This is a genomic window from Pseudoalteromonas sp. T1lg88, from assembly GCF_002964765.1.
Taxonomy (GTDB): Bacteria; Pseudomonadota; Gammaproteobacteria; order Enterobacterales; family Alteromonadaceae; genus Pseudoalteromonas.
The window spans coordinates 171,224-228,894 of record NZ_PQCF01000007.1 but is presented as its reverse complement, the minus strand read 5'-3'; the positions used below and the strand labels follow the sequence as shown (position 1 = coordinate 228,894).

At 50.3% G+C, this 57,671-nt stretch carries 51 protein-coding genes and 1 pseudogene (2 of these 52 running past the window's edge); 15 read left to right on the top strand and 37 right to left on the bottom strand.

Annotated features, from left to right (window positions below):
* On the bottom strand, positions 1-3,761 hold the 5' portion of the coding sequence (locus tag C2M34_RS05030; RefSeq protein WP_105258217.1) for a S8 family serine peptidase. It extends 424 nt beyond the left edge of the window; only the first 3,761 of its 4,185 coding nucleotides appear in the window; it begins with the start codon at positions 3,759-3,761; its stop codon lies beyond the left edge, outside the window.
* Positions 3,762-4,139: 378 nt separating this feature from the next.
* Here C2M34_RS05030 and pdsR point away from each other — a divergent pair, with 378 nt between their 5' ends.
* The 3 genes from pdsR to C2M34_RS05015 all read left to right on the top strand — a co-directional run bounded on the left by pdsR (position 4,140) and on the right by C2M34_RS05015 (position 7,393).
* Positions 4,140-4,829: a proteobacterial dedicated sortase system response regulator gene (gene pdsR / locus C2M34_RS05025; RefSeq protein WP_105200249.1), complete on the top strand. Its 690-nt coding sequence runs from the start codon at positions 4,140-4,142 to the stop codon at positions 4,827-4,829.
* Positions 4,830-6,962, top strand: a complete 2,133-nt coding sequence (gene pdsS, locus C2M34_RS05020; RefSeq protein ID WP_105258216.1) for a proteobacterial dedicated sortase system histidine kinase — start codon at positions 4,830-4,832, stop codon at positions 6,960-6,962. It begins immediately after the preceding gene.
* Positions 6,963-7,180: 218 nt separating this feature from the next.
* Positions 7,181-7,393, top strand: a complete 213-nt coding sequence (locus tag C2M34_RS05015; RefSeq protein WP_105200311.1) for a hypothetical protein — start codon at positions 7,181-7,183, stop codon at positions 7,391-7,393.
* Between the two features lie 16 nt (positions 7,394-7,409).
* On the opposite strand, the gene C2M34_RS05010 is transcribed toward C2M34_RS05015, so the two are convergent.
* Genes C2M34_RS05010 through C2M34_RS04995 form a run of 4 tightly spaced genes read right to left on the bottom strand, consistent with a single transcriptional unit; the run spans position 7,410 to position 11,273 of the window.
* Positions 7,410-7,910 carry a DUF1543 domain-containing protein gene (locus C2M34_RS05010; protein WP_105214636.1) on the bottom strand — a complete coding sequence of 167 codons (501 nt, stop codon included), beginning with the start codon at positions 7,908-7,910 and terminating at the stop codon, positions 7,410-7,412.
* A gap of 43 nt (positions 7,911-7,953) precedes the next feature.
* On the bottom strand, positions 7,954-9,303 hold the full coding sequence (locus C2M34_RS05005) for a sigma 54-interacting transcriptional regulator (protein ID WP_105258215.1): 1,350 nt from the start codon (positions 9,301-9,303) through the stop codon (positions 7,954-7,956).
* The gene (locus C2M34_RS05000; protein WP_105258214.1) at positions 9,293-9,844 is read right to left on the bottom strand and encodes a hypothetical protein; all 552 of its coding nucleotides are present in this window, start codon (positions 9,842-9,844) and stop codon (positions 9,293-9,295) included. The genes C2M34_RS05005 and C2M34_RS05000 overlap by 11 nt, the downstream gene beginning before the upstream one ends.
* Before the next feature lie 10 nt (positions 9,845-9,854).
* Positions 9,855-11,273 carry a sensor histidine kinase gene (locus C2M34_RS04995; protein ID WP_105258213.1) on the bottom strand — a complete coding sequence of 473 codons (1,419 nt, stop codon included), beginning with the start codon at positions 11,271-11,273 and terminating at the stop codon, positions 9,855-9,857.
* A 253-nt stretch (positions 11,274-11,526) separates the two neighbouring features.
* On the opposite strand from C2M34_RS04995, the gene C2M34_RS15690 reads away from it, so the two are divergent.
* Both C2M34_RS15690 and C2M34_RS04990 read left to right on the top strand, forming a co-directional pair.
* Complete coding sequence (locus C2M34_RS15690; protein WP_158681390.1) at positions 11,527-11,778, top strand: hypothetical protein; 252 nt, start codon at positions 11,527-11,529, stop codon at positions 11,776-11,778.
* An 88-nt stretch (positions 11,779-11,866) separates the two neighbouring features.
* Complete coding sequence (locus tag C2M34_RS04990) at positions 11,867-12,103, top strand: EF-hand domain-containing protein (RefSeq protein ID WP_105200242.1); 237 nt, start codon at positions 11,867-11,869, stop codon at positions 12,101-12,103.
* An 81-nt stretch (positions 12,104-12,184) separates the two neighbouring features.
* On the opposite strand, the gene yaaA is transcribed toward C2M34_RS04990, so the two are convergent.
* Positions 12,185-12,964 carry a peroxide stress protein YaaA gene (yaaA, locus tag C2M34_RS04985; protein WP_105258212.1) on the bottom strand — a complete coding sequence of 260 codons (780 nt, stop codon included), beginning with the start codon at positions 12,962-12,964 and terminating at the stop codon, positions 12,185-12,187.
* 306 nt (positions 12,965-13,270) lie between these two features.
* Between yaaA and tal the strand changes: the two genes are divergently transcribed.
* Together tal and C2M34_RS04975 are read left to right on the top strand one after the other, a co-directional pair.
* The gene (gene tal, locus C2M34_RS04980; RefSeq protein WP_105258211.1) at positions 13,271-14,221 is read left to right on the top strand and encodes a transaldolase; all 951 of its coding nucleotides are present in this window, start codon (positions 13,271-13,273) and stop codon (positions 14,219-14,221) included.
* A gap of 159 nt (positions 14,222-14,380) precedes the next feature.
* Entirely contained in the window at positions 14,381-14,566 is a 186-nt protein-coding gene (locus C2M34_RS04975) for a DUF3545 family protein (protein ID WP_105200239.1), read from the top strand.
* A gap of 52 nt (positions 14,567-14,618) precedes the next feature.
* On the opposite strand, the gene ung is transcribed toward C2M34_RS04975, so the two are convergent.
* The 4 genes from ung to thrA form a co-directional block, all read right to left on the bottom strand.
* On the bottom strand, positions 14,619-15,284 hold the full coding sequence (gene ung / locus C2M34_RS04970; protein WP_105200238.1) for a uracil-DNA glycosylase: 666 nt from the start codon (positions 15,282-15,284) through the stop codon (positions 14,619-14,621).
* A gap of 96 nt (positions 15,285-15,380) precedes the next feature.
* Positions 15,381-16,664 (bottom strand): threonine synthase, encoded by a 1,284-nt coding sequence (gene thrC / locus C2M34_RS04965; protein WP_105258210.1) that lies wholly within the window; start codon positions 16,662-16,664, stop codon positions 15,381-15,383.
* Complete coding sequence (thrB, locus tag C2M34_RS04960) at positions 16,664-17,605, bottom strand: homoserine kinase (protein ID WP_105258209.1); 942 nt, start codon at positions 17,603-17,605, stop codon at positions 16,664-16,666. The genes thrC and thrB overlap by 1 nt, the downstream gene beginning before the upstream one ends.
* A 9-nt stretch (positions 17,606-17,614) precedes the next feature.
* A complete protein-coding gene (gene thrA, locus C2M34_RS04955) occupies positions 17,615-20,032 on the bottom strand; it encodes a bifunctional aspartate kinase/homoserine dehydrogenase I (protein ID WP_105258208.1) in 2,418 nt (805 codons plus the stop codon).
* A 573-nt stretch (positions 20,033-20,605) separates the two neighbouring features.
* On the opposite strand from thrA, the gene C2M34_RS04950 reads away from it, so the two are divergent.
* Both C2M34_RS04950 and rdgC read left to right on the top strand, forming a co-directional pair.
* Positions 20,606-22,366 (top strand): sensor histidine kinase, encoded by a 1,761-nt coding sequence (locus C2M34_RS04950; RefSeq protein WP_105258207.1) that lies wholly within the window; start codon positions 20,606-20,608, stop codon positions 22,364-22,366.
* Between the two features lie 67 nt (positions 22,367-22,433).
* Positions 22,434-23,342 carry a recombination-associated protein RdgC gene (gene rdgC / locus C2M34_RS04945; RefSeq protein WP_105214653.1) on the top strand — a complete coding sequence of 303 codons (909 nt, stop codon included), beginning with the start codon at positions 22,434-22,436 and terminating at the stop codon, positions 23,340-23,342.
* A gap of 120 nt (positions 23,343-23,462) precedes the next feature.
* On the opposite strand, the gene C2M34_RS04940 is transcribed toward rdgC, so the two are convergent.
* Positions 23,463-24,302 (bottom strand): HDOD domain-containing protein, encoded by an 840-nt coding sequence (locus C2M34_RS04940; RefSeq protein ID WP_105258206.1) that lies wholly within the window; start codon positions 24,300-24,302, stop codon positions 23,463-23,465.
* A 327-nt stretch (positions 24,303-24,629) separates the two neighbouring features.
* Here C2M34_RS04940 and C2M34_RS04935 point away from each other — a divergent pair, with 327 nt between their 5' ends.
* Positions 24,630-26,321 carry a dipeptidyl-peptidase 3 family protein gene (locus tag C2M34_RS04935; RefSeq protein ID WP_105258205.1) on the top strand — a complete coding sequence of 564 codons (1,692 nt, stop codon included), beginning with the start codon at positions 24,630-24,632 and terminating at the stop codon, positions 26,319-26,321.
* 130 nt (positions 26,322-26,451) lie between these two features.
* Here C2M34_RS04935 and der read toward each other — a convergent pair whose 3' ends face one another.
* From der to ndk, 9 genes and pseudogenes are all read right to left on the bottom strand, one after another.
* Positions 26,452-27,927 (bottom strand): ribosome biogenesis GTPase Der, encoded by a 1,476-nt coding sequence (gene der / locus C2M34_RS04930; protein WP_105200227.1) that lies wholly within the window; start codon positions 27,925-27,927, stop codon positions 26,452-26,454.
* 89 nt (positions 27,928-28,016) lie between these two features.
* Positions 28,017-29,189: an outer membrane protein assembly factor BamB gene (bamB, locus tag C2M34_RS04925; protein WP_105200226.1), complete on the bottom strand. Its 1,173-nt coding sequence runs from the start codon at positions 29,187-29,189 to the stop codon at positions 28,017-28,019.
* 11 nt (positions 29,190-29,200) lie between these two features.
* Positions 29,201-29,836 carry a YfgM family protein gene (locus tag C2M34_RS04920; RefSeq protein ID WP_105200225.1) on the bottom strand — a complete coding sequence of 212 codons (636 nt, stop codon included), beginning with the start codon at positions 29,834-29,836 and terminating at the stop codon, positions 29,201-29,203.
* 21 nt (positions 29,837-29,857) lie between these two features.
* Positions 29,858-31,132: a histidine--tRNA ligase gene (gene hisS, locus C2M34_RS04915; protein ID WP_105200224.1), complete on the bottom strand. Its 1,275-nt coding sequence runs from the start codon at positions 31,130-31,132 to the stop codon at positions 29,858-29,860.
* A 110-nt stretch (positions 31,133-31,242) separates the two neighbouring features.
* Positions 31,243-32,360, bottom strand: a pseudogene (gene ispG, locus C2M34_RS04910) (flavodoxin-dependent (E)-4-hydroxy-3-methylbut-2-enyl-diphosphate synthase).
* A gap of 5 nt (positions 32,361-32,365) precedes the next feature.
* Positions 32,366-33,307 carry a RodZ domain-containing protein gene (locus C2M34_RS04905; RefSeq protein WP_105258203.1) on the bottom strand — a complete coding sequence of 314 codons (942 nt, stop codon included), beginning with the start codon at positions 33,305-33,307 and terminating at the stop codon, positions 32,366-32,368.
* Entirely contained in the window at positions 33,304-35,397 is a 2,094-nt protein-coding gene (pilW, locus tag C2M34_RS04900) for a type IV pilus biogenesis/stability protein PilW (protein ID WP_105258202.1), read from the bottom strand. The genes C2M34_RS04905 and pilW overlap by 4 nt, the downstream gene beginning before the upstream one ends.
* Before the next feature lie 92 nt (positions 35,398-35,489).
* Positions 35,490-36,620, bottom strand: a complete 1,131-nt coding sequence (locus C2M34_RS04895; RefSeq protein WP_105200220.1) for a bifunctional tRNA (adenosine(37)-C2)-methyltransferase TrmG/ribosomal RNA large subunit methyltransferase RlmN — start codon at positions 36,618-36,620, stop codon at positions 35,490-35,492.
* 168 nt (positions 36,621-36,788) lie between these two features.
* Positions 36,789-37,220: a nucleoside-diphosphate kinase gene (ndk, locus tag C2M34_RS04890; protein WP_105200219.1), complete on the bottom strand. Its 432-nt coding sequence runs from the start codon at positions 37,218-37,220 to the stop codon at positions 36,789-36,791.
* A 282-nt stretch (positions 37,221-37,502) separates the two neighbouring features.
* Between ndk and trhP the strand changes: the two genes are divergently transcribed.
* Positions 37,503-38,873: a prephenate-dependent tRNA uridine(34) hydroxylase TrhP gene (trhP, locus tag C2M34_RS04885; RefSeq protein WP_199878773.1), complete on the top strand. Its 1,371-nt coding sequence runs from the start codon at positions 37,503-37,505 to the stop codon at positions 38,871-38,873.
* Here trhP and C2M34_RS04880 read toward each other — a convergent pair.
* Positions 38,858-39,727 (bottom strand): kinase, encoded by an 870-nt coding sequence (locus C2M34_RS04880; protein WP_105258201.1) that lies wholly within the window; start codon positions 39,725-39,727, stop codon positions 38,858-38,860. The genes trhP and C2M34_RS04880 overlap by 16 nt on opposite strands.
* Positions 39,728-39,992: 265 nt before the next feature.
* Between C2M34_RS04880 and C2M34_RS04875 the strand changes: the two genes are divergently transcribed.
* Positions 39,993-40,253 carry a YfhL family 4Fe-4S dicluster ferredoxin gene (locus C2M34_RS04875; RefSeq protein WP_105200309.1) on the top strand — a complete coding sequence of 87 codons (261 nt, stop codon included), beginning with the start codon at positions 39,993-39,995 and terminating at the stop codon, positions 40,251-40,253.
* Positions 40,254-40,266: 13 nt separating this feature from the next.
* On the opposite strand, the gene C2M34_RS04870 is transcribed toward C2M34_RS04875, so the two are convergent.
* The 13 genes from C2M34_RS04870 to trmJ all read right to left on the bottom strand — a co-directional run bounded on the left by C2M34_RS04870 (position 40,267) and on the right by trmJ (position 52,174).
* The gene (locus C2M34_RS04870; RefSeq protein ID WP_105258200.1) at positions 40,267-40,506 is read right to left on the bottom strand and encodes a hypothetical protein; all 240 of its coding nucleotides are present in this window, start codon (positions 40,504-40,506) and stop codon (positions 40,267-40,269) included.
* A gap of 289 nt (positions 40,507-40,795) precedes the next feature.
* Complete coding sequence (locus tag C2M34_RS04865; protein ID WP_105200216.1) at positions 40,796-42,178, bottom strand: Gfo/Idh/MocA family protein; 1,383 nt, start codon at positions 42,176-42,178, stop codon at positions 40,796-40,798.
* Positions 42,179-42,308: 130 nt separating this feature from the next.
* The gene (locus C2M34_RS04860; protein WP_105258199.1) at positions 42,309-43,415 is read right to left on the bottom strand and encodes a phosphotransferase enzyme family protein; all 1,107 of its coding nucleotides are present in this window, start codon (positions 43,413-43,415) and stop codon (positions 42,309-42,311) included.
* Between the two features lie 22 nt (positions 43,416-43,437).
* The gene (locus C2M34_RS04855; RefSeq protein ID WP_234398767.1) at positions 43,438-44,325 is read right to left on the bottom strand and encodes an NTP transferase domain-containing protein; all 888 of its coding nucleotides are present in this window, start codon (positions 44,323-44,325) and stop codon (positions 43,438-43,440) included.
* Positions 44,326-44,417: 92 nt separating this feature from the next.
* On the bottom strand, positions 44,418-45,851 hold the full coding sequence (locus tag C2M34_RS04850; protein WP_105258198.1) for an NAD-dependent succinate-semialdehyde dehydrogenase: 1,434 nt from the start codon (positions 45,849-45,851) through the stop codon (positions 44,418-44,420).
* A gap of 71 nt (positions 45,852-45,922) precedes the next feature.
* Positions 45,923-46,261, bottom strand: a complete 339-nt coding sequence (gene fdx / locus C2M34_RS04845; protein ID WP_105200213.1) for an ISC system 2Fe-2S type ferredoxin — start codon at positions 46,259-46,261, stop codon at positions 45,923-45,925.
* Between the two features lie 3 nt (positions 46,262-46,264).
* Positions 46,265-48,127: a Fe-S protein assembly chaperone HscA gene (gene hscA / locus C2M34_RS04840; RefSeq protein ID WP_105258197.1), complete on the bottom strand. Its 1,863-nt coding sequence runs from the start codon at positions 48,125-48,127 to the stop codon at positions 46,265-46,267.
* A gap of 39 nt (positions 48,128-48,166) precedes the next feature.
* Positions 48,167-48,694 carry a co-chaperone HscB gene (gene hscB / locus C2M34_RS04835; RefSeq protein WP_105200211.1) on the bottom strand — a complete coding sequence of 176 codons (528 nt, stop codon included), beginning with the start codon at positions 48,692-48,694 and terminating at the stop codon, positions 48,167-48,169.
* Positions 48,695-48,786: 92 nt separating this feature from the next.
* Positions 48,787-49,110, bottom strand: coding sequence for an iron-sulfur cluster assembly protein IscA (iscA, locus tag C2M34_RS04830; protein ID WP_105200210.1), 324 nt, complete (start codon positions 49,108-49,110; stop codon positions 48,787-48,789).
* Positions 49,111-49,119: 9 nt separating this feature from the next.
* The gene (iscU, locus tag C2M34_RS04825; protein WP_105200209.1) at positions 49,120-49,503 is read right to left on the bottom strand and encodes a Fe-S cluster assembly scaffold IscU; all 384 of its coding nucleotides are present in this window, start codon (positions 49,501-49,503) and stop codon (positions 49,120-49,122) included.
* A gap of 34 nt (positions 49,504-49,537) precedes the next feature.
* On the bottom strand, positions 49,538-50,755 hold the full coding sequence (locus C2M34_RS04820; protein ID WP_105200208.1) for an IscS subfamily cysteine desulfurase: 1,218 nt from the start codon (positions 50,753-50,755) through the stop codon (positions 49,538-49,540).
* Positions 50,756-50,787: 32 nt separating this feature from the next.
* Entirely contained in the window at positions 50,788-51,279 is a 492-nt protein-coding gene (iscR, locus tag C2M34_RS04815) for a Fe-S cluster assembly transcriptional regulator IscR (protein ID WP_105200207.1), read from the bottom strand.
* 163 nt (positions 51,280-51,442) lie between these two features.
* Entirely contained in the window at positions 51,443-52,174 is a 732-nt protein-coding gene (gene trmJ / locus C2M34_RS04810) for a tRNA (cytosine(32)/uridine(32)-2'-O)-methyltransferase TrmJ (RefSeq protein ID WP_105200206.1), read from the bottom strand.
* A gap of 214 nt (positions 52,175-52,388) precedes the next feature.
* Here trmJ and suhB point away from each other — a divergent pair, with 214 nt between their 5' ends.
* Positions 52,389-53,192, top strand: coding sequence for an inositol-1-monophosphatase (suhB, locus tag C2M34_RS04805; RefSeq protein ID WP_105214686.1), 804 nt, complete (start codon positions 52,389-52,391; stop codon positions 53,190-53,192).
* 66 nt (positions 53,193-53,258) lie between these two features.
* Here the strand turns inward: suhB and C2M34_RS04800 are convergent, their stop codons facing one another.
* Both C2M34_RS04800 and C2M34_RS04795 read right to left on the bottom strand, forming a co-directional pair.
* A complete protein-coding gene (locus C2M34_RS04800) occupies positions 53,259-55,355 on the bottom strand; it encodes a TonB-dependent receptor (protein WP_105258196.1) in 2,097 nt (698 codons plus the stop codon).
* Between the two features lie 134 nt (positions 55,356-55,489).
* Complete coding sequence (locus C2M34_RS04795; RefSeq protein ID WP_105200197.1) at positions 55,490-56,161, bottom strand: tRNA-uridine aminocarboxypropyltransferase; 672 nt, start codon at positions 56,159-56,161, stop codon at positions 55,490-55,492.
* A gap of 70 nt (positions 56,162-56,231) precedes the next feature.
* Here C2M34_RS04795 and C2M34_RS04790 point away from each other — a divergent pair, with 70 nt between their 5' ends.
* Positions 56,232-56,774, top strand: a complete 543-nt coding sequence (locus C2M34_RS04790) for a GNAT family N-acetyltransferase (protein WP_325042611.1) — start codon at positions 56,232-56,234, stop codon at positions 56,772-56,774.
* 412 nt (positions 56,775-57,186) lie between these two features.
* A complete protein-coding gene (locus tag C2M34_RS04785; RefSeq protein WP_158677911.1) occupies positions 57,187-57,510 on the top strand; it encodes a hypothetical protein in 324 nt (107 codons plus the stop codon).
* Positions 57,511-57,596: 86 nt separating this feature from the next.
* Here the strand turns inward: C2M34_RS04785 and lpdA are convergent, their stop codons facing one another.
* Positions 57,597-57,671: the end of a dihydrolipoyl dehydrogenase gene (gene lpdA / locus C2M34_RS04780; RefSeq protein ID WP_105200195.1), read on the bottom strand. It continues 1,338 nt past the right edge of the window; 75 of the gene's 1,413 nt are visible here — the last part of the coding sequence; its start codon lies beyond the right edge, outside the window — the gene reads right to left on this strand; the stop codon is at positions 57,597-57,599.

The following is a 57,671-nucleotide window of genomic DNA, read 5'->3' as shown; positions in this document are numbered from 1 at the left end:
CCGGTAGAGAATTCGTCGATCATCGGCGTTTTACAGCTGGCATCGGTAATGTTGTTGGTCACTATGTAGTCACGCTTAACATTGCGGGTTGCCTGCTGTGTGCCTGCGATGGTCAGCTTGTTGCCTTCAACCTTGATCATCTCGGCAACTTGCTCGTTGTTCGAGGTCATTGTTTCAGACCAAAGCTGCATACCCTCAGGAAGAGTCAACTCAAAGTTGTAGTCACGCTCTTGAGACTCGTAGTTCGCCTTCAGTTTCACGTTCACATCAAGCACATCCATAGCGCGAGCGGCATCTTGGCTCACATTTAGGGTCAGTGCTTCACTGTCGTGGTTAAAGTTCAAAGAGGTAAAGCCAAGCGTGCCTTCGGCACCCGGCGCGTTGCCCAGGGCAAAACCACCGTAGTAAACATCACCCATTTGTGACTCAGGCAGATCCCAGTTAATGGCGATTTCATAGTTGCCATTGCCTGTGTGCTGCTCTGGCGCAGACACATCAAAGCCACCATTGTATTCATTGCCGATTACCGCATAGTGCGTTTTGGTGCGATATTCATAATCACGCGGCGCAGCTAAAGCAGCAGTAGCAAACCAGTACTGACCTGGCTCAGGGTCAATAATGTTACAGTAGTTGTCTTCAACACTGCTTGATGAGTAACAGATCATTTCCGCATTAAGTGCCTTGATCAGTGCTTGCGGATCATCTGCAATCTCTTCATCGCTGACCATGAAAGAACCACTGTTGTTGGCATCGAAACCAAGGATCAGGTGCGCTTTCTTAGTCTGCCAGCGTGGCTCAGCAACATCAGCTAAGTTAGAAGTTTGCTCCGTAGAGGCAACCTTCACCATTAGACGCTTAGTACCTTCAGGAACGGTAATAGACTGGATGTCCCAACCACGTTCAACGCGATCCTTAGTCACATAAGGACCTACACCTATTACGTCCGCCTCTATCGTGGTTGGCTTCACCAAGCCATAATAGGTTGGCGTCAGCTGGCTGTAGCTGTCGGTGTTAACAACAATAGACTCAGAAGCCTTATTGCGGGCCATATCGATATCCACGGCCAGCGGTAACTCATCCAGGGTATTTTTCGCTACCAGGGTGAAGTGTGCATCCGGCGACTGGCCATCCACATTGTTAAACACTACCTTGCCGTTAAACCAGATGTCTTTATTTAGGACATTTTCCCATGGCGCATCCGGCTCATCTGGCTCTACCTTGTGCTCAATGATGTTTGGCAACTTCATGGTTACCATGACATCTTGAGTTTCACCGGCTTTCAATGTGAAGCTGCTTGGTGATACTTCCACTTCAACGCCTGCGCTTTGGTCTTCACCTTGCACGCCCCAGCCAAAGCCGCTGGCCTGCCATGAGCCATCTTTGGTGGCTTTAACGGTACGCATCCATGAACATTCAAGTTCACAGTCTTGATTAACCAAAGAAGGCAGGTTTAACCATTCAACCAAACCGCCATTGCGCGGGTTCGCATCTTGGTAGTTTTCAATGGTCTCATCCATCACCAGACCGGCATTGGCTGCCTGCGCTACATCAATCGCGCCGCCACCGGCCATAAAGTTGTAGTAAGGGTCGATAATTGCGTAACCATTAAAGATTTTCACCTTATTGGCCGTCATCATCAAGGCCGACTGGATCTCTGCCGGTGTCCATGTTGGGTGCATCTGCATCAACAAGGTCATGGCGCCGGTTACATGCGGAGTCGCCATTGATGTACCGCTCATAAAGGTCCAATCCGAGGCCGTCGGGTTGGCGGTAAATGGCTGGTCATCGGCATTGGCCGCATAAATATCAACGCCCGGTGCGGTTACATCTGGTACCAGGTTATTGATATAACGACTTGGACCCATTGAGCTGAAGATAGCCAGTTCATTGCCCTTTTCTGGGTCAAACTCGTAGGTATTCACCGGCTCACCTATGGTGGCGATCGCTTCACCAACCGGGTTGGCATTAACCCAGTTTCGGATTGTATAGCGGGCTTGAGAAGACAGGTGAATACCCGGAATTACATAATTATCGGCAACAAGATTTTCATTTGAGCTGGTATTTTGCAGGATAAAACCACCGGCACCACCGGCCGCCACGTTTTCGGCCTTTGCCACACGGGCGATATCACCGCGCTCACAAACAACGATTTGATCTGAGGTAAAGGTACCCGCAGGGAAAGGTACATTACAGCTGGCCGCTGTATAGGCATCGTCCGGGTTTGGATCTGCAAAGTTTTCCGCTAATACTACAGGACCTGTGATACTGCCCGAGTAGCTCTTACCCGCATACTCGCCGCTAAAAGGAGCGCGAACCCCCTGAAAGTTGTTGATAACCTTGTCACCCAATGACATAACACGGTCATGAGTTGAGGCTCCTACTGTGGTTACCCAAGGAGAGGTATGATCCGCAGACATGTAATAAGGGCCCGAGTTACCTGCAGCTGCGGCAACCGAGATACCCGCCTTACGCGCGCTTAAGAAGGCCAATTCCATGGGATCTTCCCAAGGGAAGGACTCACCGCCACCGATTGAGAAGTTAATGGTGTCTACACCATCGGCAATGGCATCTTCAAAGGCAGATAGAATCGCGGATTCTGGACAGCCGGCATAGGGGTCACCAGAACCACCCGGCCAACATACCTGATAAGAGATGATATGGGCACGAGGTGCAACACCGCTGGTCTTTTCAAACGTAAAAGGCAGGTCGATACCATCGCTGGTCACTGAACCGTCTACGGTTTGCAATGGCGTATCCACTAGCTCATTACCCGCAGTGGTGCTGGCGGTGTGAGAGCCGTGGCCATTGTAGTCTTCGCCGTTTTCTGGACGACGATTTTTAGAACCAAAAATATAATCGCTGTTGGCTACTGTGACCTCAGGGTAAGAGCGCACACCGATCAGCTTATCGTTACACAATTCCGGTGATTCAACACAGTCACCGATGAAGTTACCGGCACCAAATGGGTTGGTCTTAGCATATTCTTCGTCACTAGCGAAGGCGATGTGGTCGGTATTGATGCCGGTATCAATAATACCTACAACCATGCCTTCACCCTTAACGCTGAGTGATGAGGCCGGAACCTGTCCCTGCCAGAGTTTATCGGCACCGATAAATTCTGGGCCACGATCGGTACGCAGCTCGAAAATACGGTTTTCGGTAATACGCTTAACGCCGCTTTGCTTGGCCAGGACCATGGCATCTTCTTGCGTCATATTGACTATCATGGCGTTGTTAGCCAGCGTCAATTGCTGCTTCATTTCGATATTGGCGCCATGCGCTTGGGCGCGGCTAAGCACCTTGTTTTGCTGGTCTTGCAAATAACGACGGTAGCTTTTCACCTCAGGTGAACGCACGTTCAAGGTTGAGCGACCCACCATGGTACGAGTGGTTGTCAGGGCCGTGGCCTCAAGACCTTGTATATCGCCTTGGTAGTTAACCACGGCATCGTTTTGGAGCTGTACTATGTAGGTACGCTTGCCGGTCACCCCTTCTTTAGGTGTGAAGACATTCTTAGGTGAATTATCCTGATAATGTCTATTAAGCTGACCCACAGAACCAAATAGGGTTTGCGCTTCTTTCGATTCTTTGTAATTTGCTAGGTCTTCAGCTGTGAATACCGGGGTGTAAAAAGAGCCCGCAGGCGCTTTTTCAAAGCCCGGCTGTGCGGACGCGGCTCCCCCGGCCACGTACATAGCGGTTAGCATCGCAATGGTACTTTTGCGCCCCAACCCCTTTATATTTCTATTCTTGTTGGACATGTTGTATTCCTTGATGAAAATTTTTCGCGCATATTGCGCTAGCGCAGTAGGGTACGTTGCGCCGAACAAAGAAAACAATATGTAAACAGGGTGCTAAAAGCGCTAAGAGTAAGTTACACCCAAACCGCTACTCTACATGCCTTACCATATAAGGCCTTAGAGCAAATGTACCAAAGTGTGCAATAAGGTAGCATTTTGTACTCATGCAGTTTATCGCAACAATAAATCAACTTTTGTAAGTATCAAGCTCACATTCTTAGGCGCAACTTTGGGGAATTATGATCAATTATGGCAATTGCTGCTTCGTTCATCCCAAGGCTAGCAAATCAGGGTATAGTGTTAACAAAATCACCTTGTTAGCCGTAAGTTAGCCCTAAGATGAAACGAATAGCCATTATTGAAGACGAAGCCGCGATCCGCGATAACTATGTAGAAATGCTGCAAGGGCAAGGCTATGAAGTGCAAGGTTTCGCCGACAGGCCCAGCGCCGAGCTAGCACTGAGCGAGCGTTTGCCGGATCTGGCCATAGTTGATATCGGCTTGGGCAACGAAATCGATGGCGGCTTTATGCTGTGCCAAAGCTTACGGGCCCGCTCACAAACCCTGCCAATTATTTTTCTGACCGCTCGCGACAGTGAAATAGATACAGTATGTGGGCTGCGTATGGGTGCCGATGATTATCTTACCAAGGACATCAGCATGGCCCATCTGGCTGCGCGTATCGCTGCGCTGTTTCGCCGCGTTGAAGCGCAAGGCTTACCAAGTGAACAAGAGGACACCCTGGTACAAGACAAGCTGGAGCTGAACCTAAAACGTTTGCGCGCCAACTGGCTGGGTGAGGCGGTGGATTTGACCGTGACCGAGTTTTGGATGGTGCATTCACTGGCTAAGCGTCCGGGGCATGTAAAAAGCCGGGATGAACTGATGAGCGATGCCAAAATTTACGTTGACGACAGTACAATCACCTCCCATGTAAAACGCATTCGTCGCAAGTTCCAGGCGCTCGATGCCCAGTTCGATTGCATCGACACCGTATATGGCATGGGTTATCGCTGGGAAAGCAAATAGATGGCGCGCTTTGGGCTTGGGCTGCGCAGCAAGGTGGTCTTGCTGTCCTGCTTTTTACTGGTGCTGCCCTGGCTTGGCTACGAATATGTGTGGGAAATGGAAAAGTATCTGCGTCAGGGTCAAGAAAAAACCCTGGTCGGTACCACAAGAGCGCTGGCCACAGCCCTGCATGAACGCCCCGCTTTATTTGAAAATGCCAGTGAATTTACCGCCAAGGTAGAAAAGGGTCGCGACCTTTACGCCTACCAGATCAACAATGCCATCCGCCTCGATGGCGAACTTGGTGACTGGGCTCCCTATCAAAGCCTGATGTGGCAATACCAGGGTAACTACCTGCAAACTCCAAACCCGGATCATGATGACGCCGACCTGTCATTCGCACACATGGTCGGCAAATACGGCCAGCACCTGTATGCGGTGTTCGCGGTACAGGATAACCAGGTTCGTCTGCGCCCAAAAAATGCCCTTAGTCTGGAGCGCAACGATCATTTAAAAATCGCCATTAAGTCTCCCAATGGCGAGCTAAAAAACTACATAATTGCCACCCGCGAAGACGGCTGGGTAAATGCCTTTAGCCTTCCCGAATTGACTCCCTATAAGGATATTCAGGGCTATTTCCGCCAGACCGAGCAAGGCTATAACATAGAACTGCGTATGCCCCTGTCCATGCTTGGCAACAAGCTCGGCTTTGCCATCAGCGATTGGGACACGGGCGAGCAAGAGCGTCATTTAATGGCCACCTCTAATATTACCGATGCCAATACACTTGGCACTGTGCTGCTGCCCTCACCGGAGATTAAACGCATTATCAAGGGCATGGGCCACAGCGGCAGCCGTATCTGGGTGGTGGATAAACATCACAGGGTACTGGCGCAATCAGGCACCATTCAACATGCTGACGGAGTCTGGGCCAGCTCCTTACAGGAGCAGGATAAGGAAGGCATGTGGCGGCGTTTCGAGCAGCGTTTTTTGCACCCGCTCTATTACCAAATTCTGACCAAGCCACCCAGTGACTTTCTCGATATTTTGCATGATGTGGCGGCGCTGCAAGGCAGTCATATTGCCAGTGCCTTACGCGGTGAGCCGGCCTCGAACTGGCGCCTGACGCCAGACAGCAAAGCGGTGATCCTCTCCGCCGCCTACCCCATTTGGAGTAATGAGCAGGTGCTGGGCGCTGTTATCGCCGAAGAAACCACCAATGGCGTGCGCACTCTGCGCAACAAGGCGCTGGAAAAGCTCTTTAATGTGATTATTGCGGTGATGCTGGTGGGCACCATCTCATTGTTTTTCTTTGCCTCGCGCATTTCCTCACGTATTCGCCGCTTACGCGACAGTGCCGAGCAGGCCATTGATGAACAGGGCCGAGTACGGGCGCAACTGAGCGTGAGTAACGACAGTGACGAAATAGGCGACCTCTCGCGCAGCTTCGCTAATATAGTTAATCGCCTTGGCGGCTATACCCATTATCTGGAAAATATGTCGTCGCGCCTTTCTCACGAATTGCGAACGCCGGTGGCCGTGGTACGCAGCTCGCTGGAAAATCTGCAATTGATCGCCCACGAACCGCAGCAACAAAAATACCTGACCCGGGCTCAAGAAGGGGTCGCCCGCTTGAATAAGCTTATCACCACCATGAGCGAGGCGACTCGGTTGGAACAGAGCATTAATACCTCGGCGCGGGAGCATTATGATCTCACCCAGGTGCTGCAAGGCTGTATGCAGGGCTATCAGTTGGCTTATCCACAGGCACGCTTTGCCCTGGATATCACCCAAGAGGCGCTTCCTGTGCAAGGGGCCGCCGACTTTTTCGCGCAGTTGCTTGATAAGCTGATCAACAACGCCCTGGAATTTGCTGAGCCTGAGAGTGAAATATTGGTCACCTTGGCACGAGAAAACAACCAAGCTCAACTCAGCATTAGCAATCTAGGGCCATCGCTGCCCAAGGACATAGGTAAACATATTTTCGACTCCATGGTGTCGGTGCGCGCTCAGGATAAGCAGCAACAGCCGCATCTGGGTTTGGGCCTGTATATCGCTCGTCTGATTGTTGATTTTCATCACGGCCAGATACGCGCCAGCAACCGCGAAGATGGTCGCGGTGTGACCATCCTTGTTGATATACCCTTGTCCTGATTCAAAATCGATTAATTAAAGAGCATCTAGCCCGCGTAATAAGTTGGTAATTACTTACACAGCTAGAGGTTCAAGGCTAGATACTATGACCGCAAAAACTGGATATAGTAGGGCGCTGTTTCGCGAGCAAGATGACAGCAGCGCAACAAGGATAAAGCTTGAATCACTGGGCCAGGCTTAATTACAATAGCTGCCTTTATCCTCACGTGAAATCACTTGTGAAAAAACATCAGGCAAAAAAAGAGCTCGCCCTGCTACCCATTTTATTTATCGCCATCGCCTTGTGTGTCGGCGGGCATTTCGTTTTACAACCTAACTATCAAGATAGCAATTTGGTGGAATATTCCTTGGCGGCCCTGCCATTTGCCTTATTCGCCTTGGTGATCCTCGCCATCCGCATCGCAATCAAGCAAGAAGAAAACGACGACTAAGCTTCAAAGCCACGCCCTAAAGCACATGGTAGCCAAACCAGTCCGGATGCATGGCTTGCGCCTGGTTGCTGGGAGTAAGATGGATATGATACTGGGCATCGATCAGATCCAGGGCAAAGCAGTCATCCACCTCATGTAAATCGTCTTTATGCTGATGACTCATGCCGGTGAGTAAACCCTGCTTCACCCGTTGTTTGGCCTGCTCGGCGCTGGTCGCCACGGTCAAAGTAAAAGCATGTTGTTCGGCAAGTTGATCGGCACGATAGGCGCCTAAATTAACGAAATAGAGGCGTTCACTGCGCTGTTGCGGCGCATCACCCAGGCTCACCGCATAGCCGTCGATATGGTGCACCGCCATATAACTGTCCATATGCACGCTGTTTTTATTGCCCACCCATTGGGCTTTGAGCTTACCGTAACAATCTTCAATACGCTCACCAACGACAAAGCGCACATCGTGCATTTCAATATGACAGCCTTCAATGCGACCGCCCAGGTAAACCATAAATAATTGCATCACTCACTCCTTTGGCCTTGTGTGGCGGCATTATAACGGTTAATCAGTCGCGGCTGAATTGCTCCACATCGATCTCATGCTTCTTAATCAGTTTATAGAAGTCGCTGCGGTTACGCTTGGCCAATTTGGCTGCCTGAGCGACATTGCCATCCACCATTTTCAATACATTAATCAAATACTGGCGCTCAAACTGGCGCTTAGCCTCGTTTAAGGCAATGGGCGAGCTGGCTTCGAGCTCACACTGCAAGGCCATGGCCACCTGCTGGGCACTGATCAGCACCCCAGGGCTCAATGCCACCACCTGCTCCACTACGTTTTGCAGCTGGCGAATATTACCGGGCCAGTCGTGGCGCAAAAGCAAGTCCATGGCATCATCGCTGAAACGTTTCACCTCTTGCTGCTGACGAGCGGCAATTTGCTCACAAAAGTGATGCGCCAACAGGGAGATATCCTCTCGACGTTCGCTCAAGGCTGGCAAACGCAGGTTCACCACATTTAAGCGATAGTAGAGATCCTCGCGGAAACTGTTATCACGGATTGCCGCAGGCAAATCCTTGTGGGTGGCCGACACCACTCTGACATTAACCGGAATTTCCTCGCTATGACCAACCGGGCGAATTTTTTTCTCTTGCAGAACGCGCAGCAGCTTAACCTGTAAATTCAACGGCATATCCCCTATTTCATCAAGAAACAAGGTGCCATTTTGGGCTTCGGAAAAGAGCCCCACATGGTCGGCGGTCGCACCGGTAAAGGAACCCTTTTTATGGCCGAACAGCTGGGACTCCAAGAGCTCGGCGGGCACAGCGCCGCAGTTAATGGCAACAAAAGGGCCGGTGCTAACCGCACTGCTCTCATGCACGGCTCTGGCCAGCAGCTCTTTACCCGTACCGCTGGCGCCGGAAATCAATACATTCACATCCGTGGCACCCACCATACGCACTTGCTCTAACAGGTGATACATGGTGGCACTGCGAGTCACTATATAGGGGTGACTTACTTGCTGAGCGTGCCCCTGCCCTTGACCATGCAGACGCACGGCTTTAGCCAGGGTGTCGATCAACTCATCCTTATCTATGGGTTTGGTCAAAAACGCAAAAATACCCTGCTTGGTGGCACGTACCGCATCGGGAATAGAGCCGTGCGCCGTCATCATTACCACGGGTAAGCTAGGATAAAGCTGCTGAATTTGTTCGGCCAGTTGCAAACCGTCGATATCGTCCATGCGCAAATCGGTCAGCACCACGTCAAAGGTTTGCTGCTGCAACTCACTCAAGGCTTGAGGGGCGCTGTTGGCCGTGGTCACTTCGTAGTTATTGGCCATCAGCCTTATGGTCAGTAGTTTTAATAAACTGACATCATCATCAACAAGTAAAACCCGTGCTTTAGAACTCATTATTATCCTCCTGCTGGGACGCACGTTGCAGCAATTGCTGCTCTATGGCCGCCAGCGACGACAAGGTCTTTTCCATTTTTTCCTGCATTTGCTGCTGCTCTTGGCGCAGCTTAGCAAGTTGCTGTTGTTGTTGGGCATTGGCCTGAAGCTGCTGCTTAAGCAACCAGAAATAACGGGCGCTGGACTCGGGCCAGTAATATTGACCGCTGATCACCTCAAGGTCGCTTAGTAGCTCGTCCGGGTTTGATTGGCCCCGTAAGCAGAGGCGGGCAAAAAATTGCTTCAGTCTCGGCGCCGCCACATATTCCTGTAACTCGGTGGCCGAGGTAAAACCGCCGCATTGCTGTGCATGCCATTGCACCAACTGCTCGGCACTAGGGTAGATGGGTTGTTGCTTAGGCCTAGGTTTAGGGTTGGGAGCCTGCTTTTCAAGCTCACCTAAGTGACCAGTCTCTCCCGCCGTTCTTGGGCCCGGCAACTGACAGCCCGCACTCAAGATGGGCACCAGTAACACGGCAACACACTTGGCAAATTTCAACATCTTGACTCCATTAGCAACTAAATTTAAGCCTAAAACAACTGCCCTGAGGTGAGCCTGAATGGATCTGCACCTCGCCATTGAGTTGGTTAACACATTCCTTGACTATGGATAACCCCAAACCACTGCCGGCCACGGCGTTGCGCTTGGCAGCCTGTCCCTGATAGAAGGCATCGAATAAACGCTCGCGCTCAGACTCCTTTATACCCGGTCCCTGATCGACTACGGCTATCTCCAGCTCTTGCTTATAACGCTCGATTTGTATCTCTATTTGCGCCCCATTGGGTGAAAACTTAATGGCATTGGAAACCAGTTGCACCAAGATCATTTGTAACAATTCACCATCAAGGGGCAACTCTTTAAGCTCCGCCGGGCAGCGCCACACCAAGGTTTGCTGACCCAACCGCAGGCGCTCGGCAAAGTGCTCCTGTACCTGAGCCTTTAATGTATCGAGTTGGCAGCCTTTATTACTCAGGGTCCGTGCCTTGATGGCGTTATAATTTAGCAGGTTTGTGATCATGCCATGAAGACGCTCTGTGCTTTGGCTGATCAATTGCAGTACATCTTGCTGCTGCTCATTGATGGGGCCCACCAGCTGCTCCTGCAATAAATCACAGCCTTCCACCATGGAAGCCAAGGGCGTTTTTAACTCATGGGTCACATGGCGTAAAAAGGTATCTTTTTGCTGCTCCAGGCTTTGTAATTGCTGCTGCATCCAGTTAAGTTTTTGCCCCAGATCTCGCAGCTCTTTGGCACCGGTCAGTTGAATATCCACATCCCAATCGCCCTTACCTAGCTGACTTATCACTCGAGATAAATACCCGAGATTGCTGCTTAGGCGCCATAAATAACCACCACCGAGCAGCAACACTATGGGCACCAGGGCCACCAGCCAGTTAATAAAGCTCTGTTGTAGATCCGTAAGCGCCTGTTGCGCCAGGTCTATCTGTTCCTTGGTATGAGTGTGCAACCAATTACCATGGCTGTTGATTTGTTGGCGCAGCGGTGAAAACAACTCGGCATTGGCCTGCTCCTGCTGCTCTATATTTTCTCGGCTGGCGACAAAATCCGCCTGCAATTGCTGCCAACGAACCAGCTCACCAGCCGAGGTGGCCGCCTTGGCCTGCTGCGTCAAAAGCGCATCGGCCTTATGCCATTGCTCATTCACCGCCTTACTAAGTTGCTCGCTTTTTAATACCCAATTTTGTAGCGTTGCCCGCTCCAGGGATTGAAACAGCTGCTTAAACTCATTGAATTGTTCATTCTTCTGGTAACTGCTCAATACCATCTGCTGGGTATTGACCATATGCTGGTCCAGGGCCTGTAAAAATACCACCACAACTAAGGCCAAAGGCACTAGCAGTATGGCCACGCCGATAAAGAACTGGGCGAACAGGCTGGGGCGCCAGTGCAGCATGCGAAAAATCACCATGACTCCTTGTTGCCAAAAAGAGAAAAACTAACTATTTGAAATTTAGTAGAAAAATTTAAAGAAACCATAAGCTGTTGCAAAATAGCTACAAACTATTCAGCTCAACCCTCACCTTAAAAATATAACCAACTGAAAAATATGAATTTTAAAAAACTGGCATTGAATTTGTTAGGAGAGCCACCCTGCGGTCTAAAGACCTTCACTTACATTTATAAATGAGTTTCAATTAAGCCACTATGAATTGGAGAATACCGTGCGACGTGTAGTATTGGTCGTAGCCTTAATTTTATGTGTTACCCTAGTAAGCGCTAAACAACCTTCGGAGTCTCACTCCGCGACGAATCAGCCAGCAGCAGTGCAGTCAGCGAGCCCATCGTTTAACCAGTTGGCAAGTCCGCAACAAACAATGCCGCATAATTTGCAGCTGGACCCCAAGCAAATCGGTGGGCATGTCTTTGAATTGGCAGACGACGGCCTAAGTGGCCAACTTAATCTCAGCAATTAGGCGATTAATCTTATTCCATTTGGCCAGGTTCACAAATTTGGTTAGGCTAACAGCATAATATGCGTAACCTGTACGCTAGGATTTTTACATGAATAAAATTGCAGCATTAGTTTTAAGCACCTTGATGCTTGCCTTTGTCACCACTTCGGTGCAGGCCAGCAGTATCGAGTCGCGCTTTAAAGAATTAGACCGAAACCGTGACGGCGCTATTAGCAAGTCGGAAGCGGCACAAGAGCCGGCCTTGTGGTCTCGCTTTAGCAGTTATGATCAAGATAAAGACGGTAAACTGTCGTTGCGCGAGTTTACCAATTACGCTCGTCAGTAAGGCGTGTCGGGCTGAGCTGTGACCTGCAGTTAGACAATAAAAAAAGCGCCGAGGGCGCTTTTTTTTATTGTTCGGGCTTTCTTATCCCTGTTCTTCACGCAAAAATACCGGCTCATTTTCCTTAACCGTAGCTTCAGCACTAAAGTAATAACCCGCTGTTGTAAACTCCTTAAGCTGCACCAGGGTCTCAACCTTATTTTCCATAATATAACGGGCCATCATGCCACGCGCCTTTTTCGCGTAGAAGCTGATCACCTTATATTGACCATTTTTGCAGTCTTTAAATACCGGCGTAATAATGTCGGCGTTCAGTGCCTTCTTATCCACCGCTTTAAAATACTCATTCGAAGCAAGATTAATCAATTGCTTGGCACCGCTTTGAGCCAAAACTTCATTGAGCTTTTCGGCAATAATACTGCCCCAGAACTGGTATAAGTTGGTGCCTTTTGGGTTTTCTAATTTAGTCCCCATTTCCAAACGGTAGGCCTGCATTAGATCGAGCGGCTTAAGTACTCCGTATAAACCGGAAAGAATACGCAAATGTCCTTGCGCATAATCCAGTGCATCAGCACTTAATGTACTCGCTTCAAGCCCGGTATACACATCACCGTTAAAGGCAAAAATAGCTTGCTTGGCATTATCGCTGTTAAAAGGCTGAGACCATTCGCTAAAGCGGGCGGCATTTAAACCGGCGAGCTTATCGCTTATTTTCATCAGGCTGCCGATTTGCTGCGGCGTTAAGTCGCGGCATACAGAAATCAATTCTTCACTGTAGGCGAGTAATTCGGGTTGACTGTGAGTTGCTACCGGAGCGGCAGTCTCATAATCAAGGTTTTTTGCTGGGGAAATGACTGTGATCATAAATGCTGTTGACTTGGCTCTACAATAGTGTCAATTTCAACATTAAATAAAGCAAAGATCACGCTTTATTAGAGGGTTCATGACCCTTAATCGGTCTGCGTGCCATACGCTCTCGCCAAAACGGCGGCGACCGGTTCATTTTGATGTTATTTACATGGCATCAATCCCCTGGCACGGACAATTGACCTCCCCATGGTTGTCACTAAGGTGCAACATTAACTACATAACCTATAAGTGTTTATCTATTTGCTATAGGCACAGACGATAAACCCAGTAGACGCTCTATGCTTGGAATGAGGAAAGCACATGACTACAGCACTACAAGAGTTGAAGCAGCATTCAACGATTGTTGCCGATACCGGCGATATTGAAGCAATACGTAAGCATCAACCCCAGGATGCCACCACTAATCCATCACTCTTACTTAAGGCCAGCGAAATCCCTGCCTACCAGCCCTATCTTGATAAGGCCTGGCAATATGCGCGCAGCCAAAGTGATGACACCAGCGCCCAGTTGGCACTGGCTTGCGATTACTTCGCCGTACTGATCGGCAAGGAAATCGCCGATATCGTTCCCGGTTATATTTCTACCGAAGTCGATGCGCGTCTGTCATTCGACACCCAAGCAAGCATAGCGAAAGCAAAACAACTGCTGGCCCTGTACGACCTTGAAAGGGTTAGCCGCGACAAGATTTTAATTAAAATCGCATCGACCTGGGAAGGCATTAAAGCCGCCGAGCAGCTGGAAAAGGAAGGCATTCGTTGCAACCTAACGCTGCTGTTCAGTGAAGCCCAGGCCCGCGCCTGTGCCGATGCTAATGTGTACCTTATCTCTCCCTTTGTTGGCCGTATTCTTGACTGGCATGTGGCCAATGGCATGGAAAAGCCAAGCGATCCGCTGGCGGATCCCGGGGTGCAATCGGTACGCAGCATCTATGAATTCTACAAAGGCCATGGTTATGAAACCATAGTCATGGGTGCCAGCTTTAGAAATACCGGTGAGATCCTGGCTTTAACCGGCTGCGATCGCCTGACCATAAGCCCGGCGCTACTTGAAGAGTTGGCTCAATTACCGGCGAATACGGAATATCAGCTGACATCACCGGCCAGTGTAGCTGCTAAACCAGCAGCCCTAAGCGAGAGCGAATTCCGTTGGTTGCATAACCAGGACGCCATGGCCACTGAGAAGCTCTCTGAAGGCATACGCGCCTTCGCCGAAGCGCAAGTGGCGCTCGAACGCCGCTTCTCTTCCCTCTAATTTTCTTCCAAAATATAACGCCAGCGACAGGCTGGCGTTCTCACATAATTACCCGGTAATAAAAACATCACTTTCCTGTAACTTAAAATAAACAATTTCGTTTTATTTTTGTACTTTCTATGGTATAGATTGATTGCGTTAGTTATACAGGAGAGTGTCATGGATAGTCTGAACGAACTACTAAAAATAATAGAAGGTCCAGAGGCGAGAAAGAATTCCGGTCGTAATAAAAAACGAAAGTGGCGCGAAATCGAAGCACTGAAAGATAAACAACGTTTACGTAAAGAACTACAAGAACTCGATCTATTCAGCGATACCATCGCCTTAGAAGAACTAGATTTCTAGTAAAAAAGGAGCATTTATTGCTCCTTTTTTTATGGCTTTTTATGGCATTAGCTTAGCTGGGCAAGCGCCAGTCTATGGGTTGTTTTCCTTGCTCTGTGAGCAGCTTATTGGCCTTTGAAAAGTGACCACAACCAAAAAAGCCTCGGTGTGCCGACAAGGGAGACGGGTGCGGCGCCTTAAGCACAAAATGCTTAGTGGTATCTATATGCTTGCCCTTCTTTTGCGCATGCGCGCCCCAGAGTAAAAAGACAATACCCTCACCTTGCTCATTTAGTGCGGCAATCACCTGATCGGTAAAATGCTCCCAACCAAGATGCTTGTGGGAATGAGCCTCGCCCTGCTCCACCGTCAGCACGGTATTAAGCAATAACACCCCCTGCTCGGCCCAGGACTGCAGATAACCATGATTGGGGATGGCAAAATCGGGAATATCCTGTGCCAACTCCTTATACATATTAGCCAGCGAAGGCGGCGCCTTAACCCCAGGCAATACGGAAAAACACAGACCATGGGCCTGATTTGGACCATGGTATGGGTCCTGACCCAAGATCACCACCTTTACATCGTTAAACTCGGTGGCGCGAAATGCGTCAAAAACCTGCTCTTTGGGCGGATACACGGCAACACCCGCATCGCGACGCTGCTGCACATAATCTAATGTCTCTTGAAAATAGGCCTGCTTTTTTTGCGCTGCCAATAAATCGGACCAGGATGTCATATAAGCTCTCGAATAAAAAAGACGGCTCCGAAGCCGTCTTGTTAATACTAGTCTTGTTAATACTAATCTTGTTAAAGCTAAAGCTAGCTTACCAAATTAACCGAGTTTCGCCAGCATAGCTTCACGCAACTGCGTATAGTCGGCGCTCATGGGTTCGGCTAAGCAGGGCTTAGCAAGGGCATCGGCCAGGGCCTTGGGCATTTCTAATGAAACACCCAAAATCTCTTCCACACTGTCTTTAAACTTTGCCGGATGAGCGGTGGCCAAAAAGATCCCCTGCTCGCCCGGGGCCAAATCCGTCTTTAATCCCTGATAGGCAATCGCGGTGTGCGGCTCGGCCAGATAGCCTAGCTGCTGCAACTCGCGCATTGCCGCCGCAGTGGTTGCTTCGTCCACACCATGAGAGAAAAAGTCGTTATAGCTAAACTGGCCACTGTCGAGCATCACCTGCACCCGCGGCCAGTTATTTGGCCGACTCACATCCATGGCATTAGACAGGGACTCCAAAGTCTCATTGGGCTGCCATTGTTTGGACTCAAGGTAACGCGGTACGGTATCGTTTTGGTTAGTGGTGGCCGACAACTTGCTGATAGGCAAGCCGATCACCGCCGCTATCATGGCCGCACAGACGTTACCGAAGTTACCACTGGGCACAGAAATATGTGCGCTCGCTCTTTGCTCTTTCGGCAGTTGCGCCACTGCCTCAAAGTAGTAGCAGACCTGCGCCAATAGTCGGCTGATATTGATAGAGTTGGCCGAGTTAAGGCCGAGACGCGATTTCAGTTCTTCATCCAAGAAGCCCTGCTTCACCATGGCCTGACAATCGTCGAAGGAACCTTTAACACTATAGCAATGCACGTTGCCGCCAAGGGTGGTAAACAGCTTTTGTTGTGCCTCGGAGATCTTGCCCTCGGGATAGAGGATCACCACATCGACATTCTCTTTACCATAAAAGGCATGAGCCACGGCGGCTCCGGTATCGCCACTGGTGGCGGTTAAAATAGTAACCTTCTCGCCCTGACTAAACTGCGCCAGACATTGGGCCATAAAGCGTCCGCCAAAGTCCTTAAAGGCCAGAGTCGGACCGTGAAACAGCTCTAAACAATGGAGGTTATCGGCTACCTTGACCAAGGGCGCAGGGAAGGTAAAGGCCCCCGCGACCATGTGCGCCAGGGTGTCATCGCTCAATTCATCTCCTAACAGATGACGCAATACCTTGGCACTGCGGGTAACAAAGTCGAGTTCCAGTAAGGCATCAACATCCGCCAAGGGCGTCAGCTCGGTAGGGAAAAACACCCCTTGATTGCGACCTAGGCCAGTTTTTACCGCCTCAACAAAAGACACCACCTGCTCATTATCTTGCAAATTATATAACTGCATTACCCTAGTTCCTCATTCAATTCTCTGGTGCCGGCCCAATCGAGTTGGCAAATATGGCTAAAACCTTGTTCATTAATATAGTGGTCGCTGAGCCACTGCTGGCACAGCTCGGCGCTGGCGAGGTTGTCGCATAGCGCAAACAGTGTCGGCCCGGCGCCAGAAATACTGACCGCTTTGGCGCCTAGCTGTAACAGCGCCTGTTGCGCCGCGCTAAAGCCTTCGATCAATTGCGCCCTATGGGGCTCGGCCACAGTATCTATCATGATCGACAGCGCCTCTTCGCTGCGCTGTTGCAGCATCAAAGTACAAAAAGCGCTAAGGCGCTGAGCAAATTCAACACTGTGGTGCATATCCAGCTGCTTTGGCAGCACCGCACGCGCCTTGGCGGTGTTAAGCGTAAACCCGGGAAAGGCCACCACTGGATACCAGTTATCCGGGGTCATAATGGCCAGAGACTTACCGGGAATAAGCTCCGCCGTTAGTTGCAGGCCACCCAAATAACAAGGGGTGATATTGTCGTAATGGCGGCCGCCGCTGACCTTGGCCTCAAAGTCGGCCATCAGCTCGATCAGTGCCTCATCACTGAGCCCGGTGCCGGCAAACTTATCCAATGCAGCAATAGTTGCCACCACGGAGCAGGCACTGGAGCCCAAACCCGAACCTACGGGCAGGTTTTTTACCAGCTCTAAACGCACCGCTGGCATATCCGGAGCCACCGCCTGTTTAAAATGCTGCAAACACATATAGGCCAGGTTTTGCTCTGCCTGTGCCGGTAGCTTATGGGCATAAGGCCCGGAGCAGACAAACTCAGTGGTCGTGCTGGCACTGACCTTAACCAGATCACCGAGTAAACTGCCGTCAATTGGCGCAATGGCGGCGCCAAGGGCATCAAAACCGACGGCAAAATTACCTATGGAAGCCGGAGCATATACTTGAATCATCAGATGTCCTTATCGCGGTAATGTTTTAAGAATATCGGCGAAAACCCCCGCCGCCGTAACTTCGGCGCCGGCCCCATAACCACGGATCACAAAGGGTCTTGGCTGATAATACTGACTCAAAATGGCCAGCGCATTTTCGCCATCACGAATATCGAATAGGGCATGCTTGCTATCCACCGCTTCAATGCCGACCTTGCAGCGCCCCTTGTCTATGCTGCCGACATAACGCAGCACCTTACCCTCAGCCTTGGCGGAGGACACCTTGTCGGCAAAATCGCTGTCGAGCTCGGGCAGCTTAGCCATAAACTCATCGACACTGAGACCATTAGCAAAGCCTGGCGGCAAGACAGACTCAACTTCTATATCTTCAAGTTCGAGTTCCAATCCGGCTTCACGGGCAATGATCAACAACTTGCGGGCAACATCGGTACCGGACAAATCATCACGGGGATCCGGCTCGGTAAAGCCACTTTCTTTCGCCTTGATGGTCGCCTCGGACAAGCTTAAGCCATCGCTCAGCACCCCAAACATATAAGACAAGGAACCAGACAGAATGCCGCTAAAGTGCAATAGCTGGTCGCCGGCGCCAAACAAAGACTGAAGATTATCGAGTACGGGTAAACCGGCACCGACATTGGTTTCATAAAGGAAGCGTCGGTTATTGCGCTGCGCCGCTTCCTTTAACTGCCAATAATAGGCTTGCGAGCTGGTATTGGCCTTTTTATTGGCGGCGACCACATGGAAACCGGCATTTAAGAAATTAACGTATTGATCCGCCAGCGCCGCCGCTGAACTGCAATCGACGATCACCGGGTTGATCAGGTGATGCTGTTTTACGAATTGTTCCAGATATTTCAGGTCAAACTCCTGTGCCGTTTGCTGCAACTGCGTTGGCCATTGCTGCAAATCTATCCCCTCACCGTTTAGCAGCATCTGCCTTGAGTTAGCTATGCCGCGCACCTTTAACTTGATATTGCGCGCGTTCAGCCACTCTTGCTGCTTCTCTACCTGGCTCAACAATTCGCTGCCCACCAGGCCACAACCTAACAGGAAAACATCAATGGACGGCATATGAGTAAAGAAGTTTTCATGGCACACCTTCACCGCATCGTTACACAGCTCGCCATCGATCACCGCGGAGATCGAGCTTTCCGTAGAGTCCTGGGCAATGGCCACTATATTCACTTGTGCCTGCGCTAAGGAAGCAAAAAACTTGGCAGCCAAGCCCTTATGAGCACGCATATTGTCACCCACCAGGGTCACAATGGCGAGGTGGCGCTGTACCTGCACCGGCTCGATAAGCCCGGCCTTGGCTTCAAGCTCAAAGGCCTGCTCAAGCGCCCTTAGTGCAAGAGCAAGGTCCTGCTGGTACACACAAAAACTAATGCTGAACTCACAGCTCGATTGGGTGATAAGCACGATGGAAACATTATCCATCGCCAGTGCGGTAAACACCTTGGCCGCCATACCCACCTTGCCCTTCATACCCGGGCCAGACACAGTCAGCATGGCCAGGTCCTGTAAACTGGAAATGGCTTTCACCGGCTCAGAAGAACGCGCCTCATCGCTGATCAGAGAGCCTGGAAGCGAAGGCGCATGGGTATTTTTAATCTCACAGGGCACGCCTGCTTTGGCACAGGGCATTATGGTCTTGGGATGCAACACCTTAGCGCCGAAATAAGAGAGCTCCATGGCCTCTTTATAAGAGAGATGATCAACCTTAGTGGCGCCCTTGATATAACGGGGATCAGCGCTGTAAACACCATCCACATCGGTCCAAATTTGGCAAACCTCAGCCTCCAAACAAGCCGCCGCCACCGCCGCTGAATAATCCGAGCCATTGCGCCCCAGCGTAGTTAATCGCCCCTGCTCATCGGCGCCGGTAAAGCCTGGCATTATGTATACTTTTGCCGGGTTGGCATGCAAATACTGCTGCATCAGCTGTTTTGATACATCGAGATCCACTTCCGCATCCATAAAGCCACCATGTGAGCGCACCACCTGATCCGCGGGTACGCAGTGGGCTCCGAGGTCGGCCAGCAGGGCCTGCATCAAGGCCACACTGATACGTTCGCCAAAGCTGATGATATAACTGTGCACCGCATCCGGACATTCCCCCAACAGAGCAATGCCGTCAAGGCGGCGCTTCAGCTCCTGAAAGTCGGGCCATGAATCGGGCGCCTGAGCCAGTGCTGTAACCTCAGATTTTAACCCCTCGGCACGGGCGCACAGGGCCTGCCAGGGAATACTGTAATCCTGCCCGGACTGCGCCAGTTCACTTAAGGTCACCAGAGCATCTGTCATGCCTCCTGGTGCCGACAATACCAGTAACATTTGTTCTTTTAGCTCGGCGCGCACTATGGCGCTAACCCGAGCTAAACAATCCGCATCGGCCAGTGATGACCCGCCAAATTTCAATACCTGCATAACTTCCTCATTCCCGTTTAACTGCAATTATTCTGCTGATGACGCCCTTTTAGGACCCCAAAAAAAAAGGCCCATGCAATAGAGCATAGGCCTTTTTTTCTTCGCGCACCGACCCATGCCACTATCCGCTACGGATGGTGGTGGTAATAATGATGGTCAGTGTTGCGTAATTTGTATTCATGCATTTAGACTGCCCGAAAATGACTATTTCTGTCAACAGCAATATTTAACAAATAATATGCTTTTTTCTTATATCCAAAACAATACGTAGAAATACTTATGCAAATTGGCGGCCGAAGTTGTAAAGTGCTTGAGCATCTTGCTATGACAGGCAAACGCAACGACCTCACCTTGTGCTGTTAACTTAGAATACAAAGTACAAGTTTGCCCTGGGCGCAAAACCGCGCCGCGAAAATATTTGCTTTTGTTAAACGCCTGTCAATAAGCTATTATTTTGTATGTTTTTTAAAATCCTTAGCGCTATTTCTGCGAGGATATAGCGGCACCAAATACAAACTCAACATCGGAGTTTTGTCACCGCCTTTTTTTAGTTGCACAGGGCCAAGTTCAAACATGTTGCGTAACAGTCTGTCGAAAAAACTCCTTACCAGTGTTTTATCCGTTTACTTTGTGCTGACCTTTGTGGTGACCTGCGCACAGATATATGCCGAATACTTCAACACTAAAAGCTATATCCGCAGCGAATTGCAGATTTTGCAACAAACCTTTAGCGGCAGCTTGACCCGTGCCATCTGGGAGCTCAATACAGATCAAAGCGTCACCATAGCCGAGGGCCTTATTGCCATTCCCATGGTTGAGGGCATCATAGTGCGTGACGACAGCGGCGAGGTGATCTCGCAACTTGGTCGCTCATTAGATAGCCGTGAACGCAAAGCTAAACCTCTGGCGCAAGACACTGTTATGATTGAAGATACGCCGTCAGGCCTGTTTGGCTATACCTTTCCTCTGGTATTCGAATTTTCCGGCCGTGAAACCCAGGTTGGCGATGTCACCTTGTTTTCCAGTCGTGACGTGGTGGTCAGCCGTATTATGGTTTCCATTTATCTGCTCGTGGGTAACGCCATGATCAAAACCACCTTTTTGATCCTGCTGTTTTTACTGGCTTTTAGAAAACACCTGACCTTGCCTTTGCAGCAATTGACGGAGCAAATCGAAGAGGTTGAGCCGGATGCCATCGAAGACACCCGGATTAAACTCGATACCCATAAGCAAAACGAACTCCACGTCATGGCACAGGCCTTTAATAACCTGATAGCCAAGGTGGTCGAATACCGCAACAAGCTAAAATACACGCAAAAAGAATTGCTCAAGAGCAACGAAAAACTCGACCAACAAAATATTGAGCTCGAGCAAGAAGTAGCCCGTAAGACCTCCAATCTCAGCCAGGCCATGATGGATCTGCAACAACAAAAATATGAGCTGGAAAAACAAAAGCTTAATCTTACCGAAGAAATTGAACTGAGGCGCCAGACCGAACAGGAGCTGCTTGCCAAACAAAGAGAAATGCTGCGCTATATGGATGAGCTTAACAACACGCAGGAGCGCTTACTCGGCTCGGAGAAAATGGCAGCTCTTGGCGGCCTAGTTGCCGGCATTACCCACGACATCAATACTCCCGTAGGCATAGGGATCACCGCCACCTCATTTTTACAAGAACGCCTTAATGAGCTGGAACAGGCGCACGAAAAACAAACTCTGACGCCTGCCGAATTGGCGCAATTTATTGGCGAGGCAAAACAAAGTACCGAGTTGCTTAGCAATAATCTTGCCCGCGCTAACGAGCTGATTGCCAGCTTTAAGCAAATCGCCATAGATCAAGCCAGCGAAGCGGTGCGCACCATTAACTTAAAAGAATACCTTGGCGAGGTGATCCGCTCCTTGCATCCAAAACTGAAAAATACAGAACATAAAATCAATATTCAGTGCCCGGATGACCTTATCCTTAACTTACCCGCCGGTGCCATTAGCCAGATTTTTACCAATTTAATTATGAACTCGCTGATCCATGGCTTTGAACAAACCAAGCACGGTCATATAGATATACTGATCCGAGAACAGGATGAGCGGGTATTAATCGAATATAGAGACGATGGTTGCGGCGTCAATGCGATGCAACTGGAACAGCTATTCAACCCCTACTTCACCACTAAGCGGGACCAGGGCGGCAGCGGCTTGGGCACCCATATTACCTTTAACCTGGTAAAACAAACCCTGGGCGGCGAGATATCAGTCAGCAGCACACCTAATCAGGGGTTGCAGTATTTCATCTCGCTCCCGAAAGACCTGCCAAAACCCATGCTAATGTTTAATTAGCGACGCCACTCCGTTATGATGGCGGCACTATAAATTTGCGCCTTTGGCGCTCCATGGAAGTATATTTATGTGGTTTAGTAACCTAATTTGCTATCGTTTTAAGCAAGAGATCAGCTATCAGCAAGAAGACTTTGACAAGGCTCTGGAGCAGGATTTATTCCGCCCCTGTGGCAGTCAGGATCTGCACACCTTCGGTTGGACCAAGGCCCTAGGCAAGCATGGCCAAACATTAAGCCACTTTTCTAAAAACTCGATTCTGGTATGCGCCAAGCGCGAAGAAAAAGTACTACCGGCTGCGGTGGTTAACGACATGCTGCAGGAAAAGGTAGAACAACTGGAAGTACAGGAAAACCGCCGAGTAAACAAAAAGGAAAAGGATGAGCTTAAAGAGAATATCCTTAATACCCTGCTGCCTCAGGCCTTTAAAAAGTCGAGCCTGCAATATGCCTTTATCGATATGGAAAATGGTTGGGTAGTCGTCAATAGCGGCAGCTTTAACAAGGCCGAAGAGCTACTGGCGCTGCTACGTAAATCATTGGGCACCTTGCCCGTGGTGCCCGCCTTTGCCAACTATGACCTGGGTTTATTCCTTACTTCCTGGTTAAAAGACTTTAATGCCCCGGAAGGCTTTGCCATCGGCCTTGACGCCGAGTTACAGGATCCGGATGACAATGGCGCCCAAGTCAAGCTTAAGGGCCATGACCTGGCCACTGACGAGGTGAAAAACCATTTGGACAATGGCAAGGAAGTCACCAAGCTGGCATTGGAATACCATGAACGCATCAAGTTTATGCTGCAAAACGACGGTTCGATTAAACGCGTAAACTATGCCGAGGTATTAAAAGAAGAAAATGCCGATATTCCAAAAGAAGATATGGCGGTGAAACTGGATGCCGACTTTATTCTGGCATCGGAAGAAATCAAGGAATTACTTGAAGCCTTAACCAAAGAGCTCGGCGACGCCAAAGATTTGTAAGGCTTAAATGTCGGTGCTTTGCGCCGACAAATTTAACCAGGTGGCTTTTTGTCGGCCTGAAAGACCGACCTACAACTATGGCGGCAAAGGCCGACCTACAAGCACGGCGGCAAGGCCAAGCTATAAAAACACCTCATAGGTATCTTTGACTAACTCCTGATACTCGTCCTCGGCAAACAGTACATGCGATGGAATAATGCCCTTATCCACATACACCTGCAGTGCCGCCGTTTTATCTGAGACCTGCAAAATGCCTTCAAGAATCGCTCCCAGACGCACAAAGTCAACAAACTCTATGTCCTCTGGGCGATAGTTTGGATCGCACCACAGCTTAGCAAGCTCAACAAACTCCTCGGAAAAACCCCATGCTGTTAAGGTAGCGGCACCGATGCAACCGGCCAGTTTTTGAATGGCATGAGCGAGAAAGCAAGGGTTCGCAAACACCTCTGGGTGTTTTTCCGCTTCGGTTAAAATCGGCACAATCCCTATGTTGTATGTGAGCGCCGCCAGAGTGATGGTGTCTGCGTTAATGCGAGCATGTTGCTGCTGCTCACGAAATTGCTGCACCAGCACCATGGCATGACAAGCAGCCTTATTGGTCTTCTGCCAGGCCGTATCCATATACCCCTTGATCACGGGGTTTTGCGACACAAACAACTGCTCCATGGCCAACGCCGTAGCGATATTCTTAATTGGCCCTAAGCCGACACATGTCACCGCCTGATTAACCCCAGTCACCTTCACCGAGCTGTTCATTAAATTACTGTTGGCAAGCTTAATGATGCGCGTCGCCAAGGCTGGATCCGTGGCAATCATATCCGCCATGGCGTGCGAGGAAATATCCGGATCATCGGCACTGGCACGTACTTTTAAGGCCACTTCGGGCAGGGAAGGTAGTATCAGGGTCTCGCTGTTGATGCGATCAACCAAGATGGTAAACAAGGCATTTTCGGTAGACATTATCCAGTATCCTTTCTCAGCAACGCGAACGCTCTTCTTGTTTCTGTTTATAAGTTAGCGAGAAAGTTTTAAAAGTGATAGCGCAAAAAACCATTAATTTTAGAAATTTGTCGCCCTTATCCTGTTTTTTACCGTTGTCAGCACAACAACGAATTGGTTAAATAAGACTACAAAAATCAGTGCCTCTGGCGGCCAAAAAGCATCCAGAAGGCATCATCGCCAATATAAGGCATGCTCGGTATGGATCACCTTCTTAGCCCGGCATTCACTAATTTTGTGAGTCTTATCCGGCACCACAAGACTCATAATTACTCAACGAGGACTCTTATGCGTAAACTGTCGAAAATCTCTCAAGCCATGCTGCTCGGTGGCTTAGTTGCCCTTAGTGGTTGTTCAAAACAGCCGCAAAGCAGCAGCGAAACCGTTGCCGAACAAGCACCTAGCAATGCAGCCGTAGAGTTAATCAATATCGCTCCGAGCCGTTTGAATATCTATACCGACTTCGAACTGAATACAGATCTAACGCACCTAAGCGGCAACCAGAAGAAAATGCTGGCCAAGCTGATCGATGCCTCAAAAATTATGGACGAGCTCTTCTGGCAACAGGCTTTCGGCGGTGACCGAGCCGAGTTCCTAAACAGCCTAAGCGATGAAAAAGTTCGTCACTTTGCCAAGATCAACTATGGCCCTTGGGATCGTCTCAATGGCGATCAGCTATTCCTCTCGGGTTTCGAAGCTAAATCGGCCGGCGCCCAATTCTATCCTGCGGATATGAGCAAAGAAGAGCTAGAGAATAGCGATCTTGCCGATAAAACCGGCCTTTACTCTGTGATCAAACGCGATGCCGAAGGCAAGCTGTACAGCGTCGCCTATTCGCAAGAATATGCAACCGAACTAGAGGCCGCCGCCAAGTTGCTGCGCGAAGCCAGTGAACTTGCCGAAGACAAAGAATTCGCCAACTACCTGAGTATGCGTGCCGACGCCCTGTTAAGCGACGACTACCAAGCCTCAGATTTCGCCTGGATGGATATGAAAAATAATCCCATCGACGTGGTGATTGGCCCCATTGAAACCTATGAAGATCAGCTGTTCGGTTACCGCGCTGCGTTCGAGTCTTATGTATTGGTAAAAGACATGGCCTGGAGTGAGCGCTTGGCCAAGTTTGCCCAGTTCCTGCCTGAGCTGCAAAAAGGCCTGCCGGTTGCCGACGAGTACAAGCAAGAAGTACCAGGGTCGGATGCCGACCTTAACGCCTACGATGTGATCTACTACGCAGGCCACTCAAATGCCGGCAGCAAAACCATCGCCATCAACCTGCCGAACGATGAGCAGGTCCAGTTGGAAAAAGGCACCCGTCGCCTGCAACTGAAAAACGCCATGCGCGCCAAGTTCGATAAGATTTTGATGCCGATCGCCGCCGAGCTTATCGTCCCAGAGCAGCGTAAGCACATCACCTTCGATGCTTTCTTTGCCAACACCATGTTCCACGAAGTGGCGCACGGCCTGGGCATTAAAAATACCATCACCGACAAGGGAACGGTACGTCAATCACTGCAAGAGCATGCCAGCGCCCTGGAAGAAGGCAAGGCGGATATCCTTGGTCTGTACATGGTTGAACAGTTGCTGAAAAAAGGCGAGATCACCGAAGGCACGCTGGAAGACTACTATGTCACCTTTATGGCCGGCATTTTCCGCTCGGTTCGTTTCGGTGCTTCAAGCGCTCATGGTAAGGCGAACATGATCCGCTTTAACTTCTTTAAACAGGAAGGCGCTTTCTCTAAAGACGATAACGGCCTCTACCGCGTTAATATGGATAAGATGGGCGCGGCCATGGCCAAGCTTTCTAGCCTGATCTTAACCCTACAAGGTAACGGCGATTATCAAAAGGTGGATCAACTGGTTGCCTCTATGGGCGATATCAAACCAGAGCTTGCCGCCGACCTGGAAAAACTAAGTCAGGCCAATATCCCGGTAGACGTAGACTTTACTCAGGGTAAAAAGGTGTTGGGTCTGGAATAATCCCAAACCCCGGCATAATAAATAGCGCCCGGGCCTCTGGCCCGAAGGCGCTATTTTTTTACCCGCTATACAAGATGGCAAACACAAAAAAGGCGCTCAATGAGCGCCTTTTGCTAGCAGGGAGAAGAACTTACTTGTCCTTGCTCTCCTGGCCAATTTTTCTAATACGACGACGCTGCGACAGGGTCATCTTATTGCTGCGACCGGCATAAGGGTTATCCCCTTCACGGAACTCGATCTTAATTGGCGTACCCATAATATTCAGCGCCTTGCGGTAATAGTTCATCAGGTAACGCTTATAACTGTCCGGCAGCTCATGCACCTGGTTACCGTGGATCACGATACGTGGCGGGTTATAACCACCGGCGTGAGCATATTTGAGCTTAACGCGGCGACCACGTACCAGCGGCGGCTGGTGATCGGCCTGAGCCATATCCATAATACGACGTAACATGGCGGTGCTGATACGCTTGGTGGCCGAGTCATAGGCTTCTTCAACCGACTCGAACAGGTGGCCTACCCCGGTGCCATGCAAGGCAGAGATAAAGTGAATACGGGCAAAGTCAACAAAGCCTAAACGACGGTCAAGCTCAGACTTAATACGGTCCTTCACATCGCTGTCCAGGCCATCCCATTTGTTTACCGCCAATACCAAAGAACGGCCGGCATTGAGGGCGAAGCCCAGCAGGCTCAGGTCCTGATCCGAAATACCTGTGCGGGCATCGATCACCAAAAGCACCACATTGGCGTCTTCAATAGCTTTAAGGGTCTTGATCACCGAGAACTTCTCGACCACATCACTGACCTTTTTACGCTTACGAACACCGGCGGTGTCGATCAGCACATACTCGCGGTCGTTACGGGTCATAGGGATGTAAATAGAGTCCCGGGTGGTGCCCGGCATATCGTACACTATCACCCGCTCTTCACCGAGAATACGGTTGGTCAGCGTTGATTTACCTACGTTAGGGCGACCGATAATGGCCAGTTTAATGGCCTTATCGGCAAGCTCTTCCTGCTCACCTTCTTCGCCTTCGCCCTGAGGCTGATGCTCGTCATCATAGGCGGCAAACGGGTCTTCTTCGATCAGCAGTTGGCGCTCTTTGGCAAGCTCTTCGATCACCGGCTGTAAGGCGCTGTTTAGCAGACCTGTGATACCACGACCATGAGCAGCGGCTATCTGGTATACCTCACCCATGGCCAGTTGATAAAACTCGGCACAGTTTGAGTCGGCGTCAATGCCATCGGTTTTGTTGGCAACCACAAACACCTTTTTCTCTTGCTTGCGCAGGTGCTGGGCAATGGCCTGATCGGCCACCGTCATACCGGCACGGGCATCCACAAGGAACAGCACCACATCCGCTTCTTCGATCGCCAGCAGAGACTGCTCGGCCATTTCGGTTTCGATACCCTCTTCGGAGCCATCAATACCGCCGGTATCAACAACGATAAAGTCAAAGCCGTCATAGCTCGCCTGGCCGTATTTACGATCACGAGTAAGGCCCGGGAAGTCCGCAACAAGTGCGTCGCGGGTGCGAGTTAAGCGGTTGAACAATGTCGATTTACCGACATTAGGTCGCCCAACTAAGGCGATCACAGGAAGCATAATGTACCTCTTCAAATAACAAAAAAGCTCCGCCGTAGCCATCTGGCCTAAGGCGAAGCCTATCTTAGGACATAGCCTAATTAACTAAATTATTGCGCTTTAATGGCGCTGACTTCACCGTCGCGAGTGATAACAATCAAGCGGTCGTCGGCAAGGATAGGCTCAACATAGAAGCCCGAGTCATCAAATTCATGACGCGCTACCAACTCACCGCTATTGCGGTCAATCCAGTGCAGGTTACCTTCTTGGTCGCCTACTGCCAGGTAGTTGCCCAATACCGCAGGGCCGGTAATATACCAACCGCGTAAAGCCGCTTGCGACCAGCGTTCAATACCCGAGCTCTTATCCAAAGCATAGATAACACCGTCGCTGTCGACCACATAAATGGTGTCGCCAACAATGCTGAATTCGCGATAGCTGCTGTATTCACGTTTCCATACCACGTTGCCGGAGCGGATATCCACCGCCGCCAGGTTACCATTGTAAGCCAGGGTATAAACCATGGCGCCACTGACCTTTGGCTCGGTATCAACATCAACCAAACGCTCAAACTCTGAGGCACCTTTAGGCTGCGCCACTTCGGCTTGCCAGGCGGCAAAGCCACTGTCGGCGATCAACACGGTCAATTTACCGGTTTCTTCACCTACCAGCACACCACCATTGGCAACCGTTGGTGAGCTTAAACCACGCAGTGTTAGCGGCGGCACTTCTTGCTCATAGCGCCAGCGCTCTTCACCTGTATCCGGGTGCAAGGCTAACAAGCGACCTGAACCCAGGTTTACATAGATTAAACCGTCGCCAGCTGCTGGGCGGGATAGCGCCTCACCGGGTACGCTTTTACGCCAAATCAACTCACCTGTTTCGCGATCCAGCGCCACCACCTGACCATGTTCAGAACCGATAAAGATCTTGCCGTAAGCCTGCAGAATACCGCCGGAAAGCTTAGCGCTTTCTTCGCTTGACCAAGGCCAGAAGCCTGAGTCGTCACGCACATCCGTTTGCCACAGGGTATCGCCATCGGCTAAAGATAAGGCTTCAACCTCACCGTTGCGCGCGGCCACAAATACTCTGTCTTTATAAAAGGCTGGCTGCAAACGTGAGAAATAATGCTCAACGCCATCGCCTACCGTTTCTTGCCACACTACCTGGGTTTCGAACTGGTTATTAATTTCCGGTAATACCAACTCTTCTTCGTCGTTCGACGAACAACCCGCCAAGGTCGCCATACATAAGGCAATCCCTGCAAGAGTAACCTTTTTCATCAACCCGCTCCCTACGCAGCTGGCGTTTGCGCTGCCAAATCGTCCAATTTAACTTGCAATAGCGGGTTGCTTTCTAAGCCACCTTTATCCGCCGCGCTTTGATAAGCGATGCGAGCCTGCTCTTTATCGCCTTGAGCCAGGTATATATCACCTTTTAATTCGGCAACAGCGGCTTCATAGCTTGCCGGTAACTCGGTGCCCAGGGTTGCTAAGGCAGCATCATAGTTTTGCTGTGCCAATTGCACTCGCGCTAAACGCGTGGTGGCAATGGCTTTAAGCTCTTTAGTCGGTGCATGTTGTTGTGCCCAGGTCAGTTTCTCTGCGGCTACATCAAGTTGCTGCGCATCTACCGCTTCTTTGGCGGCAACAAAGGCGGCCAATACGGCGTAGCTTGAACCTTCATGCTGCTGCATCAGGGTTTCGCTTTGCGCGATCACATCGGCACCTTCAACTTCTGTGCTTTGTGCTACCTGATTAAATGCATCCGAAGCTGCTTCGGCGCTGGTGATCTGGTGCTGGTTATAGGCTTTCCAGCCGTACAAGCCACCCAGGCCGATAACGATACCAAGGGCGATTGATACGCCGTGTTCTTTAAAAAAGCCTTTAATCGCTTCTGCTTGTTGTTCTTCTGTTGAATAAATTTCCATCATTACCTCTTAGACTTGGGTCTAAATCATGTCAGCCAACAGCTGGGTAATTTCATCCAAAGCCAATGTTAACTGTGGTTTTTCTTCGCGTAGGTATTTCACAGTTACCACACCTTGGTTGAGTTCATCTTCGCCTAAAATCAGTGCCACTTCGGCACCGCTTTTATCAGCACGTTTTAATTGTTTCTTAAAGTTGCCGCCACCGGCATGTACCAAGACACGTAAACCAGGTACGTCGGCGCGCAGCTTAGAGGCGATCACAGGGGCTTGAATGCTGGCCTGCTCACCCATGGCCGCTACATACACATCAGCGTTGCGGCGTATTTCGCCAACACAGTCAAGAGCCTGAAGTAGCAACACCAAGCGCTCCATCCCCATGGCAAAACCAACTGCAGGGGTGGCCTTACCGCCTAGTTGCTCAACCAGACCGTCGTAACGACCACCGGCACAAACGGTACCCTGAGCGCCTAGGCTCTCGGTGACCCATTCAAACACGGTACGGTTATAATAATCCAGACCACGAACCAACTTTTCGTTAACCTGGTATTCGATACCCGCAGCGTCTAATCGTTCACACAAATTAGCAAAATGAGCACGTGATTCTTCATCCAGGTGCTCGGACAGCTTAGGCGCATCTACCAGGATGGCTTGTACGTCCGGATTTTTGCTGTCCAAAACGCGCAGCGGATTTGAGTGCATACGACGCTTGGAGTCTTCGTCCAACTTGTCTTCATGCAGCTCAAGATAGGCCACCAGGGCATCACGGTAGGCGGCGCGTGCTTCGTTTGAACCTAATGAGTTCAGCTCCAGGCGCACATGCTCGCTAATACCGAATTGCTGCCACAGCTGCGCCGTCAACATGATCACTTCGGCATCGATATCGGCGCTGGCAATACCAAACACTTCCAGACCGAACTGGTGGAACTGACGGTAGCGGCCTTTTTGCGGACGCTCGTGACGGAACATGGGACCCATATACCAAAGGCGCTGTTCCTGGTTGTACAGCAGGCCATTTTCGTTACCGGCACGTACACACACGGCCGTACCCTCTGGGCGCAATGTCAGGCTGTCGCCGTTGCGATCCTCAAAGGTATACATTTCTTTTTCAACGATATCGGTTACTTCACCGATAGAACGCTTAAACAGGTCGGTTGACTCAACAATGGGGAAACGGATTTCTTGATAACCAAATGAGGCCACACACTGACGCAAAGTGTCTTCCACTTTTTGCCATACTTGGGTGTCGCCCGGAAGGGTGTCGTTCATGCCGCGAACTGCTTGAATTTGTTTTGCCACTGATAATCCCAAAATTCTGTTGTAGGCTGCGCTGAGCCCGTGAAAACGCGTCGATAAAGCGCGCTATTATAGCCTGATTGCGCCGCTACCACCAAGTACCGGCGCCGGCCTTAATCAACTAATTTAATGTCAATTGGCTGCTGTTGTTCCTGCTTGGCAAGGTATTCGCGCACGTGCTGCTCCAGCTGCTCAACGATATGATCGTTGTCGATGCGGGTCTTTTGACGCTCACCATTGATATACAAGCCAGAACGACGGTTGGCACCGGCCAAGCCGATATCGCTGACCAGGGCTTCGCCTGGGCCGTTCACAACACAACCGATCACCGACACTGTCATAGGTGTGATCACATCTTCCAAGCGCTCTTCCAATTGGTTCATGGTGCTGACCACATCAAACTCCTGACGAGAACAGCTCGGGCAGGCAATAAAGTTAATGCCACGCGAACGAATACGCAGGGATTTTAGGATATCGAAACCCACTTTGATCTCTTGCACAGGATCGGCGGCAAGGGATACGCGTAAGGTATCGCCAATGCCCTCGGCCAATAACATGCCAAGACCCACCGCGGATTTCACCGAACCGGAGCGGAAACCGCCGGCTTCGGTAATGCCCAGGTGCAGAGGTTGATCTATCTCTTTAGCCAGCAGGCGATAGGCGCCTACCGCTAGGAATACGTCGGAGGCCTTAACCGATACCTTGAATTGGTCGAAGTTAAGACGCTGGAGAATTTCCACATGACGCATGGCCGATTCCAACAGCGCCTCGGGCGTTGGCTCACCATATTTTTCCTGCAAGTCACGCTCTAAGGAGCCGCCATTAACACCGATACGGATAGGAATATTGCGCGCGCCGGCGGCATCAACCACGGCACGGATCCTGTCTTCGCTGCCGATATTACCCGGGTTAATGCGCAAACAATCGGCGCCATATTCCGCCACTTTCAGGGCGATGCGGTAGTCGAAGTGAATATCTGTGACCAGGGGAATATCGACCTGCTCTTTTATGCTTTTAAATGCTTCAGCGGCCGCCATGGTGGGTACGGACACTCGCACGATATCGGCACCAGCCTGGGCGATATCCTGAATTTGCTTCACCGTAGCATCGACATCCATGGTGTCGGTATTGGTCATGGATTGCACGGCAATGGGCGCACCATCGCCAATCGGCACATCGCCAACATAAATACGCGTAGACTTGCGGCGCTTATTGGTGACTCTGAAAACATACTACTTACTCTGTTAACGGTAATGAAAATTTAGCTAAACGGTTTGGTGGAAAATGCGAAATATCCACGGCTTCCCCATTGACGCTGACGCTAACCACATCATGCTTGCCCAGGGTGACCGCAAAGGGGGCCAAACCTACTAGCTCTAACTCTTGCCCCGCTTGTTTAATGTCATAGGCCAAGCGCTTTCCCTTGGCATCCTGCACTTCAACCCAGCATTCACCGCTAAAGCGCATAATCACTCTTTGCTCACCGGCGGCCAGGGGCGCTTCAGCCAGGGGCGCTTCCTCTGGGGGCATTTCTTCGGCAGTTTCGCCCTTGTCGATTTGCACTACACCCTGGTTAGGTTGGGGGGTATCAACTTTATCAGGCAACTCTGCGACGCCTTGTTGCGGATTTACCTGTTGAGCTTGCTCAGACTCTTGCAAAGTCCCAGGGCCCGCATCAATAAGACCAGGCTGTTCAGGCTCTGGTGCCGGAGCCGCCACTATATCCGCGGCCAAGGGCGTGGTTTCCACAACCAGCTCGTCACTGCCTTGCCACCACCAGAACAGGGATGAACCTAGAATAATAGCGAGGATGGCATAACTGAAAAGCATCAAACGATTGTCGTGCGCTTCCTTTTCGGTGCGTCGCGAGAAGCTCTGCATGCTTGCCTGTTCTTGTGCCTGAGGCTCTGGCTCAATAGCGGCCAACAAGGGAGCCGAGTCCAAAGCCAGCACCTTGCAATAAGCCTTGATATAGCCACGCACAAAAATAGTGGCGCCCAGACCGGCAAAACGCCCTTGCTCTAAATCATCGAGCTTGCGCACCGTCAAATTTAGCTTGCGCGCCAGTTGCTCCTGGCTTAACCCTTGTTGTTCCCTAGCACCGGCTAACTGCTTGCCTATGGCAATAGCGGCTGATTCCTCCTCAGCCTGCTGTGCTACTTCACCACTGTCACTCATAATCGATAATTCTTAGGATCTGCTATATATACTTTATCGCCCGGAACCAATTTGCTGTTTTCTTCAATCTGGTTCCACTCCAAAAGCTTTTCCATACGCACATTGTATTTCCTGGAAATCTCAAACAAGGTATCACCCTCAGCCACGGTATGATAATTATACGGTTGCTGTAAGTAAATCTTGCGGCCAACTTGCACATGATCGGCACTGACGAGGTTATTCCACTTACGTAAGGTGCTTAGACGGATATTATAGCGGGTCGAAACATTAAACAGGTTTTCACCCTTTTGCATCACATGGAAAGGGATTTCTTTTTTACCCGCAGTATTGGCAATGGCCATTTGCTCAACCACCTTGGCCTTTGGCGTCACCACCTCGGCTGCAGGGCTTACATCTTCGACCTGCTCCTGAGATTCAGCGACTTCTTCAAGCTGTGCACTGTTAGCAGCAAGCTGCTCGGTCACATCCTCAGCCTCCGGCTTATCTTCTGCAGTTACATCCGCAGCCAACTGCAAGGAAGCAAACTCACGCGCCAATTCTGACTGTAATTGATCCTTTTGCTCGGCCAGGGTAGTAACGCTAGATTCGTCAGGCTTCTGGGTCGAAGACTCAGTCGAGGTCTCTGCTTTAGCTTTTTCTTCAGCCTTGCTCTTTGCTGCGTCTAGAGATTTCGTCGCGGCTTCGGTAGTAGGCACTGCCGAAGGCTTGGTTGACGGCTCGGCTGACGGCTCAGTCGAAGACTTAACCTCAGATACCAGCTCTTGCTCTGCACTTTTAGCCGATGCCGTAAGCTCAGATGCTAACTCATTGGCCGCTTCAGTTGTTTGCTCGGTTGCCGTTTCAACAGCAGCCATTTGTTCGCTGGCCTGATTCTCGACGGCGATAGCTTCGGCCGAAGCTTCTTCTCCCAGTTCATCCGCTGTTTCAAGCATGGTGTCGGTTGCCGTCTCGACTGTCTCGGCAGAAAGCTCAACTGCTGACTCGGCTGAAGGCTCGACTGAAGGCTCTGCCGAAGGCTCGGCTGAAGGTTCAGCTTCTGCCTTAACATCAATTTGCTCCGCCACTGTGTCTACTGCTTCGGCAGCCACTTCCACAGCTGTCTCGGCTGCTACGGTCGCAACCGAGGTCTCAACAAATTCTGCCGCTGGTGCGGCCGCTGTTAAGACCTCAGCACTGGCTTCTGATTCAGCACCGGTCTTTTTCTTCACAACCTTAATCTTAGGTTTGGCAACGATTTGATTGCCTTCCATGCTGTCTTGCAGCTCGGTGAGCTTGTGACGACGGTACTGTTCACGCAATTGTTCAAATTCACTGGCGCTGTAGCGCTGTTCGCGAATAATGCGCGCTTCTATCGACGAGGGGTAAGTGACGGTAATGGTTTCGGCCAACTTACGGGCATCTTCAATATGACCCATACGGTCATGGATCAAGTAACCAAGTAAAAGGGAACGTGACGAGATACGACCGGTGCGCTGGTAGCGATTTAACACCTGCTGAGCATTATAAAAGTCACTTTTAGCATACTTTACCGCAGCCAGGTTGATTAGGCTTGATGGGCGTAACGAGCTGTGCTGCAGGGAGTCTTCTAAGAAGGTTTCGGCAGCATCAAACTTATCAAATTCCAGCGCGCACAGCGCCAGGTTTTCATAACTTTCCGCTACGCGCAGGTAACTCGGAACCTCAATGGCAGCCATAAACTTATCGACCGCTAGATCATACTCACCGATATCACATAAAAACACCCCGTAGTTGTTTAGGGTATTAGGATCGTTCGGCTCTAGACTGAGTGCCTTTTCATAAGCGTCTTTGGCTCTTTGCTTCTCACCAACCTGCTGGTAGTAATAAGCAATGGAGTAATGTACCTCTGGCAGTTCCGGGGCGAATTTAGCAGCACGTTCTAGGTTATATTTGGCTTGCGTGCTATCGCCTTGGGAAAGGTAATTTAAGGCAAGGGAGATTCGGGTGCGGGCGGCTTCTACGTTATTGATTTTCTTTTCAACAACGGGCTTGTCACTGCCCACATATGTACTTTCGGTTACACACCCACCAAGGGCGAGTAAACTTATACTGGTCACTAACAGCTTGCGCATGGCTTAGCCTCGTTTATTCCGTTATTGCACCTATCATTACTGAAAAGCCCTTTTGTTTCATCAATTATTTGAAAAAAGGGCTTATTTTTATGTTACTGAGAGACATTTACCGCGATTGCGTTCTTTTCTCGCTCCTGGCGTTTGGCCAGTCGCTTGGTTCTATCGACTACATCACCCACCAGCTGACCACAAGCGGCATCGATATCATCACCTCGGGTACGTCTGACTATGGTGGTAATGCCGGCGGCTTGCAGTACCTTGGAGAAACGGTCAATGCGTGAGTTGCTGGAACGACCATATTCATTGCCCGGGAAGGGGTTGAATGGGATCAAGTTCACCTTAGAAGGCGTGCCTTTTAGGGTTTGCACCAACTCATGGGCATGATCCGTGCTATCGTTTACTTCCTGCAGCATCACGTATTCTACCGTCACTTCCTTATTCGCTTTAGACCCGTCGATATAACGACGACAAGCGGCCAGGAACTCTTCGATCGGGTACTTCTTGTTAATTGGTACCAACTCGTCACGCAATGGATTGTTCGGTGCGTGCAAAGAAATAGCCAGAGCCACGTCGATTTGCTCTTTAAGCAAATCAAGGGCCGGCACCACGCCAGAGGTACTTAGGGTAACGCGACGTTTCGACAGGCCAAAGGCCCAATCGTCCATCATCAGTTCCATCGCAGGCACGACGTTTTTAAGGTTTAGCAAAGGCTCACCCATGCCCATCATGACCACATTGGTAATAGGACGACGGGTGCTATCGCCATGCAGGCCGATATCTTTGGCCACACGCCACACCTGACCTATGATTTCCGACACCTTAAGGTTACGGTTAAAGCCCTGCTGCGCGGTCGAGCAGAAGGTACATTCAAGGGCACAGCCAACCTGAGAAGACACACACAAGGTAGCGCGGTCTTTTTCCGGGATCCACACAGTTTCTACTTCCTGGCCACCATCAAGGATAAGTGCGTACTTGATAGTACCGTCGCTAGAAGGTTGTTTAACCGTGATCTCCGGCGCACGAATTTCACATTCGGCTTGCAGGCGAGCCTTCAGCTTCTTATTCAGATTGCTCATTTCTTCGAAGTTATCGATGCCGAAATGATAGATCCACTTCATCACCTGATCGGCACGAAACGGCTTTTCACCAATGGATGCAAAATAGTCGCGCATACCTTGGCGATTAAAATCGAGTAAATTGATTTTTTTCTCAGTCGTGGCCATGAATAAACCTCTATCAGGTGACGGATAAAACGAAGGCGGCAATTGTACACAATTTAACCATTATAGCAATTTCTTAGTTCACTCAGCGCAGAGCAAATAAACTAAGGAATTGCATGAGACAAGAAAAGGGCCTGAAGGCCCTTCCCTGGTTCTGCTTACAACTCGAAATTAACGAGTACGTGGGCAGATTTCTTCTTCAGCGAAGAAGTAAGCGATTTCGCGAGCAGCAGACTCAGGAGCGTCTGAACCGTGTACCGCGTTCTCGTCGATGCTGTCAGCATAGTCAGCACGTAGAGTACCAGCAGCCGCTTCAGCTGGGTTAGTAGCACCCATGATTTCGCGGTTTTTACGTACTGCATCTTCACCTTCAAGAACCTGAACCATTACTGGACCAGAAGTCATGAAAGAAACAAGGGCACCAAAGAAAGGACGCTCTTTGTGCTCAGCGTAGAAGCCTTCAGCTTGCTCTTGTGAAAGGTGAACCATTTTAGATGCTACGATCTTAAGACCAGCAGACTCGAAACGGTTGTAGATTGCACCGATGTGGTTTTTAGCTACCGCATCAGGCTTAACGATAGAGAAAGTGCGCTCTAAAGCCATGTGTTGCTCCAAATAACGTTAAATTTAAGTGTTAAACTTTACCGGGCGCGAATTATACGCGCTTTAGCATGAAAATCCTACTACATTGTGACCCGGGCAAGACTAACAAATTTTTGTGACGCTTTGACTAATGGGCCTCACGGAACCCGGGCCATAGACCGGATGCAGCTCCACCAGCTCACCCAAACCCTGATCCAAATCAAAATCCACAGCGGGCACACGCGCTAGAATCCGCCGCTATTTTTTACCTCAGTTGACTCGGACTCAGCCAAGGAATTAACCATGTCTATCTTTACTCCTGAATTACTTAGCCCGGCGGGCAGCTTAAAAAATATGCGCTACGCCTTTGCTTATGGCGCCGATGCGGTTTATGCCGGACAACCCAGATACAGTTTACGGGTGCGCAACAACGAATTTAATCTCGCCAACTTAGAGCTGGGTATCAATGAAGCCCATGCGCAAAATAAAAAGCTTTACGTGGTGTCTAACATCGCGCCGCATAATGCCAAGGTAAAAACCTATTTGCGTGATATCGAGCCGGTTATCGCCATGAAACCGGATGCGCTGATCATGTCCGATCCGGGTCTGATCATGCTAGTAAAAGAAAAATGGCCGGATATGCCCATTCATTTGAGCGTGCAGGCCAATGCGGTGAACTATGCCAGCGTGCTGTTCTGGGCTAAGCAAGGCATAGAGCGGGTTATTTTATCCCGGGAATTGTCACTGGAGGAAATCGGTGAAATCCGCGAGCTTTGCCCTAACACCGAGTTAGAAGTGTTTGTGCACGGCGCCCTGTGTATGGCCTATTCTGGGCGTTGCCTGCTCAGCGGTTATATCAACAAGCGTGACCCGAACCAAGGCACCTGCACCAACGCCTGTCGCTGGAGCTATGATGTCAAACCCGGCGAAGAAACAGAAACCGGTGACCTGGTGCACAAGATCGATCCGACTCTGGGCCTGGGTGAGCCAACCAAGGAAGTCTTTATGCTCGAAGAGCAAGGTCGCCCGGGGGAATACATGCCTGCATTCGAAGACGAGCACGGCACCTACATCATGAATTCCAAGGACCTGCGCGCGGTGCAATATGTGGATGCGCTGACGCGTATGGGTGTGCACAGCTTGAAGATAGAAGGCCGCACCAAATCCTTCTATTACGTGGCACGCACCGCTCAGGTTTATCGTCGCGCCATCGACGATGCGGTGGCCGGCAAGCCCTTCGACCCGACGCTGATGAAGAGCCTGGAGCATCTGGCACACCGTGGCTATACCGAAGGCTTCTTAAAGCGCCATGCACATCAGGACTACCAAAATTATGACTATGGCCATTCGGTCTCCGACTCGCAGCAGTTTGTCGGTGAAGTGTTAGGACGCACCAACAATGGCCTGGTGGAAATCGATGTGAAAAACAAATTCTGTACCGGCCATTCGTTAGAGCTGATGACGCCACAGGGCAATATCAACTTTAACCTTGAGCATATGGAAAATAAAAAGGGCGAAAGCATAGACGATGCTAAGGGCTCGGGCCATATAGTTCGTATTCCATTGCCTGAGGATATCGACCTGGACAAAGCCATCCTGCTGCGCAACTTAATGCCGGGTCAGGACACTCGTAACCCCTTCCCTACCCTGGGGTCAGACTACAAGGCATTGTGATAGGCGGTAATACGGCGCTCTAAATCCAGTTCCAGCACCACCTGAGTGCGGTGTGGTAACTGAGTTAAGGCATGACGGGTAAGGCGCTCAAAGTAGCTTATAAAATCAGCGACTTGCGTCTTGCTCATGGTGTGGGCCGTATGACCGACGCGGGCAATCAGTTTTTGCTCCTGCTGCCAGCGCCAGGCCAGCACCGCATCGAAGCTTGGCGCCTTCAACATTATACTGATATCGGCATCGGCAAATACCGGCTGATAATGCTGTGCCAGGCAAGTATTCACATAGCGCCGCCAGCGGCCATCCGCATCTTGCTCTTGCTCAAGGGCATTAATGGGCACCAGCAAGGCTTCTTCGCTTTGCGCTGGTGTGCCCACACACCAGCCTTCAATAATAAGCACGTCGATGGGGCGCGAGAAGTGCTGCCACTCCCCGGGGTCACAGGGCTCGTCCATCGCTTTATTGAAGCGTGGCACGCTCAGCGGTGCTTGCCCCTCACGGACAGCGTCCACCAGCTTATGCAAACGGGCGATATCATGTGTCCCGGGCACGCCCCGGGTCACCAATAAGGGATGCACCTGCTGCGCCAATTCATAACGCTGCGCCTGAGAATAGTAAAAGTCATCCAAGGAGCAGGCGCAGACATTGAGTCCGCCTTCTTCCCGCAGGTGGCAGGCGAGATAATCCGCCAGAGTGCTTTTGCCCGAGCCTTGCGCGCCGTTGATAGTCACAAACACTGCTGCCCTTGGCTTTTTGGTGGCACTAATTTGCTGCGCCAAGGGCGCAAAATAGTCCGTGATCTGTGCCCCATACTGAGCTGTCAGTTTATGACGAGATAAAAATGCCGTTGTATCCATCTTAGCGCTTTGCCCTTTTGATACCCTGTCTAGCCTCAGTGCATACCCTGGGCCAACATATAAGTACATTATAAAACAGTGGCTTATTTACTCCACCTTGAAGATTGGCACCAGTTTGGTGCAACAAGAAGCCCAACCGAGCGACATTTACACATCAAGCATTTTTTGTTTTAGATCAAAACAAGGCGAATTAGCCTCACCTTGGCTAGTGAGTCACAGGGGAATTTTATGTACCATCGCGCACCTGCGTTTATGGGGTAAAAAAATGGCATTACTGATCAACGACAAATGCATTAACTGCGATATGTGCGAACCCGAGTGCCCAAATGGTGCCATTTATATGGGTGCGGAGATTTATCAAATAGAGCCGAGTAAATGCACCGAATGCGTCGGCCATTATGATAACCCAACCTGTGTGAGCGTATGCCCTATCGACTGTATTAAGCCGGATCCCGAGCATAAGGAAACACTCGCTGAGCTCGCCGATAAATATGTACAGCTAACACAAGGCGACGAGCCCAACTAACCACCCACATGGATTAATCCTTAGCAGGCGTGACATCAGTTTTTTTGTCTCTCGGCAGCGCCTTCGTTGGCTGCAACAACATCTGGGTGAGCGAGTCCTGTATGGCCTTTTTCTGCGCCGCCACTAACTGGGCCAACGCCTCTTGGGTGGTCTGCTTAATGGCCTGCTCCACTTCCTGCACCAGGGTATTGGCATGGGTCAGTGAACTCATTAACAGTAGACCGGAAACTATGGCTGCATGTAGGTATTTCATAATGGTATCCTTGGTTCAAGCTAGTAAATAAATGTCTCTTAGTTACTATCAACGACCGTGCCAAAATAAAATAACCATAGAATTCAACAACCTGTAAACAGGATTCTATTTTCACCATACAAATAGCGTCCGCGACCGGACACCTCTGTGTCCAAGGCCGGACACTTATCGTCATCCATCTAGAAATATGATTTTGTGGGTCGGCGCGCTGTGCCGACATTGCTACAGAAGGGCATTTTTGTCGGCCTAAAAGACCGACCTACAAAGCCGGCATACATCTAGGGCTGTGTTATGCGCCGACTATGCCCAGGGGTGTGGCGCTGCGCCAGGCACCACGGGTAAAGTCTGGAATAGTGATGGACTCACTGCGATTGGCCACCGATTGCGCTGACAGCGGCGAAATTACCGACCATGCAGCGCCGTCATAGACATCCTGGTCCAAAGGCTCAGCATTGCGCAGGCAATAGATCATGCGCCAGAACATCAAGAAATCCATACCGCCGTGACCACCATTGCGCTCGGCTTCAGCGCCCATTTTCTGCCACAAGGGGTGATCATATTTATCGTACCAGGGCTGCATATCGTATTCCCATTCGTGGAAACTCTTGTTGCCGCCATGCTCCAAGGCAATACGATTGGGGAAACCGGCGAAAACTCCATTGGTGCCCTGGATCAGGTTGTGACGACTATAGGGGCGCGGCGTGGTGGTATCGTGTTGCACCATGATACTGCGGCCGTTAACGGTTTTGATCAGCGTGGTATTCATGTCGCCAGCAATATACTTAAGTTGATTACGCCCGTGCTCCGCCGGGAATTCACGCTGGGCGTAGGCGGCACGGCCCAGGGCAGGCGAGCTCATGGAGGTGAGGTAATCAAAACGATCACCCCGGTTGATATTCATATACTGGGAAACCGGGCCCAAACCGTGCGTGGGGTAAAGGTTGCCATCACGGCGCGTATGCCAGGCGGTACGCCACGAGCCTGTCTTGTGCTCGATTTCTTTCATCTGCCAGCGCAGCTCATGAATATAGGCCGCCTCACCGTGAAGTAACTCGCCGAAGACACCCTGGCGCACCATGTTCAATACCATCAATTCGTCACGGCCGTAGTTGACGTTTTCCATCATCATGCAGTTTTTCTGGGTACGCTCGGCGGTGTCGACTATCTCCCACATTTCTTCAACCGTCAGCGCCAGTGGCACCTCGACAAAGGCGTGCTTGCCACTGTTCATGGTGTCGATGGCCATGGGCGCATGCCAGCGCCAGGGCGTGGAAATAATCACGATATCAATATCATCGCGGGCCAACATGTCTTTATAGGCCAGCTCGCTGTCACCGTAGGCGGTGGGTTTTTCCTTGCCTTCTTTAACCAGGAAGTCGACGGCGCGATCCAGCACCTCTTGGTGAGTATCACAAATGGCTTTGATTTCGGCGCCCTCAATGTAGCTCATGCGTTTTACATGGCCATAGCCACGCTGACCCACACCGATAAAGCCGACCCGCACCACATCCATTTTTGGGGCGATTAATCCGATCACCGACTGGCCCTGAGCCTTTGGTGTAGCCGCAGTACCAGCGGCAGTTCCGGCGCAGCCCGCCATCGACGCCGTTGCGGCGGCACCGGCCACCGCTCCCGCCGCCTTTAAAAAATCGCGTCTGTTGAATTGTTTCATGCTCGTTCCTCAGTCTTGTCTTTCCAGGCTTTTCTAGCAAGCTAGCGTAAAGCACCAAGGCAGGCAAAAGGAACGAGATTAATGGCAAATGAAAGCGATAAAAAACCCAGCTATTTGCTGGGTCTGTAGTTTAAGCATTATCAATCAGCGACTTAAGCCTTTCTTGTTGTGCCAGTACGCTGCCATACAGGGCAAACTGATTATTGGCTCTGTCGAGATTATGGCGGCCATGCTTAATGCTGAAATAATGGTCGCCGTCGATATAGTCGGTAAGAAAACGCACCCCGATCATAAAGGGCATCACCCTGGCGCCAAGCCAGAAGCTGGCCTTTTCCTCGGCGGTAATGTGCGCCTTTAAAGGCTCAATGTAGCCCTTCACCAGGGCGGCAAAGATTTCTTCACGCACCCGCACATTCGCCAGGTTAATACTGTCTTCTTCTTCCGGCGAGCAGAAGGTGCGCACCATGTCGCCAAAATCGAATAACCAATAACCGGGCATGCAGGTGTCCAGATCGATAACGGCTTTGGCCGCGGGTGCAGCCGCGGGCGCAGCCTTTGGCTCTGACGTACCCTGCTTGTCGCTAAACAGCATATTGTTGATTTTGGTGTCGTTATGACAAGGACGCAAAGGTATTTGCGCGGTAACCGTCACCACTTCATCTATTAGGAAAGCTTGCTCGCGACAAAAATCCAACTGCTGCTGTACGTCTTTAACACGACCGAGTTTATCGGCTTGCACAGCCTGCTCCAGCATGTCCATACGCATGGCGAGATTATGAAAATCCTTGATCACCGGATACAAGGACTCGGCGTCGAAATCCTGCAGCGCGGCGGCAAAGCGACCAAAAGCACTGGCAGCAACCTGAGCCTGCAAGGGCGACTGCACCACCTCTTCACTGCGGCTGTTACCGATAAATTCCAAGGCCCGCCAATGCTCACCATCAATGCTCAGCAAATAGCTCCCCTCCAGGGTGGGCACATGCTTGATCACTTCAAGATCATACTGGCTTGCCTGATGTTTTTGCATCAGGTGTTGCTCAATTTTACGGGCATTGGCGACTAGTTTTTCGGGTTCAGGAAAGACTTGGGTATTGAGTTTCTGTACCACCACACTGCCATCGCGATGTCCTAACAACATGGTGGTATTGATATGGCCGTTGCCTATGGCCTTTAAGCTCAGTGGTGGCGCAAAGCCGTATTGCTGCGCTAACAGCTGCGCATAATAATCTGTATTCATAGGTGTATGTTTGGCAGCCCCGTTACTTATGGCTTAATCCCTTAAGCGCGGCGATATTCCGAGCCAGTAGGGGCAATTCATCTTTATAGGTCATCCCCATCCAAGCCTGCTTGGCGGCGTATACCTCGACCACAGCTAAGTGCTGGTCAATGCCGTATTGGATTTGATCGGGAAGATAATACTCCTTTGCGTTGCCCTTGTCATGGTGACCAAGGAAGTCAGCAAAGTTTTCTGCCAAAATCGTAAAGAGTCGCTTGTCTATCCCCCAAAAGGTCATGGACGCAAGGGCATCCGAAGCCAAAGTTCTCGCCTGCCCTTTGTCGTTGAGGCCAACTAAGGTGCCATCTTCCTGGTATTGGATATTGAGCACTTCATCCACACGCACGAGTTGCTGCAGCTCATTAAGGGCACAAATACCGCGATTAACCCCTCCTTGCTCCGACAAGGTTTGTTGCAGCGGATAGGCCACACAGGCCCAGTTGTCACTGTGCTTAAAGTGTTGCACCAGTTGTTTATAGGCCAGGCTGCCGTAATAATCATCGGCGGTGATCACTATGGCCTTGTCGATAACCGCCTCTTTCGCGCATAACAGTGCATGACCCGTGCCCCAGGGCTTTTGCCGCTGTGCTGCACGCTGTGCGTACTCGGCGGGAACATCTTCAAGGCGCTGCTCAACCAGGGTGACTTCCAGATCGGCGGGCAGCTTAGGCAATATCTCTTGCTCAATATAAGCGCGCACGGCAGCGTTGATCACCAGCACCAGATGGCGAATACCGGCGTGATAAGCATCTTCAATGCTCAATTCCATTATGGTGCGATTGACTCCGGGCAGCGGGGCGATTTGCTTGGCGCCGCCAAACCGACTGCCTAATCCGCCCGCCAACACGACCAAACTAATATGAGGATTCACACGCACTTATTCCATTACTGCAAAAGTGAGAGTGTAACGACTAGCGGCCAGGCACTGCAAATATCTGAGTTAGCATACCCGTTTAAATGCCGCTAACCGATATTTAAGCACAGGTACTTTTCTTCCAGATACTCGTCCAGTCCCTGATGGCCGCCTTCGCGTCCCAGGCCCGATTGCTTTACGCCGCCAAAGGGGGCAACCGGGTTGGAAATAAGCCCTTCGTTGATCCCCACCATACCGTATTCCAGCGCCTCGCCGACACGGTAAATCTGGCTTATGTCCTGACTGTAAAAATAAGCCGCCAAACCATAAGGAACGGCATTGGCCTGAGTAATCGCCTCGGCCTCATCGCTAAAGGTGGCGACGGTAAGCACGGGACCAAAGATCTCTTCCTGACTGATGCGCATCTCGGCATTTACATTGGTAAGCAACAGCGGCGCCACATAGTTACCGTCTAAGGAAGCAGCCTGGTTAACCTGTTTGGCTCCTTGTTCAAGCGCGTCTTCAACCAGTTGCAACACCTTGTCTTTGGCGGCATGGTAAATCAAGGGACCAATATCCACCCCGGCACTAAAGCCATCACCCACCCTTAAGGCCTGGACTCGTTCGGCCAGTTTGGCGGTTAAGTCCTCAGCGACGCTCTCATCCACCAAGACTCGGTTTACACAGACACAGGTTTGTCCGGCATTGCGAAATTTGCTGGCAATAATGCCATCGGCGGCCTTATCCAGATCGGCGCTGGCAAACACCAGCAGGGGTGCGTTACCGCCAAGCTCCATGGAGGTGCGTTTTATCGTTGGGGCACACTGGGCCAGTAATTGCCTGCCCACGGCGGTAGAGCCGGTAAAGGTGAATTTGCGCACCACCTCTGAAGCACAGAGCTGCTCACCCACTTCCTTGGCGCGATCGCTCAGCAGCACATTAAAAGCGCCCGGTTCGAAGCCGGCTTCATGGGCTAAGTGCGCCAGGGCCAAGGCAGATAAAGGCGTATGCTCGGAGGGTTTTAAAATAAAGCTGCACCCGGCGGCATAAGCCGGTGCCACCTTGCGGGTGATCATGGCAATTGGAAAATTCCACGGAGTGATGCCAGCCACCACGCCCACACCTTGCTTAATAACCGAAATTCTATGCTTGTCATTGCTGGCGGGAATAAGCTCACCATAGCTGCGCCTAGCCTGCTCGGCATACCATTTTATATAGTCGGCCCCATATTTAACCTCCCCAAGCGCTTCCGCCAAGGGCTTGCCCTGCTCCTTGGTCATCAGCTCGGCCAGTGCCTGCTGGTTGGCCATCACCAGGTCATACCAACGCTCAAGCACCTGGGCACGATGCTCACAACTGGTATTTTTTAAACTGCTAAAGGCCCGCTCGGCGGCACTAATGGCTTGCTCGACTTGAGCCGCTGTTACCCGGGATACGCTCGCCAAAACACTGTTGTCGGCGGGATTAAATACATCAAACTCCCCCTCTCCCTCTAGCCACTGGCCATCGATAAAGGACTGGGTAAATAACAAGGCCGTACTCATATAAGTCTCCCAATAAAAAAGCCGCTGATTCTATGATACAGCGGCTTTTTCTAATTTACATGCGTGAAAGCTTAATGCTCTTCATTCACTATATTGAGGTTGTATTTGGGGATCTCAACCACCAAATCCTCGTCGGCTACTCTGGCCTGGCAACCCAGGCGCGACTCAGACTCTAGCCCCCAGGCTTTATCCAGCATGTCATCTTCAAGCTCATCGCTTTCTTCCAAGGAGTCAAAGCCCTCACGAATAATCACATGGCAGGTAGTACAGGCACAGGACTTTTCGCAGGCATGAGGAATGCTGATGCCATTTTTAAGCGCCACATCCAATACCGTCTCACCGGCCTTGGCTTCGATGGCTGCGCCCTCTGGGCATAGCTCTTCATTGGGTAAAAAGATAATTTGTGGCATTGCTTATACCTCATCTACTGATTGGCCTTTCAAGGCCTTTTTAATTGATGCATCCATACGACGGGCGGCAAACTCGCTACTCGCCGCATCCACCTTTTCGATGGCGTCTTTAATCTTTTGTGGCTCTGTGGTGCTGGCACTGATCGCCTGCATCTCAGCCATGGCTTCACGTAGCGTCGCCAGTTCTTGCTCGTCCAGTAAGTGGCTGTCGGTGGCAAGCGATGCTTCCAAAGCTTCGTGTACGCGTAAGACTTCTACCTGCTGCTCTTTGAGCATACGCGCCTGCATATCTTCTTTGGCGTTGCTCATCGAGGACTTAAGCATCTCGGCTACCTGATCATCGGATAAGCCAAATGAAGGTTTCACCTGAATTTCCGCCTGTACGCCGGTGGATTTCTCCATCGCAGTCACGCTTAGCAGACCGTCGGCATCCACATTGAAGGTCACGCGAATATGCGCCGCACCGGCGGCCATAGGCGGAATACCTTTAAGACTGAATTTAGCCAAAGAGCGACAATCGTCAACCAGTTCACGCTCGCCTTGCAGCACATGCAGTGACATGGCCGTTTGCCCGTCTTTAAAGGTGGTAAATTCCTGCGCGCGCGCTACCGGAATGGTGGTATTGCGAGGAATGATCTTCTCGACCAGGCCACCCATGGTTTCCAAACCAAGAGACAGGGGTAATACGTCCAACAGCAACATATCCGCTTCCGGCTTGTTGCCTACCAGGATATCCGCCTGAATGGCGGCACCAATGGCCACAACGCGATCCGGGTCTATGCTGGTTAACGGCTCTTTAGCAAAGAACTCACCCACCTGCTCACGCACGATAGGCATGCGGGTCGAACCACCGACCATTACTACTTCGAGCACCTCATCCGTACTTATACCGGCATCTTTGAGGGCACGACGACAGCTACGCAGGGTTTTCTTCACCAGGGGCAGAGCCAGCTCGGCGAATAATTCACGGGTGACTTCAACTGTATGCGTTTGTCCATCAAACTCTAGTCCAACATTGACCTTAGCATAGTTTGTAAGTGCTTCCTTACAAGCTTTCGCTTTATTGATAAATAAACGCAGGGTATTGGCCGATAGGTTTTGAGCTGAAGTTTGCTGCTTGAAGTGTTCAACTAATAACGCATCGAAATCATCACCGCCGAGGGCTGAGTCACCACCGGTAGCCAGCACTTCAAACACCCCTTTATTGAGGCGCAGGATAGAAATATCAAAGGTACCACCGCCCAGGTCATACACGGCGATTACCCCTTCCTGGCCCGAGTCCAGGCCATAGGCTACCGCCGCGGCGGTTGGCTCGTTCAATAGGCGCAGCACCTTGATTCCGGCCAGTTGCGCCGCATCCTTGGTACTGTGACGCTGGGCATCATCAAAATAGGCAGGAACCGTGATCACCGCACCGGTAATAGTATCGCCACCGAAGCTTTGCTCGGCACGCTCACGCAGAGCGTTTAAGATATCGCTCGATGCCTGTACCGGGCTGATATCGCCTTGGCGGGTACGAATATGCAAACTGCCGTTGTCATCGCTGAATTCATAGGGCAATTGACCATAGCTACTTTCTATTTCCGCCTGGGTTTTACCTAGGAAACGCTTAACCGAAATCAGGGTATTATGCGGGTCGTCTGCGGCATGAACCGCAGCTTCTTGGCCAACCACATGGCCTTGCTCTAAATAGCGCACAACGGAAGGCAACATGGCGTTACCCAGCTCATCGGTGAGGGTTCTGGCCTCGCCGCTTTGCACCGTGGCCACCAAGGAGTTGGTGGTACCTAGGTCGATACCTACCGCGAGTTTATGTTCATGAGGTGCCGTGCTTTGCCCCGGCTCAGCAATTTGCAGTAATGCCATGTGTGTTATAAAACCTTTTTACTCAATGCTGATTAGTCACTAGTCGTCAAATAATTCATCTTCAATGCGCTCCAGCTCGTCTTTTAATTTAAAAACAAACTTGAGTTTTCGCACGTTATCCGCCGCTTTTTGCCAATCATTTTCATCCTGGCTGGCTAATAGACTTTGCAGCTCATTGCTGTATTCGTTGTTCAACTCTTTAATGTGCTGCTCTAGCTTGGCAATCGCTGCATCTGGGTCATCGCTTGTCTTGACCTCTTCAAGCTCTTCACGCAGCTCCATTTGCTGCATCAAGAACATAGGATCTTGCAGGGTTTGCTGCTCGCCACGAATTTCCAGACCTAACTCGGCCAGCATATATTCGGCGCGTTTAAGGGGGTGCTTAAGGGTTTGCAGAGCATCGTTAATTTCCGCCGTTTTTTGCACCGCCAGCAGCTTTTCTCGCTCACTGCCGCCACTGTGTCGGTCCGGATGCGCCGCCCGTTGCAAATCTAAATAGCGGGCGCCGATCACTTGCAGATCGACGTCATAATTTACCGGGATCGAAAACAATTCAAAATAACGCATGAAAAACCTTTATAACGAAAAGCCCTACATAAGGTAGGGCTTAAGCGAATACAATACCTGATCCTGAGCAACGCCTTGCCCAATAAGTGCCGTTATACGGTAAAGCTCTCGCCGCAACCACATTCACCATTTTGGTTCGGGTTATTAAATTTAAACCCTTCGTTTAAACCTTCTTTGGTGAAGTCCAGCTCGGTACCATCTATGTATACCAGGCTCTTTGCGTCGACCACGACCGTTACGCCCTTGTGCTCGAAGGTTTCATCACCTTCGCTAAGTTCATCAACAAACTCAAGAACGTAGGCAAGCCCTGAACAGCCTGTGGTTTTAATGCCCACACGCAGACCCAATCCTTTACCACGATTGTCTAGAAAGGATTTTACGCGCTCCGCCGCTGCATCTGTTAAGGTGATTGCCATACTACTGCCTTATTTGCCGTGTTTACTCTTGTAATCTTTAATCGCTGCCTGGATCGCATCTTCTGCCAGAATTGAGCAGTGGATTTTCACCGGTGGCAACTCAAGCTCGGCGCTGATGTCGGTGTTTTTGATTTCCGCAGCTTCGTCAAGAGTCTTGCCCTTAACCCACTCGGTTACCAATGATGATGATGCAATGGCACTACCACAACCGTAAGTTTTAAACTTCGCGTCTTCAATAACGCCTTGCTCAGAAACCTTGATTTGTAGCTTCATTACGTCACCACACGCCGGTGCACCAACCATGCCCGTCGCTACGCTTGGATCATTTTTGTCAAGAGAGCCAACGTTACGTGGATTCTCTACGTGATCTATTACTTTATCACTGTATGCCATAACTTTTACCTCGCTACCTTGTTACTGCCAAGGCTTAATGATGTGCCCACTCAACCGACTCTAAATCAATCCCTTCTTGATGCATCTCCCAAAGTGGAGACATCTCACGAAGTCGGCTAATAGACTCTTTAATAAGTTTAACGGTGTAGTCGATTTCTTCTTCGGTGGTAAAGCGACCAATGCTGAAACGGATTGAACTGTGCGCCAACTCATCGTTACGACCTAGGGCACGCAATACGTATGAAGGCTCAAGGCTGGCCGATGTACAGGCTGAACCTGAAGAAACCGCAATGTCTTTAACTGCCATTAGCAGCGACTCACCTTCAACGAAGTTGAAGCTGATATTGACTATGCCAGGCACAGAGTGCTCTGGTGCACCGTTGAAGTATACTTCGTCCATATCCTTCATAATGCCGTCGATTAGACGAGTGCGTAAGGCACTGATATGGGCGTGATCTTTATCGAAATCTTGTTTAGCGATGCGGAAAGCCGCACCCATGCCAACGATCTGGTGCGTGGCTAGTGTGCCCGAACGCATACCGCGCTCATGACCACCGCCGTGCATTTGTGCTTCTAGGCGAGCACGTGGCTTACGACGCACGTAAAGGGCACCAATACCCTTAGGACCATAGACCTTGTGGCCAGAGAAGGACATGAAATCAACTTTCAGCTCTTGCAGGTCAATTTTCACCTTGCCAGCGCTTTGTGCAGCATCAACGTGGAACATGATCTTACGCTCACGGCACATCTCGCCGATGGTGGCGATATCTTGAATCACACCTAGCTCGTTGTTTACGTGCATTACGCTTACTAGGATGGTGTCATCGCGCATGGCGGCTTCAAGCTTTTTCAGATCAAGCAGACCGTTAGCTTCCACGTCCATATAGGTTACTTCAAAACCTTGACGCTCAAGCTCACGACAAGTGTCGATTACCGCTTTATGCTCGGTGCGCACGGTAATAATGTGCTGGCCTTTCTTCTTGTAGAAGTTAGCGGCACCTTTGATGGCCAAGTTATTTGACTCTGTGGCACCCGAAGTAAATACGATTTCGCGTGGATCGGCATTAATCAGCTCAGCGATATCGTGACGCGCCTGATCGATTGCCTCCTCGGCCTGCCAACCAAAGCGGTGCGAACGTGATGCTGGGTTACCAAAATTACCTTCCATTGTCAGGCATTGCATCATTTCTTCGGCAACGCGCGAGTCCACTGGCGTTGTTGCTGCATAATCTAAATAAATTGGTAACTTCATACTTTCTCCGCTCACGGCAACCCTGGGGTTGCTCACAATTGACAGCTGACTTCTATATTCTCTAACTTGCTCAGGGCATCACTTAGGCTTTTATCCTGGCGCTGGGCCACTTCTTTAATGTCGGACTTATTGACCAACTCGGCTAACGTGATGCCATGTAAAAATTCTTCAATGCGCTGACTTAACTCAGTCCACAGGGTGTGGGTAAGGCAACGCATACCACTTTGGCAGCCGCCCTCAGCACCATGACAACGAGTGGCATCCACCGACTCATTTACGGCGCTAATCACATCACCCACGGAAATGGCACTGGCCTCTTTGCCGAGCAAATAACCGCCGCCAGGGCCTCGTACCGAGGTCACCAAACCTTGCTTACGCAAGCGCGCGAATAATTGCTCCAGATAAGACAAGGAGATTTCTTGCCGCTCGGAAATGTCGGCAAGGGGAACGGGCCCAACATCTGTGTGTAGCGCAACATCGAGCATAGCGGTAACCGCATATCTGCCTTTAGATGTTAACTTCATAACGCCCCCATACTCATCAAGAGTGTGAATTTTAATTACCTGAGTATTAGAGTCAAGTATTTACTAGTACTTGAGTGAAATACTCGGGTATTCATTCACATTGTAAATACCTGAGTGATTTAGTCAAGTATTTATCCGCTTTGAAAAGTATGGATTTGACCCTTTATTTAGGGTCTTTCATCTGCTTGTCGACCGAGGTCAACATGCCTCGCAAAATGTTCAGCTCCTGTTGCTCTGGACGCGCTCGGTTAAACAAGCGTTTTAGCTTGGTCATAACCTGACCCGGGTGCTGCTTAATGATAAAGCCGGTGTCGCCAAAGGTTTTTTCCAGATGCTCATAAAAGCGCTGCATCTGCTCGTTGCTCGGGTATTCGGCTTCATCTTCTTCAACCACCTGCTCTTGCCTATCAAGGAACTGCATGCGGGTTTCATAGCACAGGGTTTGCACCGCCATAGCCAAGTTCAGTGAGCTGTACTCTGGGTTCGCGGGAATACAAACATGGAAATTACACAGTTGCAGTTCATCATTACTGAGGCCGCTGTTTTCACGACCAAAGACCAGGGCCACAGGGCCTTGCTGAGACTCACTAACCAGCTTTTCGCCACAGCCACGGGGATCAACCATGGGCCAGCTCAGGGTGCGTGAGCGCGCACTGGTGCCAATCGCCAGACTACAGCCTTCAAGAGCTTCTTCTAAGGTCGAGACTGTGGTTGCAGTGCCAAGAATATCCGTGGCACCGGCCGCCAAGGCACTGGCATGACTGTCGATTTCACAGGCCGGGTCGACCAGATACAGGCTGCTAAAGCCCATGGTTTTCATCGCCCGTGCGGCGGAGCCGATATTGCCCGAATGTGAGGTGTTAACTAATACAATGCGAATATTCTCTAACGCCATAGTGATGTGCTTATGCTTTCAATAACCAATTTGCGCGCTAGTTTATCATAAGCCTTGCCAGCAGGAGTTGAAATTTCCTCCATCTTTACCCTCAAAGATGCATTGCGGTTAAAAAAACAGCAATTATTTTTACGAACTTTATTTACTTTGTCAGTAAAATCGTTAGAATACGCCGGCTCAAAATATTGTTCTTTTACAACCCAAAGGTAATGCTATGCATCCAATGTTAAACATTGCGATTCGCGCTGCGCGAAACGCAGGTAAGGTGATTTTGCGCGCCTGTGAAGATTTATCAAAAGTTGAAGCCACTCAAAAAGGCAACAACGACTTTGTGACTAACGTCGACAAAGAGGCTGAAGCCGTTATTCGCGAAACCATCTTAAAAGCGTACCCAAACCACAGCATTGTGGGTGAAGAACTAGGTCAACTTGAAGGTTCTGACGCAGATTACCTATGGGTTGTCGATCCTCTCGACGGCACCACTAACTTTATCCAAGATATCCCGCATTTCTGTGTATCGATTGCCCTTAAGGTAAAAGGTCGCATCGAACAAGCGGTTGTTTATGACCCAATCCGTGGTGAGCTGTTCACCGCCAGTCGTGGTCAAGGCGCCCAGCTTAACAGCAAGCGTATCCGTGTAAGCAACGCTAAAGACTTGTCTGGTACCGTGCTGGCAACAGGTTTCCCGTTCAAGCACAAGCACCATATGGATGCCTATATGGAAGCCTTTAAAGCCCTATTCGTACACACCTCTGATATTCGTCGCGCGGGCTCTGCAGCGCTGGATATGGCCTACGTAGCTGCCGGTCGCGTTGATGGCTTCTTCGAAATTGGTTTGAAACCTTGGGATACAGCCGCAGGTCAGCTACTTGTTAAAGAAGCAGGTGGTTTGGTGATGGACTTCGCCGGTGGTGCAAACTTTGAGAAAAGCGGCAACATAGTATGTGGTGCTCCTAAGCTGGCTCAAGCCCTTGTAAAAGAAATTCGTCCGGTACTTACAGAGTCATTATTGAAATAATCACTCCTTTATCGGCAATAAAAAAACGCGAGCCTTAGCTCGCGTTTTTTTATGTCTCGTTAACCGTTACAGCTCGTAAGTAAAGCTCACACCCGCTACACGCGGCTCACCATATTGCACATAGGTTTGCGTAGCGTATTCATTTACCGGGTTGTTACCAAACTCAAAGCCGCGAGTATAAGTATCCTCATCCAAGGCATTACGCACCCAGAAGTTTAAGCCCCAGTAATCCGCCTGATAGCCAATGCTGGCATTTACCAGATTCGCATGAGGTGCTTGCGAGTCATGGCTGTTGGAGAAGTAATACTCGTCCTTGCCTTCCATGCCCACACTCACAGATAAGGCATCGGTAATATTAAAGCGCGCGTTGATGGCATATTGATAATTAGGCGCCTGCGCCTGATCACGATCTGTTTGATCAATGCCATCGGCTGTAACAAAACCGTCGATTTCGCTTTCCAACAAACCCAGACTACCGCTTAGGGTTAGACGTGGTGAATAAACGTATTCGCCTTCAATTTCAAGACCATAATTTTCACCGCTGTTGCCATTGTCGAAGTAACCGGCAAATTGCTGATCTTCGGTTTTCCAAGCTTTAAGCTGAATATTATCGCGATACATATAAAACGCGGTAATACGCAGATTCAAACGTTGATCGGCTGAACTGCCCTTCACACCGAACTCGGCATTCCACAGATATTCTGGATCAAAAGTACGATGGTTGAGGAAAAACTCCGCATCCTGACTTAAACCTTCATCATTGGCTTTGGCGATGGCCTCGGCGTTGATACCACCGGCCTTATAACCGCGGCTGATACTGGTGTAGATCATGGTGCGTGGTACCACTTGATACTCAAGAGCGACCTTACCGCCAATCATGGTATCGTCAACGGTTTCGCTTACGCCATGGACATCCATATAGTCACCTTCGTTACGCTCAACGCGCAAGCCGGTGACTAAGCGGGTTTTATCACTGATTGGGGTCTCAACTTGACCATAGATAGCCAGGTTGTCGCTATCATAGTTAGAAGTAAAATCGCCGTCATTCCAGGTATACTGGCGCAGCAAGTCAACCTCGCGCGACTGATAATACAGGCCACCGACCCAGTCACCTGCTTTAGAGGTAAAGCGCAGCTCGGCACTGTGATCTTGACGCTCACGCTCGTAGCTGTCGGTTGAGCTGTAACCCCAAGGGTGCAAGCCAGCTTTACACAGCGCTGGCTCTTGCGGGTCATTACAGACCCAGTCTTCATCATAGCTATAAAGCATATCCGCATCTAAGGCGGTCAGATTCAGGGCGATATCGGCAAAATCAAAACCGGTATAGATATTACTCAGACCAAAGGCGTTACTTTCCTGAGTATCTTTACCCGGCTGATCCGCCACACTGATACGACTGTTATCCAGAGTAAAGGCATCATAGCCGTTATCTATATCCATAAAATGAGCAACAAACTCGGCGCGCCAGTGCTCGGTAAGTTGCGAGTGCAGCTTGATGCGTCCGACCTGCTCGTCGATATTCTGAGTATCATCACGACCCAGATAGGCATTTTTCATATAGCCATCGGATTTATTCTGATAGAAGCTGGCACGCACACTGCTTTTCTCACCAAAGCCGGTGGCCGCGGCGATACCTGCATCCCAGGCATTATAGTTACCCGCTCCCAGCTTGACCTTAAGGCTTGGCGTCACGGTCGGATCGGCACTTTCCATATGGATCATCCCGGCCATGGCATCGGCGCCAAAACGTGTGCCCTGAGGGCCACGGTAGATTTCCACCTGATCGACATCGAACAGCATGGCCGCGCCGCCTAGGCCAGAATAGTTAATACCGTCTATCACCATGCCCACGGAAGGGTTAATGGGGTCAACAAATTGCGAACGCAGGCCTATGCCACGCACCTGCACAAAACGACCACGCGATGCCCCAGCGGTAAAGTTAACGTTGGCGGCCTGATTTAACAGCTCATCCAAATACTTGGCATCGCGAGCGGCAATTTCGGTTTCAGAGAAGAGGCTGGCACTGGCGCTTAGCTCTTGAATCGACTCGCTTTTAAAGTCGCCGGTAACAATAATTCGTTCAATTTCACTTTCATCTGCAAAGGCGCTAACACTTAGGCTTTGAGCGACCGCACAGGCTAATAAACATAAACGTGCATTCATGCTGGGAAGGCATCCCTACTGAATTAAAAATGGAACACCGAGTCTAGCAAAATCAAGCCATTAAATGAACAGTTTAGGTACTTAAGCGGGGCGTAAAAGCGGCGCAATAGCAAAGGGAAAAAGGCATCCCATGACTACTCACTCAGCTTAGAGCGTTTGCCCTTTAGATAGGCGCCGCGAAAGGCGACAAAATGCTGCTCTAATTTTTCTGCGGCTTCTGTCTCACCGGCCAGTTGCAACACCATGATCGCCACCTCAGCGGTGCCAAGCTGGTGTGCATGGGGGGCAACACGCAAACGATAGTCCGATAACTTTTCCGGAGTGATGGAAAGAATGGGTAAAGCATCCAGATAAGGCGACTTGCGCACCATCTTTTTGGCCTCGCGCCAGGTGCCATCCAAAAAGATAAACAAGGGCTTTTTATCCCCTTGATGCTGAACCTGGGTACAAACTCGCTCCGGTGCCATGCCTTCACTCGGGAACACCACATAAGCCTGATATTGGGGATCCGCAATCAGCGCCAGTAAAGCGGGATCCGGCTCAGTTCTGTCCCAGCGAAAAGCATGGTTATCGGGGACTATATCGGCGATTAAGCGCCCAGTATTGGAGGGCTTAAAGCTTTCGTTATGGTACATCAGCATACAAACCGCAACGCCACAGGGCACCGGCTCGACCCCGGCACAAATACATAAAGGCTCGGCCAAGAGGCAAGACTCACAACGGCTGAGCTTGCTGCCACGGGCTTTAAACTCGCGCTTTGCCATTGCTATTTGTTGGGTCCGCAGTTTTAATACAGAATTGGTCACCTGGTTCCGCCTTGGGGTTGCCTTGGTTTGATTCGGGCGCGTATTGTAGAGCAAACACGGAGTAAATAACATGATCACTATCCCCGACAGCGAACGCCTCAGCTACCGTCTTATGACGCTTGACGATGGCGACCTGTTCTTCGAGCTCGACCAGGATCCGGCGGTGATGAAATACATTAATGGCGGCAAACCCAGTACCCGCAAAGACATAGATCAGATAGCCCTGCCGCGTCTGGCCAAATACCTGAACCCGGAAAAAGGCTGGGGTCTTTGGCAGGTCACAGAAAAAACCGAGCAGCGCTTTTTGGGCTGGGTTTTGGTACGCCCCTACCAATTTTTTAGCGAGCAGCCCCAGTGGCTTAACCTAGAACTCGGCTGGCGCTTTAAACAGATCAGCTGGGGCAAGGGCTATGCTAGTGAAGCCGCGGCGGCCGTGGTACAGGCATTGCGTAAACAAGATGATATAAGCCACTTTTGCGCCATTGCCGAGCAAGATAACCAAGGCTCGATAGCCATTATGAAAAAACTGGGCATGGAGTATATTCGCAGCTATACCCATCAGGATCCCATGGGCGACTGGGATGTGGTCTACTATGAAATGGCGGCACGTTAAGTGCCACTGACAAAAATAGTTACGAAAAAAATACACATTTTCTTTTAGCCTTATCCCGCGCTATTTTATTAAGCGAAAGCCGAAAAATATCAAAACCATAGCCAAATAACTGCGGCTTTGAGCCCTGCTCTGACCCAGGTTAAAAAACACAAACTGTTCACTTTGTAATCAGATGTAATGTCAGGCTGTCAAAAATACGGCTATATTTTGTAATCTCTAGTTTGAGAGCTGATACCAATTCTGTTGAGTATGTGATCAGAGATAGCGCTGGATAAATGCTATGTTCACAAGGCGGAATTTTTCTTATGGAGCATTCTACATGGGAAAGTTCCGACACAGTGAACATGATATTTAGCCCGCTGGAATGATTAGCTATTTAAGTGAACTGGTATTACACAGGTATGGTGAGCAGATGGATAAAATAAATAGCTTTATGGCACTGAGCTGCACCTTAATAGAAGGTCAGGGGCATCAGCCAATTGGTGCACTAGATGGCGCCAAGGTACGACACGAATATATGCCGGTATGGCTCGCTCACATCGAGCAGTACCGAAAAGGGCTAGCGGAAAGGGTGTTAGACACCTTTGAAGCGCTGCAAGAAGTAACGCCAAAACTCTCGCGTGAACAACTCACGAATGCCATGCTTGCAGAGCGTAACGGCCGTGATTTTGTTCAAGCATGCCAGCAACTGGTTTATCTCTGCCAAAAAGGCAGTTGGCCAGGGCCGAGCATGTGAACTAGCAGTTTAATTCGCAATCATAGCGAAGCATAAAAACAAAAAACCCGGCTTAGGCCGGGTTTTTTATTACTTAGAAAAAGCGCTTACTTCTTCTTAACTGCTTTTTTGTTTGGTAGGTCAGTGATTGAACCTTCAAAGATTTCTGCAGCTAGACCGAT

Excerpts from the sequence above, each read along its gene's own strand:
- ndk (WP_105200219.1), bottom strand. The coding sequence starts at position 37,220 with ATGGCTTTAGAGCGCACTTTCTCTATCGTTAAGCCTGATGCGGTAGCT.
- iscR (WP_105200207.1), bottom strand. The coding sequence starts at position 51,279 with ATGAAGTTAACATCTAAAGGCAGATATGCGGTTACCGCTATGCTCGAT.
- rdgC (WP_105214653.1), top strand. The coding sequence starts at position 22,434 with ATGTGGTTTAGTAACCTAATTTGCTATCGTTTTAAGCAAGAGATCAGC.
- hscB (WP_105200211.1), bottom strand. The coding sequence starts at position 48,694 with ATGCGTTATTTTGAATTGTTTTCGATCCCGGTAAATTATGACGTCGAT.
- der (WP_105200227.1), bottom strand. The coding sequence starts at position 27,927 with ATGCTTCCTGTGATCGCCTTAGTTGGGCGACCTAATGTCGGTAAATCG.
- C2M34_RS05010 (WP_105214636.1), bottom strand. The coding sequence starts at position 7,910 with ATGCAATTATTTATGGTTTACCTGGGCGGTCGCATTGAAGGCTGTCAT.
- trhP (WP_199878773.1), top strand. The coding sequence starts at position 37,503 with ATGTCTATCTTTACTCCTGAATTACTTAGCCCGGCGGGCAGCTTAAAA.
- C2M34_RS04905 (WP_105258203.1), bottom strand. The coding sequence starts at position 33,307 with ATGAGTGACAGTGGTGAAGTAGCACAGCAGGCTGAGGAGGAATCAGCC.
- pdsS (WP_105258216.1), top strand. The coding sequence starts at position 4,830 with ATGGCGCGCTTTGGGCTTGGGCTGCGCAGCAAGGTGGTCTTGCTGTCC.
- C2M34_RS04920 (WP_105200225.1), bottom strand. The coding sequence starts at position 29,836 with ATGGAAATTTATTCAACAGAAGAACAACAAGCAGAAGCGATTAAAGGC.
- fdx (WP_105200213.1), bottom strand. The coding sequence starts at position 46,261 with ATGCCACAAATTATCTTTTTACCCAATGAAGAGCTATGCCCAGAGGGC.
- C2M34_RS04975 (WP_105200239.1), top strand. The coding sequence starts at position 14,381 with ATGGATAGTCTGAACGAACTACTAAAAATAATAGAAGGTCCAGAGGCG.
- C2M34_RS05005 (WP_105258215.1), bottom strand. The coding sequence starts at position 9,303 with ATGAGTTCTAAAGCACGGGTTTTACTTGTTGATGATGATGTCAGTTTA.
- C2M34_RS04935 (WP_105258205.1), top strand. The coding sequence starts at position 24,630 with ATGCGTAAACTGTCGAAAATCTCTCAAGCCATGCTGCTCGGTGGCTTA.
- C2M34_RS04940 (WP_105258206.1), bottom strand. The coding sequence starts at position 24,302 with ATGTCTACCGAAAATGCCTTGTTTACCATCTTGGTTGATCGCATCAAC.
- C2M34_RS04820 (WP_105200208.1), bottom strand. The coding sequence starts at position 50,755 with ATGAAGTTACCAATTTATTTAGATTATGCAGCAACAACGCCAGTGGAC.
- suhB (WP_105214686.1), top strand. The coding sequence starts at position 52,389 with ATGCATCCAATGTTAAACATTGCGATTCGCGCTGCGCGAAACGCAGGT.
- C2M34_RS04800 (WP_105258196.1), bottom strand. The coding sequence starts at position 55,355 with ATGAATGCACGTTTATGTTTATTAGCCTGTGCGGTCGCTCAAAGCCTA.
- C2M34_RS04865 (WP_105200216.1), bottom strand. The coding sequence starts at position 42,178 with ATGAAACAATTCAACAGACGCGATTTTTTAAAGGCGGCGGGAGCGGTG.
- trmJ (WP_105200206.1), bottom strand. The coding sequence starts at position 52,174 with ATGGCGTTAGAGAATATTCGCATTGTATTAGTTAACACCTCACATTCG.
- C2M34_RS04895 (WP_105200220.1), bottom strand. The coding sequence starts at position 36,620 with ATGGCCACGACTGAGAAAAAAATCAATTTACTCGATTTTAATCGCCAA.
- C2M34_RS04990 (WP_105200242.1), top strand. The coding sequence starts at position 11,867 with ATGAATAAAATTGCAGCATTAGTTTTAAGCACCTTGATGCTTGCCTTT.
- C2M34_RS04950 (WP_105258207.1), top strand. The coding sequence starts at position 20,606 with ATGTTGCGTAACAGTCTGTCGAAAAAACTCCTTACCAGTGTTTTATCC.
- C2M34_RS04860 (WP_105258199.1), bottom strand. The coding sequence starts at position 43,415 with ATGAATACAGATTATTATGCGCAGCTGTTAGCGCAGCAATACGGCTTT.
- C2M34_RS04785 (WP_158677911.1), top strand. The coding sequence starts at position 57,187 with ATGGATAAAATAAATAGCTTTATGGCACTGAGCTGCACCTTAATAGAA.
- C2M34_RS04875 (WP_105200309.1), top strand. The coding sequence starts at position 39,993 with ATGGCATTACTGATCAACGACAAATGCATTAACTGCGATATGTGCGAA.
- yaaA (WP_105258212.1), bottom strand. The coding sequence starts at position 12,964 with ATGATCACAGTCATTTCCCCAGCAAAAAACCTTGATTATGAGACTGCC.
- bamB (WP_105200226.1), bottom strand. The coding sequence starts at position 29,189 with ATGAAAAAGGTTACTCTTGCAGGGATTGCCTTATGTATGGCGACCTTG.
- C2M34_RS05000 (WP_105258214.1), bottom strand. The coding sequence starts at position 9,844 with ATGTTGAAATTTGCCAAGTGTGTTGCCGTGTTACTGGTGCCCATCTTG.
- thrC (WP_105258210.1), bottom strand. The coding sequence starts at position 16,664 with ATGCAGTTATATAATTTGCAAGATAATGAGCAGGTGGTGTCTTTTGTT.
- pdsR (WP_105200249.1), top strand. The coding sequence starts at position 4,140 with ATGAAACGAATAGCCATTATTGAAGACGAAGCCGCGATCCGCGATAAC.
- iscA (WP_105200210.1), bottom strand. The coding sequence starts at position 49,110 with ATGGCAATCACCTTAACAGATGCAGCGGCGGAGCGCGTAAAATCCTTT.
- C2M34_RS04870 (WP_105258200.1), bottom strand. The coding sequence starts at position 40,506 with ATGAAATACCTACATGCAGCCATAGTTTCCGGTCTACTGTTAATGAGT.
- thrA (WP_105258208.1), bottom strand. The coding sequence starts at position 20,032 with ATGCAGGTATTGAAATTTGGCGGGTCATCACTGGCCGATGCGGATTGT.
- ung (WP_105200238.1), bottom strand. The coding sequence starts at position 15,284 with ATGACATCCTGGTCCGATTTATTGGCAGCGCAAAAAAAGCAGGCCTAT.
- C2M34_RS04880 (WP_105258201.1), bottom strand. The coding sequence starts at position 39,727 with ATGGATACAACGGCATTTTTATCTCGTCATAAACTGACAGCTCAGTAT.
- hscA (WP_105258197.1), bottom strand. The coding sequence starts at position 48,127 with ATGGCATTACTGCAAATTGCTGAGCCGGGGCAAAGCACGGCACCTCAT.
- pilW (WP_105258202.1), bottom strand. The coding sequence starts at position 35,397 with ATGCGCAAGCTGTTAGTGACCAGTATAAGTTTACTCGCCCTTGGTGGG.
- tal (WP_105258211.1), top strand. The coding sequence starts at position 13,271 with ATGACTACAGCACTACAAGAGTTGAAGCAGCATTCAACGATTGTTGCC.
- thrB (WP_105258209.1), bottom strand. The coding sequence starts at position 17,605 with ATGATTCAAGTATATGCTCCGGCTTCCATAGGTAATTTTGCCGTCGGT.
- iscU (WP_105200209.1), bottom strand. The coding sequence starts at position 49,503 with ATGGCATACAGTGATAAAGTAATAGATCACGTAGAGAATCCACGTAAC.
- C2M34_RS04790 (WP_325042611.1), top strand. The coding sequence starts at position 56,232 with ATGATCACTATCCCCGACAGCGAACGCCTCAGCTACCGTCTTATGACG.
- C2M34_RS04995 (WP_105258213.1), bottom strand. The coding sequence starts at position 11,273 with ATGGTGATTTTTCGCATGCTGCACTGGCGCCCCAGCCTGTTCGCCCAG.
- C2M34_RS04850 (WP_105258198.1), bottom strand. The coding sequence starts at position 45,851 with ATGAGTACGGCCTTGTTATTTACCCAGTCCTTTATCGATGGCCAGTGG.